Annotated in this window: 40 protein-coding genes; 4 read left to right on the top strand and 36 right to left on the bottom strand. The window is 40.5% G+C overall.

Going from position 1 to position 46,332, the window contains the following annotated elements; translation table 11 throughout:
• Positions 1 to 620 precede the first annotated feature (620 nt).
• From lhgO to AC3WVG_RS03875, 3 genes are all read left to right on the top strand, one after another.
• The gene (gene lhgO / locus AC3WVG_RS03885) at positions 621 to 1,814 is read left to right on the top strand and encodes an L-2-hydroxyglutarate oxidase (RefSeq protein ID WP_488796866.1); all 1,194 of its coding nucleotides are present in this window, start codon (positions 621 to 623) and stop codon (positions 1,812 to 1,814) included.
• 216 nt (positions 1,815 to 2,030) lie between these two features.
• Positions 2,031 to 3,044, top strand: a complete 1,014-nt coding sequence (locus AC3WVG_RS03880; protein WP_488796865.1) for a TAXI family TRAP transporter solute-binding subunit — start codon at positions 2,031 to 2,033, stop codon at positions 3,042 to 3,044.
• Between the two features lie 127 nt (positions 3,045 to 3,171).
• Positions 3,172 to 5,103 carry a TRAP transporter permease gene (locus tag AC3WVG_RS03875; protein ID WP_488796864.1) on the top strand — a complete coding sequence of 644 codons (1,932 nt, stop codon included), beginning with the start codon at positions 3,172 to 3,174 and terminating at the stop codon, positions 5,101 to 5,103.
• Positions 5,104 to 5,289: 186 nt separating this feature from the next.
• Here the strand turns inward: AC3WVG_RS03875 and AC3WVG_RS03870 are convergent, their stop codons facing one another.
• The 32 genes from AC3WVG_RS03870 to cbiR all read right to left on the bottom strand — a co-directional run bounded on the left by AC3WVG_RS03870 (position 5,290) and on the right by cbiR (position 39,298).
• Entirely contained in the window at positions 5,290 to 6,528 is a 1,239-nt protein-coding gene (locus AC3WVG_RS03870) for an EAL and HDOD domain-containing protein (protein WP_488796863.1), read from the bottom strand.
• Positions 6,529 to 7,581 (bottom strand): N-acetyl-gamma-glutamyl-phosphate reductase, encoded by a 1,053-nt coding sequence (gene argC, locus AC3WVG_RS03865; RefSeq protein WP_488796862.1) that lies wholly within the window; start codon positions 7,579 to 7,581, stop codon positions 6,529 to 6,531. It abuts the gene before it with no gap.
• Between the two features lie 441 nt (positions 7,582 to 8,022).
• A complete protein-coding gene (locus AC3WVG_RS03860; RefSeq protein ID WP_488796861.1) occupies positions 8,023 to 8,424 on the bottom strand; it encodes a DUF1844 domain-containing protein in 402 nt (133 codons plus the stop codon).
• 312 nt (positions 8,425 to 8,736) lie between these two features.
• Positions 8,737 to 9,771, bottom strand: a complete 1,035-nt coding sequence (locus AC3WVG_RS03855) for a beta-ketoacyl synthase N-terminal-like domain-containing protein (protein ID WP_488796860.1) — start codon at positions 9,769 to 9,771, stop codon at positions 8,737 to 8,739.
• 2 nt (positions 9,772 to 9,773) lie between these two features.
• On the bottom strand, positions 9,774 to 10,946 hold the full coding sequence (locus AC3WVG_RS03850) for a beta-ketoacyl-[acyl-carrier-protein] synthase family protein (protein ID WP_488796869.1): 1,173 nt from the start codon (positions 10,944 to 10,946) through the stop codon (positions 9,774 to 9,776).
• 32 nt (positions 10,947 to 10,978) lie between these two features.
• Positions 10,979 to 11,236 carry a phosphopantetheine-binding protein gene (locus AC3WVG_RS03845; RefSeq protein ID WP_488796859.1) on the bottom strand — a complete coding sequence of 86 codons (258 nt, stop codon included), beginning with the start codon at positions 11,234 to 11,236 and terminating at the stop codon, positions 10,979 to 10,981.
• A 99-nt stretch (positions 11,237 to 11,335) separates the two neighbouring features.
• Positions 11,336 to 11,506 carry a hypothetical protein gene (locus AC3WVG_RS03840; RefSeq protein ID WP_488796858.1) on the bottom strand — a complete coding sequence of 57 codons (171 nt, stop codon included), beginning with the start codon at positions 11,504 to 11,506 and terminating at the stop codon, positions 11,336 to 11,338.
• A 23-nt stretch (positions 11,507 to 11,529) separates the two neighbouring features.
• A complete protein-coding gene (locus tag AC3WVG_RS03835; protein WP_488796857.1) occupies positions 11,530 to 12,447 on the bottom strand; it encodes a lysophospholipid acyltransferase family protein in 918 nt (305 codons plus the stop codon).
• A complete protein-coding gene (locus tag AC3WVG_RS03830) occupies positions 12,419 to 13,588 on the bottom strand; it encodes a DUF2062 domain-containing protein (protein WP_488796856.1) in 1,170 nt (389 codons plus the stop codon). Before AC3WVG_RS03830 ends, AC3WVG_RS03835 begins: the two co-directional genes overlap by 29 nt.
• Positions 13,585 to 14,952, bottom strand: a complete 1,368-nt coding sequence (locus AC3WVG_RS03825; RefSeq protein ID WP_488796855.1) for a lipid biosynthesis B12-binding/radical SAM protein — start codon at positions 14,950 to 14,952, stop codon at positions 13,585 to 13,587. Before AC3WVG_RS03825 ends, AC3WVG_RS03830 begins: the two co-directional genes overlap by 4 nt.
• Positions 14,953 to 14,959: 7 nt before the next feature.
• A complete protein-coding gene (locus AC3WVG_RS03820; RefSeq protein ID WP_488796854.1) occupies positions 14,960 to 15,688 on the bottom strand; it encodes a beta-ketoacyl synthase N-terminal-like domain-containing protein in 729 nt (242 codons plus the stop codon).
• Entirely contained in the window at positions 15,685 to 16,818 is a 1,134-nt protein-coding gene (locus AC3WVG_RS03815; RefSeq protein ID WP_488796853.1) for a beta-ketoacyl-[acyl-carrier-protein] synthase family protein, read from the bottom strand. Before AC3WVG_RS03815 ends, AC3WVG_RS03820 begins: the two co-directional genes overlap by 4 nt.
• Positions 16,815 to 17,276 carry an acyl-CoA thioesterase gene (locus AC3WVG_RS03810; RefSeq protein WP_488796852.1) on the bottom strand — a complete coding sequence of 154 codons (462 nt, stop codon included), beginning with the start codon at positions 17,274 to 17,276 and terminating at the stop codon, positions 16,815 to 16,817. Before AC3WVG_RS03810 ends, AC3WVG_RS03815 begins: the two co-directional genes overlap by 4 nt.
• Positions 17,273 to 17,650 carry an ApeI family dehydratase gene (locus tag AC3WVG_RS03805; RefSeq protein WP_488796851.1) on the bottom strand — a complete coding sequence of 126 codons (378 nt, stop codon included), beginning with the start codon at positions 17,648 to 17,650 and terminating at the stop codon, positions 17,273 to 17,275. Before AC3WVG_RS03805 ends, AC3WVG_RS03810 begins: the two co-directional genes overlap by 4 nt.
• Before the next feature lie 5 nt (positions 17,651 to 17,655).
• Complete coding sequence (locus AC3WVG_RS03800; RefSeq protein ID WP_488796850.1) at positions 17,656 to 18,327, bottom strand: hypothetical protein; 672 nt, start codon at positions 18,325 to 18,327, stop codon at positions 17,656 to 17,658.
• Positions 18,324 to 20,555: an MMPL family transporter gene (locus AC3WVG_RS03795; RefSeq protein ID WP_488796849.1), complete on the bottom strand. Its 2,232-nt coding sequence runs from the start codon at positions 20,553 to 20,555 to the stop codon at positions 18,324 to 18,326. Before AC3WVG_RS03795 ends, AC3WVG_RS03800 begins: the two co-directional genes overlap by 4 nt.
• 139 nt (positions 20,556 to 20,694) lie before the next feature.
• Entirely contained in the window at positions 20,695 to 21,357 is a 663-nt protein-coding gene (locus tag AC3WVG_RS03790; RefSeq protein ID WP_488796848.1) for a LolA family protein, read from the bottom strand.
• A 46-nt stretch (positions 21,358 to 21,403) separates the two neighbouring features.
• On the bottom strand, positions 21,404 to 21,841 hold the full coding sequence (locus AC3WVG_RS03785; RefSeq protein WP_488796847.1) for a hotdog family protein: 438 nt from the start codon (positions 21,839 to 21,841) through the stop codon (positions 21,404 to 21,406).
• Position 21,842: 1 nt separating this feature from the next.
• A complete protein-coding gene (locus tag AC3WVG_RS03780; protein WP_488796846.1) occupies positions 21,843 to 22,892 on the bottom strand; it encodes a radical SAM protein in 1,050 nt (349 codons plus the stop codon).
• Between the two features lies 1 nt (position 22,893).
• A complete protein-coding gene (locus AC3WVG_RS03775; protein ID WP_488796845.1) occupies positions 22,894 to 24,228 on the bottom strand; it encodes a phenylacetate--CoA ligase family protein in 1,335 nt (444 codons plus the stop codon).
• 401 nt (positions 24,229 to 24,629) lie between these two features.
• Complete coding sequence (locus AC3WVG_RS03770) at positions 24,630 to 25,076, bottom strand: hypothetical protein (RefSeq protein ID WP_488796844.1); 447 nt, start codon at positions 25,074 to 25,076, stop codon at positions 24,630 to 24,632.
• A gap of 22 nt (positions 25,077 to 25,098) precedes the next feature.
• Entirely contained in the window at positions 25,099 to 25,656 is a 558-nt protein-coding gene (locus AC3WVG_RS03765) for a lysophospholipid acyltransferase family protein (protein ID WP_488796868.1), read from the bottom strand.
• A 390-nt stretch (positions 25,657 to 26,046) separates the two neighbouring features.
• Positions 26,047 to 26,307: an acyl carrier protein gene (locus AC3WVG_RS03760; RefSeq protein WP_488796843.1), complete on the bottom strand. Its 261-nt coding sequence runs from the start codon at positions 26,305 to 26,307 to the stop codon at positions 26,047 to 26,049.
• Positions 26,300 to 27,535, bottom strand: coding sequence for a beta-ketoacyl-[acyl-carrier-protein] synthase family protein (locus tag AC3WVG_RS03755; protein WP_488796842.1), 1,236 nt, complete (start codon positions 27,533 to 27,535; stop codon positions 26,300 to 26,302). The genes AC3WVG_RS03760 and AC3WVG_RS03755 overlap by 8 nt, the downstream gene beginning before the upstream one ends.
• Positions 27,526 to 29,019 carry a phytoene desaturase family protein gene (locus AC3WVG_RS03750; protein WP_488796841.1) on the bottom strand — a complete coding sequence of 498 codons (1,494 nt, stop codon included), beginning with the start codon at positions 29,017 to 29,019 and terminating at the stop codon, positions 27,526 to 27,528. Before AC3WVG_RS03750 ends, AC3WVG_RS03755 begins: the two co-directional genes overlap by 10 nt.
• Complete coding sequence (locus AC3WVG_RS03745) at positions 29,016 to 30,236, bottom strand: beta-ketoacyl-[acyl-carrier-protein] synthase family protein (protein ID WP_488796840.1); 1,221 nt, start codon at positions 30,234 to 30,236, stop codon at positions 29,016 to 29,018. Before AC3WVG_RS03745 ends, AC3WVG_RS03750 begins: the two co-directional genes overlap by 4 nt.
• A 1,912-nt stretch (positions 30,237 to 32,148) precedes the next feature.
• Complete coding sequence (gene fabG / locus AC3WVG_RS03740) at positions 32,149 to 32,880, bottom strand: 3-oxoacyl-ACP reductase FabG (protein ID WP_488796839.1); 732 nt, start codon at positions 32,878 to 32,880, stop codon at positions 32,149 to 32,151.
• A 93-nt stretch (positions 32,881 to 32,973) separates the two neighbouring features.
• Entirely contained in the window at positions 32,974 to 34,131 is a 1,158-nt protein-coding gene (locus AC3WVG_RS03735; RefSeq protein ID WP_488796867.1) for a pyridoxal-phosphate-dependent aminotransferase family protein, read from the bottom strand.
• A 97-nt stretch (positions 34,132 to 34,228) separates the two neighbouring features.
• Positions 34,229 to 36,841 (bottom strand): DNA polymerase I, encoded by a 2,613-nt coding sequence (polA, locus tag AC3WVG_RS03730; RefSeq protein WP_488796838.1) that lies wholly within the window; start codon positions 36,839 to 36,841, stop codon positions 34,229 to 34,231.
• A 127-nt stretch (positions 36,842 to 36,968) separates the two neighbouring features.
• Positions 36,969 to 37,976, bottom strand: a complete 1,008-nt coding sequence (locus AC3WVG_RS03725; RefSeq protein ID WP_488796837.1) for a DHH family phosphoesterase — start codon at positions 37,974 to 37,976, stop codon at positions 36,969 to 36,971.
• 43 nt (positions 37,977 to 38,019) lie between these two features.
• The gene (locus tag AC3WVG_RS03720) at positions 38,020 to 38,523 is read right to left on the bottom strand and encodes a bifunctional adenosylcobinamide kinase/adenosylcobinamide-phosphate guanylyltransferase (RefSeq protein ID WP_488796836.1); all 504 of its coding nucleotides are present in this window, start codon (positions 38,521 to 38,523) and stop codon (positions 38,020 to 38,022) included.
• Positions 38,516 to 39,298 carry a cobamide remodeling phosphodiesterase CbiR gene (cbiR, locus tag AC3WVG_RS03715; RefSeq protein WP_488796835.1) on the bottom strand — a complete coding sequence of 261 codons (783 nt, stop codon included), beginning with the start codon at positions 39,296 to 39,298 and terminating at the stop codon, positions 38,516 to 38,518. Before cbiR ends, AC3WVG_RS03720 begins: the two co-directional genes overlap by 8 nt.
• A gap of 181 nt (positions 39,299 to 39,479) precedes the next feature.
• On the opposite strand from cbiR, the gene AC3WVG_RS03710 reads away from it, so the two are divergent.
• Positions 39,480 to 39,626 (top strand): hypothetical protein, encoded by a 147-nt coding sequence (locus AC3WVG_RS03710; RefSeq protein WP_488796834.1) that lies wholly within the window; start codon positions 39,480 to 39,482, stop codon positions 39,624 to 39,626.
• Here AC3WVG_RS03710 and AC3WVG_RS03705 read toward each other — a convergent pair.
• From AC3WVG_RS03705 to AC3WVG_RS03690, 4 genes are all read right to left on the bottom strand, one after another.
• Positions 39,618 to 42,701 (bottom strand): UvrD-helicase domain-containing protein, encoded by a 3,084-nt coding sequence (locus AC3WVG_RS03705; RefSeq protein ID WP_488796833.1) that lies wholly within the window; start codon positions 42,699 to 42,701, stop codon positions 39,618 to 39,620. The genes AC3WVG_RS03710 and AC3WVG_RS03705 overlap by 9 nt on opposite strands.
• Positions 42,702 to 42,766: 65 nt before the next feature.
• Positions 42,767 to 44,422 (bottom strand): two-component system sensor histidine kinase NtrB, encoded by a 1,656-nt coding sequence (locus tag AC3WVG_RS03700; RefSeq protein WP_488796832.1) that lies wholly within the window; start codon positions 44,420 to 44,422, stop codon positions 42,767 to 42,769.
• Positions 44,409 to 45,260 (bottom strand): MogA/MoaB family molybdenum cofactor biosynthesis protein, encoded by an 852-nt coding sequence (locus AC3WVG_RS03695; protein WP_488796831.1) that lies wholly within the window; start codon positions 45,258 to 45,260, stop codon positions 44,409 to 44,411. The genes AC3WVG_RS03700 and AC3WVG_RS03695 overlap by 14 nt, the downstream gene beginning before the upstream one ends.
• Before the next feature lie 13 nt (positions 45,261 to 45,273).
• Complete coding sequence (locus AC3WVG_RS03690) at positions 45,274 to 45,873, bottom strand: DUF1614 domain-containing protein (protein ID WP_488796830.1); 600 nt, start codon at positions 45,871 to 45,873, stop codon at positions 45,274 to 45,276.
• Positions 45,874 to 46,332 lie beyond the last annotated feature (459 nt).

Here is a 46,332-nt window from a genome sequence, read left to right as displayed (position 1 = left end):
AAAATTTGGCCAAAATTTGCTAAATTTTGGCGCTTCCGTGGAAACTTGGGTTAAGTGATAAAAAGGTTCAGCCACAGGCTCTATCGCCTTATCTCTTGTCATCCTATTTAAAATTCACTTCAAAAATTTCTCAAAGTCTTCAGATAATGGTCCAAATTCTTCAACTAAATTTATTCACTAACTGCAATCTGACTGCATTATTTAAGCAAAAACATAAACAAGAAAACCGAACCCCGAAACCACCGCCTTTATTAAGAATTTTAACCGAACCTTAGCATCTCATTTTATTTAACTCTTACCTAGCCTAACGTTATTTTCCATCCATCGACAATTAACCACAGAAGCTTCCTCCATTCCTCCATAATCAACCGGTTCAAGTTGTAATTTTGTCAAAGAAACCATCTCACAGCCCACTTAAGCCTTTTAACCGACAAAATAATACCGTTTACCGAAAAAATACTGAATCGTCCCTCTTTCAATGTCTAATAATAATTCATTTATACAATTAATGTTAATCTGTGAACTCTAAAGATAAGTTAGACAACTTTCTCTCAAATAATCAAAAGAACTAAACCATCAATGAAGAATCCTAATCATTTTATCAATATTATGAGGAGATTATGCTCGAAACAGATATTCTGATTGTAGGAGCAGGGATCGTGGGATTAAGTCTTGCGCGTGAACTGACTCGAAAATTTTCCAACCTAAAAATAACTATAGTTGAGAAAGAAAGTGAAGTAGCTTTCCATGCCAGTGGACGCAACAGCGGAGTTTTGCATGCAGGTTTTTACTATGACGCTAATACCCTAAAAGCAAAATTTACTGTTAAAGGAAACAAGGCATTAACTGAGTACTGTCTAGAAAATAATATTCCTATCAATCAATGTGGAAAAGTCGTTGTTGCTGTCGATGAAAAGGAGTTAGATGGTATATATGAGTTAAAGCGTCGCGGGGATACAAATGGAGTACTGCTTGAAATTATTGATGAAAAAGAGTTAAACGAAATTGAGCCCAACGCTAAAACCTGTACAAAAGCATTGTTTTCGCCCACAACATCGACAGTTAATCCAAAGTTGGTTTGCAAGCATATTGCCTCTAATTTTCCTAAAAATGTCCGAATTCTATTTAATAGAATTTTTCTAAAAGTAAAGAACAAACAAGTTACCACCAATAAGGAAAAGATTAAGTTTAAGTACCTATATAATGCAGCAGGACTCTATGCAGACAAAATTGCCCATTCATTTGGGATTGGGCAACAATATACAGTTTTACCATTCAAAGGAATCTATTTAGCCTACAATGATGACGACCTCATTAAAAGACATATCTACCCTGTTCCAAATTTAAAAAACCCCTTTCTCGGAGTTCACTTTACTAAAACAGTGAACAACCATGTCAAAATAGGACCCACAGCCATACCAGCATTTTGGCGAGAAAATTATACCATAAAAGAAAGATTCAATCTCAGCGAATTTCTTGAAATTATTGCCTGTCAATCCAAGCTATTCATATCTAATAGCTTCAATTTCAGGTCTCTAGCCCTTAGTGAAATTAAGAAATACGATCGCAACTTTTTTATAAATGAAGCCAAAAAACTTGTTAAGCAGTTAGATGTGAATAATTTCGGAAATTATTTACAACCAGGGATCAGGGCTCAACTTTTAAATAAACAAACTAACCAGCTTGTCATGGATTTTGTAGTGGAACACGCAGAAAATTCAACTCATGTTCTAAACTCCGTATCACCAGCTTTTACAACAGCCTTTGCCTTTGCCGAATTTGTCATTAAAGAATCCGAACATAATTTTAATTAGGTTTCAGATATTTAATTCCAAAACAAGTTTAAAAGATGTTACTGCAAAAACCAAAAAACTGATTTTTTTACAAAATTCTTAGCGCATAACTGTTGGAAAACATTGAACATTGAACAAAGTCTGCAAAAATGTAGTTTTTGCAGGCGCATCTTAAAAGTCGGTTGGGGGTTAGTCGAAATAAAATTTAGGACAAACATTAACTAAAAGGAGGCAGAAGTGGTCAAAAAAATTCTGTTTGCATTTATTGCACTAACTTTGGTACTAAGTTTTGATGTAAAACCTTCTCAAGCTGGTCGACAGAGCCTGATCATAGCTACAGCTAGTACAGGCGGCACTTACTATCCGGTTGGAGTAGCTATCGGAACACTTGTTAGCATCAAACTTGCTAAAAAATATAAAATTACAGCTACCGCCATCAACTCGGCAGGATCAGGTGAGAATGTCCAGATGCTAAAGAATAACGAAGCCCAGCTTGCAATTCTGCAGGCCCTTTTTGGTTCCATGGCCTATAACGGCGAAGGCTTATATAAAGGGAATCCTATTAAAGACTTTCGCTCAATTACTATGTTGTGGGAAAATGTAGAGCACTTTGTTCTTTTAAAAAAATACGTCAAATCTGGAAATTTATATGACCTAAAAGGACTTGGTCAAAAATTTTCTATCGGCAAAAGAGGTAGCGGTACAGAGGGCTCAGGGAGAACTATATTCAAAGCATTGGGAATCGAAATAGGAAAAGATCTTATCCCTGAATATTTAGGCTACAATCCTTCTGCACAAGCCATGATGGATGGAAGAATCGCAGGCGCCAATATTCCTGCTGGACCTCCTGTCTCAGCCGTTACTCAATTATACGCACAATTAGGCGAAAAAAAGATAAAAGTGCTTGAATTTACTGACGAACAATTGGAAAAAGTGCGTAAAATTTATCCAATATGGAACAGATATGTAATCAAAAAGGGAACCTACCCAAGTCAATCAGAAGATATTCATACTATAGCCCAACCTAACTTTTTGGCAGTTAGGCCTGACGTTCCCGAAGAGACAGTTTATTTAATCACCAAAACTATATATGAAAACCTTCCTTTTCTACACAACATCCACAAAGCCACTAAGGCCATGAGTCTTGAAAAGGCGGTGAGAGGTCTGCCAGTCCCTTTACATCCTGGGGCTGCAAGATATTATAAAGAAAAGGGGATAAAAATTCCTGATTACTTGTTAAAGGCCGAATAATAGTGGTGAGGGCGGGCAATCCCCGCCCTTAAATCTTAGAGGATTGCTTTTAATATTCAAATTTCTAGCTCTTATCTGTCGTAATGATTTCTTTTGTTTACCATCACAAGCATGTAGGGTCAGTTATATGATTAAGAAAAAAAACAAAACAAGTACTGTTCAAGACACTAGTGGAGAAGTAATCACTACTAAAAGGACTCTGGGCTCAACCACTTCAGCTCTTGTTTACTGGTTTTCCGTATTCACCTCCCTATTTCATCTCTGGATAAATACCATAGGCATCATGCCGGAAATTCAGAGAAATGCTGTGCATTACGGTCTCATCCTTTTCCTGGGTTTCATCATTTACCCCATGTTCCCTAAAAAAGCTCACAAGACATTTAAGTTTGATCTTCTGCTTGCTGTCATGTCTCTTGCCGTTGCCATATATCTTGTCCTCTTTGAAGACGCCCTGCACGCAAGAAATGAAGTACCAACTATAATTGATCTTATCTCTGCCGGAATAGCAATTATTTTGATGCTTGAAATAACAAGGAGAACTTCAGGTTGGTTAATACCTATACTCTCTATCTTTTTTCTAATGTATGCTCTTTTCCTTGGGCAATATTTTGAAGGACTGTGGAATTTTCCAGGTGTTACCTGGGAAAGATTCTTATATAGAATGTATTTTGCCCCTGATGGCATTTTTGGCACTATCGCTACTATCTCTTCAACATTTGTCTTTCTCTTTGTTTTATTTGGAGCCTTTCTCATCAAGTCAGGTGCGGGAGACTTTATCATCAAGCTAGCCGTGTCCTTGATGGGACGAACCATTGGTGGTCCTGCTAAAATGGCAGTTTTTGCAAGCGGCCTAATGGGAAGTGTTTCAGGAAGTGCAGTGGCCAATACAGTTGGAACCGGTTCCATTACTATACCCATGATGAAAAAAGTTGGATTTCCTGCTAAATTTGCAGCAGCTGTTGAAGCTGCAGCCTCCACTGGCGGCCAACTTATGCCTCCCATTATGGGCGCTGGCGCGTTTATCATGAGCCAATGGACTCAAATCTCTTATCTAAAAATCGTATCCGTCGCTTTTATTCCGGCAATCATGTACTTTCTAACCATCGCTTTTTTTATCCATTTAAGGGCCAAAAAAATTGGCTTGAAACCTTTAACAAAAGAAGAAATCCCCAAAGTCACTGAAGTACTCAGGCAAGGATGGAACTTCTTTATTCCTATCTTAGTCTTGATGGGCTTCTTAATGTATGGGTTTACCCCAACCTTTGCTGCCTGTGCTGGTATAGCTGCGATAGTTGTTTCTAGCTGGCTGAACAAACATACTAGGATGAGCTTCAAAGATATAGTCGACGCCCTTGCCTTGGGCGCTCAAAATATGGTTACTACCGGGGTTATTCTGCTATGTTCTGGAATCGTTATCGGTATAGTTCTTCTCGTAGGCATGGGAATCAAGTTCTCTATGCTTATATCTTCACTTGCCGGCGGAAGCCTCTTCATAACCATTATCTTAATTGCGCTGGCCTCATTAGTCTTAGGGATGGGTCTGCCGGTAACAGCATCATATATCGTACTTGCCGTATTAGCTGCGCCAGCAATGACCATGCTGGGCTCAAGTTTATTAGCAGCCCACATGTTAATCTTTTGGTATTCTCAGGACGCCAATGTAACTCCTCCGGTCTGTTTGGCGGCCTATTCAGCAGCGGGAATATCTGGCAGCAAGCCTCTGGAAACTGGTTTTGAAGCATGGAAACTAGCTAAGGGACTCTATATAATTCCATTACTCTTTGTTTATACTCCTATCCTCTTTGAAGGCTCTATCGTAATGGTTATTGAAACTGTAATTACATCCCTTATAGGGTTATTTTGCTTTGCCTTATTTTTTGAAGGCTATTTTGCTAAAAAACTAAACATTCTGGAAAGAGTTTTAAGCATTGTAGCATCGTTTTTGTTACTTTATCCAAATATCAAATTCCATGCAGGAGGATTAATATTATTTGTCTTAATTTTTGCCTTTCAAAAATTGGCTCAACAAAAAGTTCCTGAGCTTGATTCGCTTCCCTAGCAAGTACTAGTATATTAAAGAGAGAATTCGCAACTAAAAATAGGATAGACATACTACGTCCATGATTAACAACAAAAAAGCCGTGGTTAAACCCACGGCTTTTTTATTGTTAATCTACTGCCCACCTGTCGCAAAGATATGGCAAAATAAAATGTATTTTATTGATAAATTGTAAGAGAAATTGCTTCAAGACGTTTTTAAAATTTCGTGAGCCCACAGAGAGGCTTTGGTAAAACAAATGGCTGTCTCAGAAGGGTCAAGCCTCAAAACCTCGATTAGTTCAGCCACTTTTGGCCAATCACCTTTCTCCTGGGCCCGAGCCAAGTCCAACCATCTGTGACATGGATGTTCTTCATCAATCAGGCCTTTCTTAATCTCTTCATCTAAAGGCAACTCCTGCACTAGCTCAGTCATCGGCTGTTTCAAAAGTACATCTAAAAGAGATAAAAAACCCAATAAAAACATGGCCTCAGGCTCCAATTTACTCTGCCCTTTCAAGGCCAAAAGTTGCAAAAAACGCCCCCTTTGAGCAGAAAGAAGGACTACCTCTCTACCGCTTGGGCCGCTACTCATCTCAGACAAAATAACTACTCTCAACCACTTTAGTAATCTTTTTTTTCCCAGCAAAGTCATGGCCCTGGTTATGGATTCGATTTTATTGCTCAAGCCAAAGGCAGCAGAGTTTATGTACTTTAGAAGACGATAGGTCAGAGAAACATCTCTTTGCACAATCTCAGCCATTTCAGAAAACTCAAAGTCATCCCTGCTCAACTCCTTCAATAATCGTAGCTTGGTCAGTTCCTCAACTGACAATTTCTTCCCGGCAAGAACCTCTGGTCGGCTGAAAAAGAAACCTTGAAAGAGATCAAAGTTCAAACGCTTTGCCAACTTGAACATACGACCATCTTCCACCTTTTCCGCTAACATCAGACAGGAATACTTCTTTAAGCGAGCAGCCAGCTCCTCAAACTGAGCTCTGGTTAACTGCATCACATCCACCTTGACCACATCAGCTAACATTAGCAAAGGCTCATAGCCTGGCTGTCCAACAAAATCATCCAGAGCCAGTAAGTAACCAGCTTGCTTTAACCTTTTACATGCAGCGATTATTTCTGGTTCAGGCTTAACGGTCTCCAGGATTTCAATGACACTTGTCTCAGGGGGAAGGGCAAAAGCGAAGTCTTCGATAAGAAGTTTCTTGGGAAAATTGATCAGGCATTTTACATTTTCCGGCAGTCCAAATTTCGCCAAAGCAAACCCATCAGCAATAACCTTTTGTGTAGCTAACTCGCCGTCGACAATATTAGCCGTGTTCATTTCCTGGCTGTGTCTAAAGAGCAGTTCATAACCCCAAATATCTTGCTCTCGGTCAAATATGGGCTGCCTAGCCACAAAAATAGGTTCCCAAAAATCTTCTTTATTCATCTATGGTACCAACGCGGGCTGATTTAAGCCGGTTTGCGCATCAAATCCATACATAAGATTGGCATTGGCAATGGCCTGACCTGATGCTCCTCGACACAAATTATCTATGGCCGATACAATAATAAGCCTCTCTGTACGCTCATCTTTCACTAGCCCCAGGTCACAAAACATGGTCCCTCTGACATGGCGAGTCTCAGGCAAAATATTACGAGGAAGGATGCGTATCCAATTTTTATTTTTATAAAATCGCTTATAAATATTAATTATCTCATCAACGGAACTTTTTTTCTTTAAAGGAGCATAAACAGTTGTCAAAATCCCTCTGTTTATCGGCAGTAAATGCGTACTAAAAGAAACTAAAATTTTTTTTCCGCAGGCAAAGGTTAGCTCCTGTTCAATCTCAGGGGTATGTCTATGTTTACCCAAATTATAAGCTCGGAAATTATCATATACTTCACAAAAAAGAGTCCCTATTTTTGCCGACCGTCCTGCCCCCGATGCACCGGATTTACTGTCAATAATAATTTGGTCACTATCAATAAGTTCAAATTTAAGGGCCGGATATAACGCTAAAATTGCCGAAGTAGGGTAACATCCGGGGTTGGCTATAAGTCTGGCCCTTGCGATTTCTGACTCATATATTTCTGGAAGACCATAAACAGCCTCTTGTAAAAACTCTTCCTGAGTATGTTCCACATTATACCATGTAGCATAGACGTCCTTATCTTTTAGCCGGAAATCTGCACTTAAATCAACAACTTTAACGCCAAGCTTTAAAAACTCAGCTGCTATATTCATAGCCGTTCCATGCGGCACTGCCAGAAAAACCAAGTCGCAATCTCTGGCCATAAGTTCCGGATCCGGTATAGTAATAGGCAAAAGGCCCAAGCTTGTGCCCTCCAAAAAAGGATAAATCTCCTGCAAGGCCCTGCCCGCCTCCTGTCGCGAAGTAACCTGAACCAGTTCAAAATAAGGATGATACTGTAACAGGCGAACCAGTTCCATGCCTGTATAACCAGTTACCCCAACTATCCCAACAGCTATTTTTTCCATCTTTTCTATCCCGGTTAAAGTTTGAAAAGTAAAAAAAGAATTAAAGGCATAAGGCGCAAAAGAGTCTGTGACCAAACGCCATTTTGACTACCAGATTAGAAATCCTGGTTTCTTGAAAGCATTGCAAAGGGCTGGGTAACCCATCTTGACGAAGCTTGCGGATAAGCAGAGCATCGAGGTGACAAAGCTAAATATCTGGGACTATTTGCCATAACTATCAACAATAAACAGAATATTCATTTATCCTAAATGCCCCATTATGCTCTGCCCGCAAGCAAGCTATAGATGGGTCCAGACATTTGTACCAGTATGAAAGAAATCAGGATTGAAAAAATTACGAAAAATTATCCTCTGAGTAGGGTTTGGCCACAGACTCAAAAAAGACTTTCCAGCCAATTTACCTTATGTCTTGCGCCTTACGCCTTCGCTGAATCAGCTAGTTTACTTTGCCTTCTGCACAAACTTCATTCGTACTTCAAAGAGAACATCCTTAAGCAGTCGATCTTCTTGAGGAGTTAAATTGCCCCTGGTCTTTTCCTCAAGCATCGCCAAAACATCAATAGTATGCTTGGCCATGGCCAGGTTGACATTTACCTGTCCGGATTCCGGCTCAGGTACCTCTCCTAAATGCATAAGGGCTGACGAACTTAAAGAAAGAATAAAAGTGGTAAAATCCACCTTAGGCAAGTTCGTTGTCTCTTGCTTTGCTGCCTGTTCATAATCTTTGGCCATTTTCTTACGCTCTATTTTTTTAGCTTCACTTTCAGGAGGTACCTCCTGACTCTCATCATCAAACTTAATTCTACGGTCATTAACTTTTATCTTTTCACTTTCCTGACTCATAACAGCCCTCCTTCAATTGTGATTCTAATTCGGCAGATGCTTGATTAATCACAAATTGTGGTTTTTTTGCAGTTTAAAGTCTGAAATTGCATCAAGGCTAACGCTCCTCGCAATGACTTAGCTTCCACCCTTTAATTGCAAGTGCAGCGAAGCTGCCCGTGGCAATCTCACCTATCTATGAAAATCGCTGGCTCAAAATCTACTTTTATTCCAATATGTTTAATGTAAAACTCAATTAAAAATCGCTTAATTTAGGTTAATATAAATCAAAAAAACTTCTAGTGTCGACTTATTGCATACAACATAGTTAGGTCAGTTTGATTGAATTTCTACCAATGTATCATATTGATAATTTGCAACGACAATTCTTGTCAACAATTTATTATGCTTCATACTAAATATTTGCCTTTTCTTTAAAAGAATTGATGCAACAGCCATATCAAATGCGAATCCTACTGGCATAATACCATATAAATGAGAAAATGAATACATTACATCTTGTAGAGGTACCCAATAATCATACTCTTTATTTATACCACAAGAAGGACAACCAACTATTATTATTGAATTCTCTAAATCGTTCAATTTATTATTGAAACATTTTCCTACAACTATATCTTGGATATAAGCATAGCTTGAACGCATGTTTTTTTCTTGTGTTAAATAAAAAAATACCGCACCTTCACCAAGTGGAATATTATTTCGGGTTATATCTATTGTTTCAATATTCTTATGTACATTTTCTATACAAAATCTATAATAACAATAACCAAGCATTTCACAGTATTCATCAACTCCACCAAGCAGGACCCCATTGACTCTACCCTCTTCTAGCCAGGCCTTTGCTGTTATCAGGGCTGATTGAAAAGAAGTATCAAACTGACTCACAGTAATTGCCGGACCATTTAGACCCAAACTTATTGCAATATTAGTGGCGGCAATATTATGAACCGAATTTGAAAATGATGTGGGAGAGGCGCAGGTCACATCATAATCAAGAATAGAATCTAAAAAACTAAATGTAGTTTGAGCAGGACCATAACCAGTAGAAATTATAATGCCTATTCTATCTTTACTATCAATTTTTCCCGCATCTTGAAGGGCTAAAAATGCACCTAAAAGGGCCATCTGAGAAAAGTGATCTACTCTACGCAAGGACTTTTTGGATACGAACTTTTCAAGCGGAGCAGTGTCGGCAAGAAAAACAGGCAAGTTAACCACGCCCTTTTGAGTAGAAACCGGCAAATACTTGGGATGAACTTTTTGGGTACACAAGGCATCCACCAAGGCATCTACACCGCATCCAAATCCACCGACCAATCCTATCCCCTGAATAGCAATTCGCATAGCTACAAACCTTCTCTACTAACTACCAGCACTGAGTTATTACCGCCAAAAGCAAGTGATTGGGAAAGTGCGATCTTGCCGGTTAAGTTTGTAGGTTCCTCTACGGGAGATATTTTTAGTTCCGGGTCCGAATTTTTGAAACCAGCACTTCTAGGAATTTTACCCAATTCCATACACGCTATAGTCAATACCGCTTCAATTGCCCCAGCTGCCCCTAGTGCATGTCCAGTATAGCCTTTAGTCGAAATAAAAGGCGTGCCCGGAAACATATCTCTTATAACATAACACTCTACTTTGTCATTATCTAATGTTCCTGTGCCATGAGTATTGATGAAAGAAATATCTTTTGGTTTTTTCCCACTGTAGGCCAAAGCTTCAACAATTGCCTGTTTAAGCCCCACTCCGTATGGATGAGGAGCAGTATGATGATAAGCGTCACAGGATGAACCATACCCTAAAACATAACCTCTTGTTTTAGTAATCCTACTTTGTCCAACCTCATAAGGTTCAAGGACCATCATGGCTGCACCTTCACCCAAATTCAAGCCTTTACGATTTCTATCGAAAGGCTTAGAAGGCTGATCATCTGTAATCATTAAAGAAATAAATCCATTGTAGGCAATCGGTGTTAACTCATCGGCTCCTCCAGCAATAACGATATCACACAATCCCGCCTGTAGCCAGGAAAGCCCAATCCCAATAGCATCTGTGGCAGAAGAACAGGCATTCACCACGGTCTGACAAGGACCATCTAGCTCAAAAACATCCTTTATCACTAATGCAGGGTTACTTACCAAATAACGCTTTATGGAAGTCAAAGGTGGATGATTGCCTTTTTTGTATTCATGGTAGAAAGACAGAAAATTTAAAGCTGCGCCAGTTGTTGTGCCTACACATACGCCGACTCTTTTGGAAGAAAGGGCTTTTATAGAATAGCCGGCATCATTCAATGCTTCTTTGACTGCGGCCAAAGCGAAGCGAGCTGTTATCGAAATATTATCATTCTTTGAAAAAAATTGTTGTTTGAAAAAACTTGCTGGCACTTCAAAAACAGGGAATCTACGGGACAATCTTTTAGAGAAACGTCTAGGGGGGGATGGATTAGGGGCCTTACCTTCAAAAAGTGTGCTTAAACATCGGGATAAATTTTGCCCGGCAGCACAGATACAGCCCATTCCAGTAACTCTTGCAGGCAAAACAGTCCTTTTCATTTGTTGGAAATTCTTTCATTAATAAAAGCAGCTAAGGTATTAATTGATTGAAGCGCCTTACGACCTTCTTCCATATTTTTAATCTCAACCCCAAAGTGTTTCTGAACCAAGACGACTATCTCTACGGCATCAAGTGAATCCAGCCCTAATCCTTCACCAAACAAAGGCATATCATCCTCAATATCCATAGGAGTGACATCTTCCAAATTAAGTTCTTCAACAAGAATCTCTTTTAGCTTTTGTTTAACTTCCATATATTTTCTCCTCAAAAAACATGATTCGAAACTCTTTTACACAACAATCTGCTTAGCTAAGCTCTATCGCATCCCCGTGGGAAAAATATACCAACAATTCTATTTTATTCCATCCTCATAACCTTTCTTAAATTCCTCAGGAATTTTTTTAATTTTTTCTGGAACAGTTTGAACTTTTTTTACAGCTTTACCAGTTACTTTACCTGCCCAATAACAACCACAAAAATTAGAAACTAATATTAACAGTAGTACTAGATTAATTATCCGCATTATTTACCTCTAAACATTAGACATTATTCCCACATATCATAAAAATTAAAGAATTGATATGGGTACTCCGTAGTTATTTCTTCAAGAGAATTTACAAACTGTTTTACATACGGCAAATATTCTTCTCTTTTTTTACCAATATTCTTTGCTACCCGAATTACTTTAACCAATCTAATCTTGCCGGATGACGGACCTATTTTACAAGCAAATAATACTACAATAGGACTACCGAGGACAGAAGCAAGCTTAAAAGCACTAAACGGGAATCTGGCCTTGGTGCCCAAAAATTCAACCTCCACAGTATTTTTATCACTTCCTAACACTCTATCTCCCATAACACATAGAACATGACCTTTTTTCAATACTTCCAACATTTCTAAAGTCCCCCCAAGAGGAGAAGAAGGATCGATAAATTTAAAAGGGCATGATTTATTTGAATGCTCAAAGTATTGTAAATCAACATCTCCATTTTCGCGATGATACACCACGCTGATGGGGACATTAATAAAATCTAATGCGGACATTGCTAGCTGCCAACAGCCAACATGAGCTGTCAATATTATCAAGCCTTGCCCTTCATTAATCAAATTTAAAACGGTTTTTTTATCCTGGGGGCTAGCCTCAATAGATATCTCGCCTAAAATACCAAGGACTGCACGATCTACCAAAGTTTTTCCAAACTCTAAATTTAAACGATAACTGTCCCAAAATCTCTTAAAACCTTCCCTGTTAGGAAACCTTTTTTCAAGATAATATCTAGCCTTCTCCCTGATAGAAGGCTTCAAGGTATAATAAAAAGCTACAAAATACAAAAGGCAGTAAGCTGCTCTTCGACCAGCAATACGAATCAACATGTAAAAAATGTTGTGCTGAAAAGATGTTGCTATGCTCCTACTAGACCACTTACGATATTTATTTTGTATACTCAATGATTTGCTCATGGAAATCAATTCTTCTCTTCAAGAATAAAGTTATAAAGTATGTAATAGTTGCCACTAAAAGAGACAGAATAGGAGCCAATAATAAAGAGCCAAGAAACCATTCGAAAATACGTTCAACACACTCATATCCGAGTGTTCTTAGTGAAATTTCGGTCAGAAATTTTCCATGCCGTAAAAAATACCCCGCCTCAATACATAATGCGGGAACTATAGGAGGCATACACAATTGACTCGCCCCAAGAGCTGCCAACTTATTAAGCTGCAAAAAACCAGCGCTAAGAACTATCAATATAGAATGGCACCCAACCAAGGGTAAAGTACCTAAAAAAATACCTAGGGCTGTAGAAAGCGCCAGGTTCATAGGGGTGGCATTGTTTGCCAACAATGCTTTCAACTGATGTAAAGGACTAATGAATGTTAGTTCGCCACAAGAGTTGCAAATAAGTTTTCTATGAGGCCAGGGGAGGATTGCTCTTATGGTCAACCGTGTATTAAGGAGACTAATTTCTAGATTGTCCTTAAATGAGCGGAAATGAGATACTCTCTCCTCTTTAGGCGGATAATAGACAGAAATATCTACTTCTTTAAGCTCTATCCCTGCCCACGCAGCCTTAACCAGCACCTCTACTTCAAAGGAATACCTTTTTTCATTAAGGCTTAGCTTTTCTAGCACCGATACAGGATAAGCCCGAAAACCACTCTGAACATCGCTTACTTTTTGACCAGTCTGAACGCGTAACCAAAAGTTAGAAAAACTTCTTCCAAATTTAGATATCTTGGGCACATTTAGTGTATTAAAATTACGCCTACCAATAACTATACTCATTGGATTTTTGCGTATTACAGGTATAAAATTAATAATGTCTCTGGGATCATGTTGACCATCTGCATCTAAAGTTATGATGTGCGTCATACCCAGTCGTTTAGCTTCAGCTACCCCAGTTAAAATAGCGGCTCCCTTCCCCTCATTTTTTTTATGACGGATTATCCTGACATCTAGATCTACCAGAGCTTCACAGCCACCATCGGTACTTCCATCATCCACTACCAGGACTTCACTATGCACAGCTAATGTTCGAAGAACAACACTACGTAAGGTGCTTGCATGATTGTAGACAGGTATAACTATTAAAATTTTCATAAAGGTCGACCTTTATTCTTCTTATATGAAATCAATGTGTCCCAAAGTATACCCCGATAGCCAAACCGATGCAAGACTTCCATCATTTGTTGCCCTTTTGATGGAGGGAATATCCTGTCTCTGCGTCCACGAAAAGCTTTTTCTATTTTTTCATTCATTATTTGAGGATTTATGTTAGGCGAAAAATAAAAAATAGGCTTTAGCAACGATGTATCCTGTTTAATTATCCCCTCCTGAACAGCTCTTCTGTATAACCGTGTATTCGGTAGGATACGAATACCAGAAAAGGCAAAGACAACACAGCATGATAATTTTTCAATATTGCTCAAACCTTCATCTATTGTCTCATTTGTTTCCTCTGGGCCACCGAAAATAACAAAATGAGCACAAGGGATTTCGGCCCTGACACACATATCGTTAAAGGCAATAACATCATTGAAACCAAATTTTTTATTAAGACCTCGCAAGGTAACATCGGCAGCGGCATCTGTACCTATTTCCATAGCATAAAGTCCAGAACGTTTAAGCAAGGCAAGGTGTTTTTCCCCCATCCCATATGGGCGAAAAAAAGCACACCAGCGTATAGACAAATTACTGCGCACAATCTCTTCGGCTAGCTGAAGGTAGTGTCCCTCCATGTCATTAAATACTGAGTCAGTAAAAAAAATATGTTCGATTTGGTATTTCTTTACCATACGCTCAATATCAAAAACCACCTCTTTGGGATCACGAGCACGAATTTTTGTCCCTTCTAAAGTCGGATAAGAGCAATATGCGCAACTGTGTGGACAACCTCGTTTAGTCTGTAAATTGGCCAGTCCACTTCGGCTTATATAATAGTCAACTAACTCACTCTCCAACCAAGGTCCGCCAATTTCTGACTCTGCCAAACAATCATGTCTTCCTTTAATAATCTTAGGAGTGGGCAATCTCTTTTCTAACTTACTAATCAAGTTGCAGATAACCCTCTCCCCTTCACCAACTATTCCATAATCTGCACCAAGATAGGTGAGAATCTCTTCTGGTAAAAGTGAAAATCCTGGTCCCCCAACGATTATTGGTGCCGAGCTTATCTCTCGAATAGTTTTAACAATAGTCCGAGCTTCTGCAAGAAACCAGTTCTGATCAGAAGTTAAAGAATCTACATTATCAATGTTGCGTAAAGAAATGGCCACAAAATCTGGAGAAAAGTTCTGAACCTTCTTTCGTAAACGTTCAATTGACCGCTCAGCTACAAGATAGTCAAATTGTTGAACATTATGTCCATGTCTCTTTAAGCTGGCAGCGATAACCGCCATACCTAGAGGGAAGACTGGATATGGTTCAGTACAACTATTGGATGAGATTAGAAAAATTTTGCTCATCAATTAATCAAGATAGCCTATTGGCGGACGAACTCTTTAAACAAAGTTCAACTAAATTTTCCAAACTCTTCACTGGTTGGTCCTGAAAATAAATGACCCCACTGTTATCACATAATATCCTACCGTAAAGATTACGGCACTTTCTCAAGTTCTTTTCAATCACAAAAAAAACAGCACCTGGCTTGTACCCCTTCTCTTCCGAACCAAAAAATGAGGGAGTAAGCTCACAAAAACCGGCCAGCATTATTTCATTTTCACCCCAAGAGATATTTTCGATAGCCATACGTATACTAGAAAGGCAAGAAGGGTGCTCTTCATTGACAACAAAGCTCCCACCGGTCAGGCCAAACCGGATGGTTGCCTCCCCCAAAAAACTACTGGGTAGTGTATAAACAAAAAGTTTTGGACTTGCTAAAAGACCATCTTGAGGGATAACTGTATTAAAAAAGTCCATATCGGCACTAAGAGAACCAGTAACTGTTGTGGCGATAACACCAATCGGCCGTTTCTCACTCCACTCATCAATCCCTGCATCCTGAAGTGCCAGGGCAATGGCTAATGTACCCAACTTAGAATAATCGTCCATTCGGCCAAAACGATTTGATTGAGGCAAAATTTTCTTGGACTGATTCAGGTGTAGTTTGCCATATGACATGACAAGATGCTTACTTTTTTCTCCCTGGCCCAAATCACCAGTAGTAATTCTCCCAATACCCGTTAATAAAGCCTCCATCATAAGTTAGCCCTTCGTTCCAAAATAATGGCCGCATTAATTCCTCCAAAGCCTGAGTTCGTACTAAGTAGATAATCACCCTCTAGCTTCACAGGGTGACTAGATACCATTTTTTCCGCGCCTTTTTCCGGACATTTGCAGCCAATAGTCGGTAAGGCAAGTCCTTCAGACAGAACCTTGAGCCCCAGAACAATCTCAATCCCTCCAGCCGCCCCTAATGTATGACCCAGAGCTCCTTTTACTGAGTGAACAGGTATATTTCTATGGCCAAAAACCCGACGAAATGCGGTTAGTTCCATTTGATCATTGTAAACTGTACCAGTACCATGCGCGTTGATGGCACAGACCTCATCTGGATCTAGGCCACTCTTTTGCAGGGCCAGCCTTATTGCCTGCACGAGCCCAAGACCATCAGGTATTGGAGCCGTCATGTGGTAAGCATCATTAGCAACCCCCCACCCCAAAATTTTCCCTAAACAAGGCCTGTTTTCTCTCTGACAACGGTCTTCACTCATAAGCAACAATGCGGCTCCTCCTTCACCAAGAGTTAAGCCACTTCGATTCCGATCAAAGGGTTGGCAGGGAATGGAAGATAAGGCCTTAAGGGCTGAAAAACCAGCATGAACAAACTCGGTAACCAGATCAAAACAACAAATTAGAACAGAATCTAAATGTCCAGTAGCAATCAGGGCCGCGCCTCTTGCAATGGCAATAGTAGATGATGCACAAGCAGCGTTAATATTTATACCGGGTACAATCAAATTAAACCGTCTTGATATGGCAGCAAGAATTTCTCCCGGCAAAAGACTTTTCGGGTCAGCAGGCTGTTTTCTGCATATCCGCTCCAAACTATCTATCCCTGCTTTTGCCGTGGCTGTGATTAGAATTGTATCAGAAGGAACCGGACCAAACGAATCAAGAAGCCTATCCAGGAGAGAATAAATTAAAGAAGATGGAGCAGTTGCTTCTAAATCTTCAATCAATGCTGCAAAATCCGAAACATAATTTTTTGTGCTAAAACGGCGGATATGCTTAATACCTGACTTCCCTGCCAGTAGATTATGCCAGATCTCATCCAATTCACTGCCTAGAGCAGTAACAATTTTCGCCTGTGTTATGCATACCTGTCTCATTTCAGCTCCCCAGCCCTCCACCGCTCACAAAATTCTATATAAAAAGGAGGCGGAGAAAAGAGGAGATTATTTTGCGCGTCCATAAACAACTGCACTGTATAACCTGTGGTTGTTATCCTATTGCTACTATTCCTGATAACAAATTCGATGTTTATCCTTGCAGCCTCTGACCAGTGCATTATTGCTTCGACGATAAAATCGTCTGGGTACATTAGTGGCGCTATATAGTCTATATGTATTTTCTTTATAGGCGTAACTATGCCATGACGATAAAAGTCAAGATATCCTATACCATACTTCTCTCCAAGAGCAACCCTCGCATCTTCAAAATAGCTAGGATAGCGACCATGCCAAACAATGCCTAATGGGTCTACTTCTTCAAAACGAACCCTGCGTTTAACAGAAGTGCGCAATGGTTTTGGAGCATCTGTGTTAGCAGGAAAATACGGCCTTCTCATATAACGCCCTGCTCTTTTTCTTCTAAAAATAACCTAAATCTCGAAGCCTGGTCTCCTGCCAAATTAAGAGAAATATCATACTGCAGCCCCATCGAAGGATTTTTTTTACAACAAATCTCTATCTCCTGGTTGGGGAGCAGGGGAACTTGGAACTTGGCCTTGGAAACAGTACGCAATTCCAGAGACTGCTGTTCATATTCTTCAATCGTTGTTTGGGCCATCATTATTTGAACAACTGCCGGCAATACAGGATTGCCGGGGAAATGCCCCGAAAACCCAACAAATTCAAGAGGAAATAAATAGGTTTTGCAAAATTTACCAGGCTCTTTCTGGCAAACATCGGTTAACGATGCAGCAAGAATCTCTTTCTTCATCCTGCTCATAATATTTTCATACCTGTAAGCTTTAATGTTAGATTATAATTATTTACATAATCTTTAAAAATAATTTTGGTAGGCACTGCTATGCCGCCAATATTTTGATATTGAGCATAAAAAACCTCCCATATAACTTTACTAACAAAATAACTTTTTCGCATGAGATTTCTACTCTTCACATTAAAAACACATTCCAGATAACCATTGTCAAGCTTGCTACTTATTTTTAATCTATCTTCTGATAGAAGATTTGCAAAACCAGATTTCGGATGATAATCAATAAAAATTTTTCTTATACAATCTGCTACATGTTCTGTAAATGATGGAATTTTCGTTATTGAAGGTAAAACAAAATTCTTATGAACAGAATCTTCGGAAACAACTAAATCAAATAATTTAATACCCCAATTATTCAAGGCAACAACTTTACCAATTTTTTTCTCTGTATCTATCTGCAGGATACCATCCATCAAAAGATGGTGTTCCTTAAATTGCAGTAGCACAACATGATGCAACTGCAATGCAGTTTGAAAATTAAGCCAGTATCGTTTGACATACAAATCAGCTTGTCCGTTGGTATTATCCCTCTGCCTAACAAATCCATTGTCATCAACCTTAAACACGCATCCAGTCACAATAAAGACAAAAATAAAAGATATAATACTTTTCTTCACAACTGCCTCCGATAAAAGGCCGGAATAACAAGCAATGCAGAAGGTATAGCCGCTCCAATCCCAAAAAGCACAGTTACACCAATGGAATATAAAGCTGGATGCTTTGCAAATGCCAGGGCACCAAAACCAGCTATAGTAGTAAGGCCGGAAACAAGAACAGCACGACTTACAGTGAGACAAGTTTTATCAGACAATTTGCACACCATAAAGATACCGTAATCTGCGCCCAGTCCAATAATTAAAGGAACAGAGATTATATTCATCAAATTAAAATCAAGGCCCAAAACCCCCATTCCTCCACAAACTGCTGCTAATCCTGTTAGGACAGGGATCAGGGCAAGGAAAACTTTTCTTAGATCCCTGAAAAGACAAAGGAGTAAAGATATAACCATGATAAATGCGAGTAAAAGAAACCTGATAAAATCTTTCTGCATGGCCCCGCTTAATTTTCTCTTAAAACTGGATGGAGAAACTAGCCGAAGTCCCTGGCTTTGCACTGCGGCCACACTTTTTTTTACCAATTCAGTATCCGGGGCCAGGGTCATTATCAGTGGCTCTGTTGCCTGGTTCACTACCAGCATGTCGTACAAATCTCTTAAAGAAAGCTTACTGAAATCATTCGGAGTGATTGGAGGATGAGCTTTTTCTAGTAGGTCATAAAACCTGGAAAAAGCTTTTTTTGAAAATCCAAATTTCTCAGATACCTTGGCTATTTTTTCGCGCAAAACAGCCTGTTTCTGCGGTGTCCAGAAATTATGCCATCGAGTTTGGTTAATGGTCTGAGTCCTGATAGAAGGCAAAAAAGGCGCTAGGCTAACCATTGGTATAGCACTATCCGCTTTTTTCAATCTGACAAAAATCCTGTCGTTCAGCTCAAGGGCGCTCTGCATGTCAGGAGCGCTGGCAAAGATAACAGCTCTATCACGCATATCTCCCCATATCTTTTTTATTTGCGCCTCATCCCGATGAATCTCATCCGAAACATAATTTAATAAATGGAGGTCCCCATTAAAATGGAGATGAGAGGCCTGCCAAATACAAAGCGCAAAAAAGAGTATCCAACCAAGAAAAATCAACCGGCCATTAGAAATAGTTTTTGCATTTCCCCTTTTCAAGATTGGAAAAACTATCTTTTGTTCTTTTACAATAAAGTGAGGTAGCACAATAAGGGAAAGGAGCAGGGAAAAGGCCAAACCTATGATAGAAAACAGTGACAACTGACGCAGAACAGGTAAATTGGAAGCAAGAAGCGTTGCAAATGCAACAATAGATGTTAAAGCACCATAAAAAATGGGCCGTGCTATCATGGACAAAATTTTCTCCGAAGAGGCGCTTTCGTAGCGAAAGGCAAAAAAAACATGCAGGGCATAATCGATAGAAATGCCTGCAAGGACAGCTCCAAAGCCAATAGTAAGTCCAGAAACTTTGTCATAAAATAAAGACAGAGTAGCGCCGGCAAAGCACAAAACTATGGCAGGGACAAGCAATACTAAAACTCCCTGCCAGCAACGCAAAAAAATCAAAAAAATTACGATAAGCGCGACAAATGAAAATGACAAAGCAACAGCTATATCTCTTTTGATAACTTTTGCGTTTGCCACGGTATAGCGATGACCGCTGACCATTGCTACTTTAATAGAAGAAGGAACGATATTCCTGACTAGCTTTTGAAAATGAGCAACTAATTTTTCAGAACCAGGCAAATCAGTGATTTTGGTGTCCGTCTCAGCAACAAGAAGCAAATTTCTTCCATCAGCACTAAAAAAATGGTTGTTCTGAATTCGAACTTCAGGCACAATCTTAATGGACAAAAATTTACGCCACAAAATATCACGGAAGTTCAATGGATCAATTTGAATAACTTGCTTTAAGCCCAATCCCTTTGGCGACAGCATTATGAAATAATTATTCCGAATTGCAGACTCAATATATTCATCATCTACTCTTCTTTCTATCTCGGCCAAGTCTTCTTTGGTAGCCAGGTTGGGCAAGTTTTGCAGCAACCAGAATAAAAAATTCAGGCCATCATTCTGTTGCGGTCCGGTTATAACTCTCTTAAAAAAAGGCGGACGCATGGCCCTTGCCAATTGATCAGCAGTCTCAATCAAAGCCCCAGGGGCTACCCCTTCATCGGCACTTAGGTTAATAAAAATCTTATGAAAAAAAGGGGTCTTTTGTAAAAGCTCAAAATCTTTTACGAGTGCCGACTCATTGTCGGGCAGCATCATTTCAATACCTTCCTCTATTGTCAGTCTGCTAAATACAAGAATGGTTAGAATGACACCTAGCAAAGTAATTACAATTAACGTCTTTCGGCGGGATGCAAAGAATGTTAGGAAAAAGGAAAGTAAACGAAAAAAAGGCATGTTATTTAAAAATATCTTCGGGGAGAATAACATTAACTTCTGGATTTATAAACTTAATACGGGTAAAATCTTTATCTTTTTCATGTAGTTCAATAGTATCTATGGTTTTTCTGTCTTCAGCAAATATAATGCTCAAATAGTCCAAAATTTGTTGCTTTGTATTTTTAGGTCTTAAAAATAAAACAACTGGATTTCTGTCTAAAATTTTTATAGAGTACTTTTTTTGAAGCCATTTCAAGTCAAACGTTGCCCAAGCAAGCAATTGCTTTTGCAGAACTTTCATGCCTCGTTCTTTTTGTGGATCAAAGCTTATCTCCTTCCCATCGATTTCATTCCATCGTTTTCCCTTGCGTCCAGCTAACACAAACCCCATGCGAACCGGTTCTAAATATTCCCAGCGCAAACGATCAGGCTTTTGAAAATAAAATCTGCCTCTGGATATAAGAACTTCGTCAAACATAGCCAGATGTTTTTCCTGTCTGAATTCACAGGCTAGACTATTGATACTGCTTGCTGCTTCCTCTATTTCCCTCAGTAAAGAAGTATCCTGTGAAAATGATAGAGTTGCTCTGAAATAAAGTGTAAAAAAAAGAATTATAAAAACGATCAGAAAAAAATGAGGAGAGGTGTAATAGCGTCCGCTAAAACATGTCGTTAACTTCATGTAATTTTTATCCTTATTTCTAATATCTCAGCTATCAACCTGTTTGTCACTCCTTATCAACATTAATCCACAATTTCAGGCGTCCACGAGCAATTATCTCTTTCTTCAACAACACCTCTGCTTCAACAACAGCAAAGTGTTCCACAACTGCAACAGTGTCCACATTAATATTCAAGCAATCTCCCACAAATGGCCTTTTTATTATATCAATATCTTGCATCCCTACTAAAAATCCAGTTCTAGCAGGTACCTTATCGAGCAAACATCTATATCCTTCTATAGTAGCATAGGCCTGGGCCATGATTTCAATCAAGGCCGCTGAATCAAGTTGTTCATTTTCATCCACAAAAATGATGTCGTCTGTTATAACCGCCTCTACTACACCAGAGCCATCACCATAAGACAGCAAGCGATCCACCAGCAGCATAGGTTTACGATGTGGAACTAAACTTTGGACAGGGACAGGAAGAAAAGGGGTATCCATACTATAAAATCCTATCAGGATTTTTCCAGCATGTCGGGTCAGAGGCGAGATAATCACCAGTCATCTGATAAGCCATCCCTCTGCAACCATAACACTCGACATTTAATTCACATGATTTACATGGCCCCTTGATATATTCTCTAATATTACGCAGTTTGAAAATAACATCACTGGAACTGATAATTTCTGCCAAGGAACTAGTACGGATATTGCCAACAGAGATATCTACGCCAGGACAGGGTAAAACATCCCCTGAAACAGTTACAGTACAGGAATATGCATGGCGGTTACACTTCAAGCCAGCAACAGGAGGATGTGGCTCCCAAATTATGCCAAAACGCTCGCGATCTATCTGGGCAAGTTCGCAGAACAACTTGTATAGTTCATCGGATGACACACTAAGCTCTAAATGGTCTCTGGCTCGTCCCTGAAGAGTAATGATTTCAAAATAAGGAATTATATTTCTTTCTCTGGCCCAAACCCACATATCAGGCAACTCTTGAATATTTTGCCTGCAAATTATTGACTCTATGCCGAGAGGAAAATCATCATGTGGGTATCCCGCTTCTAATAAATTATTAAGTCCCTTTTGAATTGCCTTATAAGCACCGGTTTTCCCCGCAAGACGATCCTGGACATCCTCCTGAAAACTGTTCAACTTGATAACAGGAGAAACACCCATTGAAAAAAGTTCCTTAGCAATATCCCTGGAGATAAATGTTCCATTTGTAAAAAGATCAATGCCAACATCGCGCTGATAAATATACCGTATAATTTCCATAATCCGCGGGTATAATAAAGGTTCTCCACCGCCAATAATAATAATTCTACGAGCACCAAGCTCTATAGCCTGATCTATCACGTTGATAACTTCATCAAACCTTAGCTCATCGGCTTCTTTTTCACCCGCATCAGCATAACAATATATACAACGCAAGTTACACTTACGACTCAACTCCAGTTCCAGAGACAAAAGGTTTCCTTTTTTTCTGGCATTTTCGATCTCTGTATCTGTAAAATTCGCTCCCCATGGGCGTTTCAATCCCAACATATCATCTCCGCCGAAAATCAAAAAATGTAACAGGTTTTCTTTTTCCAGGCTGATTAGTTTTTCTTGTTATTTCTTCAGGGGTTGTCAGAACAACTTCAGGCTTAACTCTTATACTTGCAGCAATTTTTTCTGAAACATATTCAGGTGTAAGTGATTGATCAGTTGTCCCCACAACTACACGAATATGATCAGATAACTCATATTTACTAAATACTTCAATATAGTAACCAGCAATAGAAGGAATCTCCTGTAGCACGCTAAAAATGGCAGGGGGGTAAACAGTGGTGCCACGATATTTTAAAGCCTGTGACTTTCTTCCTAAAATTGGACTCAATCTGTAAAAATTTCTTCCACAAGGACAAGGCTCTGTATATAATATAGCTATATCTCCAGTTTTATAGCGAAGTAAAGGCATTCCAGTAATACCAAGTGGCGTGGCAACTACTTCGCCAGGCTCACCAGGCGATAAAACTCTGCCTCTCTCATCAACTATCTCAACAACAATTAAATCCGGATGTACATGACCTCCCTTACCTTGCTCGCACTCACAAAAGGCAGTAGCCATTTCAGAACTAGCATAGGTACCAAATATTTGAGCGCCCCACATTTCTTTCAAGGTCTGACCAAGTGGTACTAATGAAAAATCTTTTTTTCGTATTGGCTCACCAATGCAGACAAGCTTTTGAACACCTAATCCGCCAGGATCTACCCCCTCTTGTTTTAAATGATTTGCTAAAGTCAAAAGAAGGCTTGGAACACCTATTATTGCTGTGGGACGAAATTTTCTAACTAGCTCCAAAAGCACAGGCAAACTGCTCGAACCTCCCCTGATAACAGTTGCTCCTATTCGGTTAAGACCCAGAAAGTAAGCTAAACCAGCCATAAAACATCTATCAATAGCAACAGCAACCAACACCCTGTCATCTCTGGTTATCCCTGCTGTTCGCAAAGAAATCTCTTCATTGTAAGCCAGCCTAGCCAAATCGTTTTGAGTCAGGCAGATAGTGATGGGTTCTGCTGTTGTGCCGGAAGTTAAACAAACATCTACAATATCTTTTTCATCCACACATAGAAATTTCGAAAAAAAAAGGCCTAAGTCTTCCTTTGTTGTAAATGGTAACTGTGACAGACTTTGAACAGTTTTAATCTGTGCTGGATCAATTTTATGTTTAGCAAATAGCTCGCTATAAAATGGAGATTTTGTTGCAATGTATTTTAGATGTTTTTGCAGAAGTTCATTTTGCAAATCTATGAGGGTCTCAAGATTTTGAAACTCAATTTCGTTTTCAGTATTGAGCATAGAGAGGCGAACTTTATTGCTTAAATTACTAAACATGCAACAGCTCTCGTTTAGTATATACTTTTAGCATTCAACTTAGAATTATCAATATCCCGCTAAAAAATTCCCAACTTGTACTATTTTTCAGTTTAAAATCTGAGATTCCATCAAGACAAACACTCCTCGCAATGATTTAACGCTCATCCTACCATTGCGAGGGCAACGAAACTACCCATGTCCATCTCACCATTGGATGAAAATCACTGATTCAAAATGTCCTTTTATTTCAATATGTTTAATATAAAACTCAATTAAAATTCACTTAATTTAGAAATCCGCAAAATTAAATATATCTATTTAGACTTCACCATCTGCCAATATCCTCTGCTATCGAATGCGCCTGCAGAAACTAGGTTTGCCCTGATTTTTTCTACAGGCGCAAATAGACAATAAAAACTTTATTTTTTATTATAAGCAATTGCTATAAGTTGAGCTTTTATCTCTCTATCCAAGTTTTCTATCCATCCATTATAATTGGTATGAATTCTTCCGGCCTTATATTTTAGGTTGATACTATCCTTATAATTTATATTATAACTTGTTCTATTAAAAGTAATGTTAACAATAGCAACATGAGAACGAACACGTAACGTCGCCTCAATATACCCAGGTTTTATTGTCTTCATTTCCCAGCCTAACCTTGCTCCAGCAACTTTGATAGCAGCTTCAATATCCTTCAAACTTAATTTCTTACCAGCTGGCGCAACAATAGGTGCGTTGTTAATGTTATAGACAGGACCTGTTCTTAGTCCAAGACATGAAGTTAATACCATAGATAATGATAAAACAAATAAAGTAGATGCAAATTTCTTAGCCCCCAAAGCAGACAATTTTAAAACTCTCATAACAACCTCCTTTTATATAAATTTAAACATTATTCCTACGCATCTCCTTTATAGTTTTTGCCATAAGAGCCTTAATGTATTTACGCATATCTATATGTGATGCGAATCCTGAAGGATATACAGGCTTTAACACCCTAATTTTAATAGTTGCTGGCTTTAAATAAAAATGCCCCGGAGGCAAAAGATTATCCGTCCCCACAATACATATGGGCACTACAGGACAATTAGTCTTCATCGCTATTTTAAATGCGCCAGAATAAAATCTTCTTAACTTTCCATCCCTACTACGATGTCCTTCAGGAAAAAAAAATAAAGTACCCCGTTCAGAGAGGACATTACAGGCTCGATCAATGAAATTATCTTTATCCAAACTTTCCACATTAAGATAGCCGGCTAATCGCATAAATGGAGCATAAAAAAATATCCGAAAAGGCCACTCTCGGACTGTAAATACGATATTACTCAGCGGCAACACAGCCATAAAGTAAACATCAAAAAATGACAAATGATTTGCAACAAAAATACAAGGCGAGCTTATAGAGTCTTTATCAGAAAATTTTACTTTTATTTTAATAAACAAGGAAGCAATAAACAACCATACACGTCCATATATCCAAATGAGGTGACGAACGACTCTATCGGTTTTCCAATTGGTAAAAACTTTACAAATTATGTAACTTGGAAATGCAATAATAATTGCAACAATTGTCCACAAGCAGATTGCGGAATAAAACGCTATATTTAAAAAGAAAGCTTTTAAATAATAGTTTAACAACTTGAGGACTTACTTTTTATGATGTCCCAGCAAAAACTCTTTTCAAACGTCATAGATCGCTCGTTTCTTGGGTCGGGAAAATGTAGCAATTTCCAGTGTGCAAATTCATATTTTTGCAGGGGCATCTTTTATTCTTTTGGGACAATATCCTTTACGTATTTTGATGCAAAACTTACAAGCTACAAAGTATAAAGCCTATTCGCTCTCAACTTCTCTCTTTTTATCAATAACAAATTTATAAAGCTCTCCTAAAGTACGTATAGATTTTATTGACTCATTTTCACGAATTTTAAAGTTAAACGCTGTTTCCAAGACTATTACCATATCCACCGCATCAAGGCTGTCCAACCCCAAATCCTCATAGAGGTGAGCTTCAGGAACCATTTTTTCCAAATCCAGTTCAAATTCCTCCGCTAAAGATTTATTGATTACATCTATAATCTCCTGATCAGTCATCTTTATATCTCCTCAGAATAATTGTCGAATTTACTCCACCCAACGCAAAGCTGTTTTTCAACACATTGTTAAGGGAACAAGTTTCCAACTCACGTATACATTTAATTTTAGCACATATTGGATCCACTTTGTCCAAATTCAAAGTGCCAATCAACTTCTGTTGATTAAGCATGACGATTGTGCCAATAAGTTCAAGAGAACCACTCGCGGCCATTGTGTGGCCTAAATGACCTTTAAGGCTGCTTACTGGCACTTGCCCCCCAAAGGTATTATAAATCGCTTCAGCCTCAGCCAGATCTCCCTGTATCGTACCTGTAGCATGCGCATTTATATAGTCAATCTGTTCCGGTTGCAAGCCTGCATCAGCTAGTGCATTACGCATGCATACTTCTATAGATGCAGAATTTGGGTTAGCAATATTAGAACTGTCTGAACATGTAGCAAACCCCAAAATTTCTGCATATATTTTTGCATTTCTTTTCTTAGCTGATTCTAAAGACTCCAAAAGAAGAATTCCACATCCTTCAGAACAAACTACCCCATCACGTTTCAAATCAAAAGGACGCGGGCTTTTAGAGGGCTCTCCATTATAACGAGTGGAAGCTGCATTCATGATGTCAAAAGTTGCAGCAGTCAATGGATGGAATTCATCTGCGCCTCCGCAAAGCATCATGTCTTGCTTTCCCATAGCAATCATTTCAAAACCGTATCCCACAGCCTGGCAGCCTGTAGAACAGGCAGCAGAAGGAGCAAGAACACGGCCGGTAATGCCCAGAGCCTGGGCGACATTTGCAGCACAGGAATGCCCCATTATTTGGAAAAATAGGGTGGATTTAATTTTTTCAAGGCTAAACTCTTTTAGGTAATTTTCAAAAAAATTTTGTATAGTATAAACACTACCAACTGTTGATCCTATAACTAGGCCTACTCGCTCTTGAGAATAATAGCCTTGTGGAACTCCGGCATCCTTTATAGCTTCCTGACTAGCTATTGTAGCATAAATTGACATCTTCGACATGGAACGCCGAAATTTTCTAGGTATCTCCTTAGGATTGATGCCTGGAACCAATCCGGCAATGTGACATCTAAGCCCTTTAATTTGAGCCAATTCCGGGATTCCTCTTATGCCACTTTTATTTTTCAATAAGGCATCTTCCAGTATTTCGACACCTCGCCCAAAAGGAGAAACGGCGCCTATGCCAGTTACAACAACTCTCTTTAACGACATTTTTTCAACTCACTTCGAAGATGATTATGTCCAAGAATAAGACCACAAACTAAAAAGGACGAGACCATCGCACCAAGAACACCAGGAGCCACAATTGCCTGGCCGGCAAGAAAAAGCCCTTTTAATTTTGTAACAGGCATCGGATTATATTGTCCTATCTTGTGCTTAATACCATACAAACTACCAAATGGAGTGTTTGTATAATCCCTTAATGTAAGTGGAGTTGCGCTATCAATATAATTTATTTTTTGTCCAAGTTCCGGACATACAGAGGCTAGATAATTTTGTATTATCTGCATCATCTTATTTTTAAACAAACAATAATCACTTGTTCGGTTTCCAATAAATGTTTCTTTCCATTTAGCAACTTGCTCCATATAACCAGGTGTAATCACAATTACTGCTTGTTTTGTGCACTTGTTATGTACATTATGGCCTGAAGCAATATAAATTGGAAATGACAGAAAATCATTTGATTTATCAAAAAATGATACACAATCAGTATTTGGACAAATAAAAAAATTTCTTTTTTTAAGTATCTCTATTGGAGGTTCACATAATCCAAAAAGCATAAAAGCTGATGGAGTTTCTTCAAAAGTCCGTAGCCTCTTTTTATATACTGGTCGAAACAAATGATCTGGAACTATTTGTAATAATATCTGAGGGTGAAGGGTAGTTATGCAATGATTTGATTCTAAAATCTCCTTGTTCTCCAATTCTACACCAAGAACAGAGCCAGCAGATGAAAATAAAACTCTTTTAACCCCGTGACCACAATATATATCTATTCCTATCTTGTTTAATTCTGCTTCAAAGGCCCGTACTATACTCCATCCCCCGCCCTTAATGCCGCAAACAGATTTATAATAAGACCCAACAATCAAAGCATGGTTTGTGAAAGAGACTTCTTCAGGAGACACGCCATAAAGAAGACAATGCATGGATAAAATTGATTGAAGAAGTTCATTTTGTGTTAGCTGATTAAGAAAAGTTGCAAGGCTTGGGCCTTGAAATTTTTGAAGCGCAGAGTCCATATGAAACCTTTGGTCAAGGTTTAAAAAAGGAGAGGAATCAAAGGTTTCCTCAACTGCTTCTAAATATCTTTTTATAGCATCTTTTTCCTCGGGAAACTGCTCGCATAGTTTGTCTTGAATCCTTCTGTATCCATAAGGGAAACGGAATTCGCTACCAAGGCTTACAATACGAAATATATCAAAGCCTTCCGGATCAAAGGGAACTTTCTCTATTTGATTACTTATTCCTAAATAGCGAAAATATGTATCGAGGATTTCACCTGATCCAAGGCCTCCTGTATAATGAAATCCTGTATCAAAATGCACGCCGCTTCGCCAAAATCCTCTAAGTAACGGCGCAATTTTTTTTGACTTTTCGACCAAGGCAACTCTATAGCCATGTTTGCCTAAAATCGTAGCCGTGGTCATTCCGGAAACACCGGCTCCCAAGACAATAAAGTCATACTTCATTTGCTAAACCTCAGGAGCAAACATGAATTTGTTCCACCAAAGCCAGCTGAGTTGCATAGAACAAGTTTAGGTGGCCTCTCTATTGTCTCTGTTACTATATTCAACTTTTTTGAACTTTCATCCGGTTGTTCAAAGTTGATATTTGGAGCTATAAATTCATGTTGTGCCATTATTGTGCAATAAACAACCTGTGAAGCCCCGGACATCCATAGCTCATGTCCTGTCATTGATTTTATAGATGAAACTAGTGGCGTAACAGGGCCAAAAACCGATGCAATAGTTTCTGCCTCGACTGCGTCTCCGGCAGGGGTTGAAGTTGCATGGGCGCAAATATAGTCAATTTCAGACGGATTGAGATTTGCCTGTTTTAAAACCTTTGTGATTGCCCTGTGAAGACCGCTGGAACTTGGGACCGAGATATGCCCTCCATCGGAAGAAAAGGCATAACCGGCTATTTCTCCAAGAATTTTAGCTCCACGTTTTTTGGCGAGGTCATATCTTTCTAAAATCAATGCAGCAGCGCCACCACTAGGAACCAGGCCATCCCTGTTTGCATCAAATGGTCTGCTAGCAGCATGAGGAGCATCTGTCCTTATTGAAAAAGCCCCAAGAGCATCGAAACTGCAAACTGATTGCCAGTTAATTTCCTGCGCTCCACCACAGATAACGCGCTCCTGCCTACCCGTGGCAATTAAATCAGCAGCCTGACCAACAGCATGAGAACCGCTTGAACATGCCGAACTAATTGTCCAACTGGCGCCTCGCGTCTTAAGAAGAGTATTTAAATTCATTGTAATGGTGGAAGTCATGGCCTGGAACACAAGGCCACTGCCTATCATTTTGGTTTCTCTAAATTTACGCAAAATATCCACCTGCTCTACTGCTGCCAGACAACTTGAATCTGAGCCAAAAATTAACCCGGTTTCATCATTTTGAATATCCTCAGGCTCAAGACCCGACATATCCAGGGCTTCCATTACAGCAGCATAGGCGTGAAGTGCAAAAAGAGGCATTGTTTTGCGCTGCTTCCTGGACAAATATTTTTTGGGTTCAAACCCGAAAATTTTACCTGAAAGCGGACTTCTAAAACCCAATTCTACTCTTTGTTCGTCAACAACAATCCCTGACTTTCCTTGACGAAGAGCCTCCGAGACCGTCTCGACGTCGTTCCCTAGGGAAGAAATTATTCCTATTCCTGTTATAGCTACCCTATACATAAGTTCTTAATAGTCTCGCAATTTACATGTTATCTATAAAAACTAATAACAACTCAATCCTTTTCCTATCCCAGATTTTAATTCCACTTCTAAAGCCTATTTCAAGGGGAAACCAGAGGGCTTTAGCTACTTAAAGTCTCTATGATTCGTTGTCAAAAATTGCAACAGATAGTCGAGCTGATTTAAGCCAAAATTGTAGCCTTTGTTTGTAAAAAAAAATTGCCGTTGGTACTTTTAGATTCAGAAGCCCAGACATTTATCAATCCTCAAGAGTTATATCATGGAAAGGCCTTAAGACAGATCGTTAGTTCATCTGATTACAAAGCAAGCTTCATCAATAGCTACCCTGGCCTGATAGTCTAAGTTTATTCCGCCAAGTTTTAATACAAGTGCAGGACTCATGATCTACGCTACCTTGTTGTAAATCCATGAAAAGGAGTTAACATTGTTTGTGCAGTATACAATGCTCCCCACCTTTAAACTACAACCAGTTCTTGTGGAATAGTTTATCCTTAACTCTAAGCTTTTCACTTCTTTAAAAAATATACTGCTCTTATAAAAAAATCTAACGTGATGGGCAATACAAAGAATCAGCTTCTACGAACAGCTTTGTTCCTCGGCACTTTAGCTCACTATTGAGCCTCAGGACCTACTGCTACCTTCCTTGGATGTGATTGATCAGAGGTCTGAAAGCATAAACAGAAAAATTGCGCATGGGAGCAATATAGCCTCGTGGCCAAACGTTCAAGGCAATATTGGGCACAGATACGACATTTTTTTCAAGGCCTTAGCCAGGTGTGGGTAATATTTTAGACTGCTATATTTGAAAAGTGGTAGGCTGGGATCTCGATGAGAAGCAAAAGCTGAGGCTGGCTTGACATATTGGAGGAAGCAATAGCGCGTGAATTTCCAGAAGAAGTAAGTGGACTGAGGAAGAAAGTCTTTATCGATTATGAATTTCGCCCGATTTCAAGAAAATTTATTAATACTTGTGCACACTTAGAAATAGAGCGAATATTTACAACATATGAGAACCCGAAAGGGAACAATGTCTTGGGCTATGGAAAGCATTACACTTACAGGAGGTAAAATCCACACTTACGAGTCTGTGGCCAAACTCCATTACTGACTACCAGATTAGAAATCCTGGTTTCTTGAAAGCATTACAAAGGGCTGGGTAAGTCCCGCACCCATTTTCAGCAAATTTTGTGGCAAAGCAAAAAATTAACTTTAAAATCATCAATGCTCATCGCTATTCAGGTACTTTGTCAAAATGGGTGCGGGACGAAGCTTGCGGATAAGCAGAGCATCGGAGTGACAAAACTAAATATCCGGGACTATTTACCATAACTATCGACAATAAAAAGAATATTCATTTATCCCAAATACCCCATTATACTCTGCCCGCAAGCAAGCTATAGATGGGTCCAAGCATTTGCACCAGCATGAGAAAAATCAGGATTGAAAAAAATATGAAAAAAATGTCCCCTGGATCCGTGAAAATTAACTCAACAACGATTCCTGTAACAATCCGAGACTTTTGGAAAACAGCGAAAACTGTCTGACCGAGTTAGGCAGCCTTAATTAAAATCTTTTTAAATCGTTAGCTCCAAAATTTGCTTAAAAACCTGAAAATATAATGTCCCATAAATCCAACTAATCGTGTTAAAAATTTTAAGTTAGGCTGCCTCCGAGGGAATTTTTTCGCCAGTTTGACAAAAGTTCCAGATTGCTAATTGTCAATAAACAAAATTTACTCACTTTCACGGATTCAGAAATTATGAAAATTTGCCCTCTTAAATAAAGTTTGGCCACAGATTCTTACACAATTAATTTGGCAAACTTCACATATGACATTGCGTTGAATATTCTAGGCAGAACTTATCATTTTGGGCTACTGTTTTTAGCAGCCTTACATATAAAGCCCCCCGTTTACACTTATCACTTGACCCGTTATGTAGCTGGCATCCTCACTAAGTAAAAAATTAACTACTCCCGCGACCTCCTCCGGTCTGCCAAATCTTTTCAAAGGAATTAGAGGATACAGTTTCTCTTTTGATAAATCCATGGTCATTTCTGTTTCTATGAGGCCAGGTGAAACTATGTTCACAAGGATGCTCCTCCGGGCGACCTCCCTTGCCAACGCCTTGGCAGCACCAATAAGGCCTGCCTTTGCTGCCGAATAATTGATTTGCCCTGCCTGCCCTGTTTCTCCAGATACTGATGAAATAGCAATTATTCTCCCTTGTCGCTTTGGTAGCATCGCCTTTATTACAGGCCGAACAACATGAAAAAAACCAGACAAGTGAACATTTATCACATCATCCCAGTCTTTTTTGGGCATCATAGCCGCTAGCCCATCTCGAATTATACCCGCGTTATGAATAAAAGCATAAGGCACATCCTTTTCTAGTAATGGCTCAAGGGCACTTAGAACAGCCTCTTCATTTCCAACGTCAAATGGTAAAAGTGTACAATGAGATATACCTTCCTTTTCAATCTCCTGTTTGATTCTTTCTGCTCCCTCATGATCCGAATGATAGTTGAGCCAGATATCATACCCGGAACCCGCAAGCCTTTTGGCAATAGCAGCTCCTATTCCTTTGCTGGCGCCAGTTATCAAAACAATCGGCCTTTTTGTCATATAACTTTCCTCAGCTTTAACCACTTTTTAATTTCGCACCACCTCTCAAGATATGATTCAACCACATAACTAAAAATGGCATCTCTTCTATGTTCACTCTCCATTCAATTCTTGTACATTACTTTGCATAACCTTTTCATAAACACTCATGGCCTGCTCCAGATAGTCTCTGGAACCTGAATGTCCACCGCAAGCCACATAAGCCTGACGCAAGGCATAAAGCCCTGCCAAAATATCCGACCAATCCACATACCCCATATGCCCAATGCGCACGATTTTACCTTTTAACTGGTCCTGCCCACCAGCCATGACCACTCCATACTCCTGCGCAGCCACTTTTAAAACCTTTACACCATCAATACCGGGAGGAAGAAGAACAGATGTTAGTCCTAATGTATAATCATCCTTGACTAGCGGTTCAAGACCTATGGCTGTAACCCCTGCTCGAGTCATCTCTGTCAGTGCCTTTTGTTTTTTATAGATATTCTTAAGCCCCTTGAGCTTAAAATATTCCAGACATTCTTTTAGCCCCACGATTAGATTGATAGCCGGGGTAAAATTGGTCTGGTTCTGCAAACATCTTGCTTTTTCTTTAAGCAAATTAAAATAAAAATTTTTCGGGCCAATAGCCTGAACACGGTCCCAAGCCTTTGGGCTTAAGGCAATAAAAGCAAGACCAGGGGGGAGCATAAGGCCTTTTTGCGAACCGGTTAAAAGACAGTCTATGCCCCACTCATCCATTGGACAAGGAGAAATACCCACGGCTGAAATACCGTCCACCACTAAAAGCTTGTCCTTTGCCTGGCAAAGCTCTGCCAGTTCTTTGATGGGATGGAGTACTCCAGTTGAAGTCTCCGAGGCCTGGACCAGAACACCCTGAATATCCGGCCAGCGGGAGAAGGCATTTTCTACCTCTTCCTTCGTTATTGCCTGGCCCCATACAACAGGCAGAGCCACCACCTCCAAGCCATGTGACTGGGCAATATCTGACCAGCGCTGACCAAACTTACCCCCCTCTACCACGAGTACCTTTTCGCCCGGGGCAAACAAGTTAGTCACAGCCGCAACCATGGCTCCAGTGCCAGAAGAACTCAAAGTCAATACGGGCTCACGTGTCCCAAAAAGATAACGCAGCCCAGCTTGGTTTTCTGCCATTATTTTTTTAAATTCATCCTTGCGATGATGAAGCATGTCTCTGGATAGGGCCAGACGAACATTTTCAGGTAGTGGCGTTGGCCCTGGAGTTAACATCCTTAATTTATTCACAACTCACTCCTGTTTGAATTTTAAGTTTCAAGGGACTACTAATCTTCCTATCATCCCAACCTCTTAACTTCATTAACTTTTACTAATGTGCCTCTCCCCAATTTTCACCAACTCCCCAATCCACTACCAGAGGAACCTTCAGTGTATAGACCCCGCTCATTATTTCAGAAAGCCTCTGGCCAGCATCACGTGCATAATCCTTTTCAACTTCCAGAATAAGCTCATCATGGACCTGCAAGATAAGGTAGGCTTTAAGCTTTTGTAAAACTTCATCCTTATCTGCCAATATCATGGCCTTTTTGATAATATCTGCTGCTGAACCCTGGACCACGGTATTAATGGCCATACGACGAGCCTGTCCGGCGACATTGGCATTTCTGGAATTTATTTCCGGAAGCAGCCTTCTTCGACCGGCAATGGTTGTTACATAACCTCTTTTTTCGGCCTCTTCCTGGATATGGTCGTAAAATTTCTGGACCTTTTTTAATTTACTAAAATAAATTTGAATAAACTCCTTGGCCTCGTTTAAGGATATACCCAGTTCGCGGCTCAATTTTTGTGGCCCCATGCCATAGAGAAGTCCAAAATTAATGGTCTTGGCCTTTCTACGTTCTCCGGGGGTCACTTCCTGGACAGGTTTGTCGAAAAGCAGGGCAGCAGTCCGGGAATGGATGTCCTGGCCCAGCTCAAAGGCTTCCAGCAGGGTCTCATCTTCTGACATATGGGCAAGAATGCGCAATTCAATTTGAGAATAATCAGCAGCTACCAGAAGCTTACCCGGAGCAGCTACAAAACATGACCTCATTCTTGGTCCAAACTCGCCGCGAATAGGAATGTTTTGCAGATTGGGATCGCTACTGGACAATCTGCCAGTAGCCGTAGCAAGCTGGTTAAAATGGGTGTGCAGTCTCTGCCTCTCATCTACCTTTTGGGGCAAGGGTTCCAAATAGGTAGAACGAAGCTTTTCCAGAGTTCGATACTTCAGAATCAACTCTATGATCGGATGTTCCCCGACTAAAGACTGTAAAGCAGCAATAGAAGTTGAGGGAGCCCCTTTAGGCGTCTTCCGCCTGGACTTAAGACCTAAATCATGAAACAGAACTTCAGCCAATTGCTGGCTGGAGCGAATATTAAATTTCTTTCCGGCCTGGGCATAAATTTGCTCGGTCAACTTGGCCAACTTGTCCTTAACCTCGGCTAAAAACTCTTTAAAAGCATGGAGGTCAATACGAATACCCTTTTGCTCCATTTTCACCAGAACAGGAACCAGCGGAGTCTCCAATTCCTGCATGAGTTGTTCTAGACTTGCCTGTGCTATTCTCTCCCTCAAGATCTGTCCCATCTTTAGCGTAGCCAACCCCTTGTTCTCCTCACTCACCTCAATTTCCCCGGCAAAAGACTGGTAAAGCCTTTTCCAGCTATAATTCCTCTCTTCGGGGTTTAAAAGATAAGCACTTAAAGATAGATCAAAAAAAGAATTGGTCGGCAAATCAAACCAAATTTTATCCTTTAGCAAAAGATCTTTTAAACTAGGGACAAAAATCTGGGCCCCTTGCAGGCTCGCCACCAATTGGCTTAGTGAACCAGCGCTTTCGCTAAATTCCCACTCCTTGGAATCTACGCCCAAAAACCATCTGTTTTGCTCGAAAAAAAGACCTACCTCCTGATTACGAAAAGTAGTTGAAGGGTTAAGTGGCTGAGGAGTTGAGGAGTTAATAGGAAGCTTTATTGTATTCTCTCGAATCCGGACTCTCGAATCCAGAGACTCGGACATCGCCGCCCCTGGTACTTCCTTAAGTAGGGACTTAAACTCGTATTCTTTTAGATAAGAAATCAAGGCATCGGTATCTATTTGCCCACACTTGAGATCCTTAAGTTCTATCTCCTGACAACAATCGGTTTTCAGCCGTGTCAATTGACGATAACTTAGAAGATCATCTAAATGAGGCTTTAATTTCTCGGCCAACTTTGGCTTTAACTGTTTTAACTGATCATGACCAGCCCGCAACTCTTCCAAAGAAGGGAAGTATTTAAGCAAGGCTAAAGCTGTCTTGGGCCCAACACCAGGCACGCCAGGAATGTTATCCACCTTATCCCCGACTAAGGCCTGGAAATCCGGCCATTGCTCGGGCTTAAGTCCCTGCTGGGTGACAAAGGTTTCCAGGGTGATCAACTTTTCCTTTTTTTGCCCGGGATCCCAAACGAATACATTTTTATCCAGAAGCTGCCATAAATCTTTATCCGAGCCGACTATAACTATTGGATAATCTTGCTTAAATCTATGTGTCAGGCTAGCAATACAATCATCTGCCTCTACACCTTCCAGGACTTTAGTCATCAGCCCCAGGTTTCTTACTCCCTGCAAAAGAGGCTCGATTTGCAGAGCCAGGTTCTCAGGCATCTTCAGCCGATTGGCCTTATAGGGCTCAAAAAGTTCATGCCGAAAGGTAGGGCCCTTGCCATCCAGAAAGAAGCCCAAAAACTTTGGGGTTTCCTCTTTAATAATCTTAAAAAGCATGCGTAAGACAATATAGATGGCATTGGTGGGAAAACCATCAGCGCGCTTTAAATCCGGATAAGCATAAAATGCCCGATATAAAAAAGAACTCCCATCGACCAAAAAAATAGGCTCTCTCGTCAACTTTAACCTGGTTCTGATGCTTTCTACTGTTTTTGGCTTTTGCCTTCTTTTCATTTTTGCTTATTGAATGGTTTATTAGTCTATTGGTGGTAGGAAAAAAGGTTAAGGCGGTTTGTAATCATTGTAGGTTGGTAAATTGTTTGTACTAAATCCCCTCTCAACCTCTCATCAGCTAAGCTTCTCACCCTCTTGCCTTTTTTGCCCTTTTGCCTTTTTGCCTTCTATAGTCTCCCAATCTTTGCCAGATAAATTGCTGGGGATGAGTCCGCTCCAATTTACTTAAAGGAATCTCCGCCCTTGCCATGGACCTATGGCCACCGGCCGGCCCGCAATCACCAAACATCTGTTCGGCCATTTTACCCATATCTCGACGCAAGCCATCCCCTCGAAAAATTACCACGAGTTTGTCCTCGTGTAATCCACTGACCAAATCCCAGGAAACATTGTGAATTCTTAAGAAAAAATCAGCCAAAATAACTAGAATATCAGCAGAGTCGACTGTACCCATGAACACACTTAACCCCTGGCCCAAAATCTTTACCTTTTTAAAGGCCTGGGAAAAGTACTTCAGCCATTCCTTGCGAAACTCCGAGCGGACAATCTTCTGCAAGAGAAGGGGATTGTAGAATTTAGTCAAATACCTAAAAGCACGAATATCCACATCACTAAACGGACGCTCAAAACTCTGGGTATCTGTCTTGATGCCATAAACCAAGGCCGTGGCCAAAAGCTTACCTGGCCTGATTTTTAAATTATACAAATATTCAGTCATTAAGGAGCTATTCGCTCCATACTCCGGCCTGATCTCGTGAAATTCAGCCTGAAGCGACTCATCTTTTAACGGGTGATGATCCAAAACAATTGAAAAATCTATATTCGCAAAATCCGGATGATGATGAGGCTGAGAATCCACCATGGCAAATTTATCATATTGGGCCTTAAGAAGGGGCGTCAACTTTTGTGTGGGAATGCGTAGCAATTTGATCATGGTTAAGTTGTCCGGTCTGGACACTTCATTGACATGAGCAATACCCACTCCCCGTACCCGTCTGGCCATAATGCGCTTCAAAGCCATAGCTGAAGCCAATGCATCAGGGTCAGCATTGATAACAATCAGCCAACGCTGATCTTTTTCAAATAAACCCAATAATTCTTTGATTTTTTGATCTAAGTTGCGAAAGTATGCCATTATTTAAGTGGTGGTATAAGGTTTAAGGATAACTCAACAAACGCTATTTTATCCGCACTGAAATTCCGGCCAGGACAAAATAGACCTGCGCGCACAACCTGGCCAGATTTTGATTAACATCTCCCAAAGCGCGCACAAATCGACGCATCTCTCCGGAAACAGGTATAGGACCAAGACCTATTTCCGAACTAACGAAGATTATCTCCTGTCCCTGCCAGTTTTTTAAAAGAGAGAAAAACTCTTTTATCCCTTCTTCCAATTTTCCCTGTTCAAACAGGGTAAAAAGCCAGAAATCCAGACTATCCACCAAAATGGTGGCCCAATCCTTCTCCCTGGCCTTTAAACAAACACTTAAATCAGATCCAATCTCGTGGACCAAAAGACTAGGATCTCTTTTTAATCTATGATCTTTTATCTGTTTTTTGAACTCAAAATCAAAGCCTTTGCCGGTTACTATAAGTAAATGAGGACTTTTCCCCTTAAGGAGTAGCTCCAGGCCAAAGTCGCTTTTCCCGGACTTATTCCCGCCAAGGATCAAGCTAAACAAGCTCTATCCCCCAAGAATGCATCCAGTCAGTTAACATCTGCTTAGATCTAACAAACTCGGCAAGGCTGAAAACTTCCAGAAGCAAAGTTGTTCCTGCCCTAACCTGCTCTAGAATGCAGCGCAACAATTCTTTTCCTTCCTCATTTAATTTCTCTAATCCATAGTGTTTTTTATCTATCTCCAGCCCATAAACATGTAACAGCCTAACCCTCTCCCATAACGTGGGCAAGTCTAAAAGAGACAGTTGATCATACGCCAGAATATGGCCTAAATCCAGACATACCCCAAGATTTTTAGCACACACCACATCCCAACACCCGGTCAAGTTATTCTCGGCTATATTTTCCACCAACAACTCCTGTCCTCTTGCTTCCCATCTTCTCGCTGTCTCCGCTTCCCCGTTTCCCCGCCTCTCATGCCTACCCGCCCAAAAAGAGGCAAATGCGTCTAAATCTCTTTCATTTTCCGGGGGATGAAGAACAAATTTATCCGGACCTAAAAAGTGCACTTTTTGAAGTAACTTTGTGGTCAAATTAAAAATTTCTTCTGCCCCAAGAGTCCAATCATAGTCCAGAGGCAAATGGACATGAAACTTAAGATTTAACCTTGCAACTTCGGGCGGTATGTCCTGACTTGTGTAGTTTAAACAAGCCGCTGTCTCAAATAAAGTCAGGCCTACTTCTCGAACCTTATCTTTTAAAACCAGACAATTTTCACCGACCGTACCGGGAATGACATATGACGGTGCTGCCAATTGAAAAAATTTCCTGCTCATTTCAGAGAAAATCTCACATCACTAGCTTGATTTCTCTCTTAGAGAGATATAAGTGCCCTTTTTAATTTATATTGTTTACAGGGTATATATTTTGCAAAAAATCATCTAACTTTTCGGCTCCAAGTACCAAACTCAATCCCGCAACGATACGGTGCCTGCTAAAGGTAGGCAAACAAAGATTATGAACAAAATTAGAAATTTCTTTCAACATAATTTTAACCCACTGCATATTTATTGCCGCTTACGCGAGGTAGGCCTTGAGCCGGCTCTGGCCCTACGGGTGAGTCTGGCTTATGAGCGTTATATATACAAATTTATCTTAAAATAAACTCCGTCTTTTTTCTCTTTTCTGCTTATGGGCCTTAGCTACGGTTCTGGTCACCATTTCTTTTGGCAACTCGTTTAAAAAACGCGAGGCCTTGAGTCGCAAGCCCTTGCCGAAAACTTGTCTGGACTTAGCCAAACTGAGAAACAAAAAACTCCTGGCCCGGGTACAGGCGACATAAAGGAGCCTGCGCTCTTCCTGCTCCTCAGTCTTCTCCTCATAACCGCTGTGATCACCAAGCAATAAATCCAAACCAATAAAGGGCATAATCCCATCTTCTAAGCAAGGCAAAAAAACAGCCTCAAACTCTAGCCCCTTGGCTGCATGCATGGTCATCACTCTTACTTTTTGTGCCCTTGTGCGTACTGCATCCAATTCACTTTCCAAGCGAATATAATTTAACAGTCCTGCCCAACCATTATGCTCTGCATAGGCATTTTCCAACTCTTTAAAAGCCCGACTCTGCCAGAATATGCGGTCAAAAGGAGGTATATCCTTAAGATAGGCGGCCATTCCTTTAGGCCCCTGGGCCAAGACCTTTTCCGGGCAATCAAAGACATCTTTATCATCAACAACCCCTAAAACCCGACTCACAGCCCTTAGGATCAACTCCACTCGAGGCTCCTTGTAAAATATTTCCTGCTCGGGCACACAATAGGGTATACCCAGCCTCTTCAAGCTAGCCGTAAGGGACGGGATTAAAGCCTTGAACCGGACCAAAATGGCTATATCCCCTGGAGAAAGTGCCTGCTGTGTCTGCCTCATATCCTGCTCCCAATGGGCAGTTCCACCAATGAGACACTTAATCCTATCACCTATCCAATTTGCTTCCTGGGTGGCTGTAGGGGCCTGAAAAACAAAGATCTGGCCGGCACTTTTTTGATGCGCCTTTAAGGCTGGAGTATCAGGAAATAAAGCCGTGGAAAAATCTAATATTTCTTGGGTTGATCTGTAATTTTGAGATAAATTAATGACCTTAAGATCGGGCCAGATATTCTTTAACTTCTCCTGAATATCAGTGACTGCACCGCGGAAACCATAAATGGATTGTTTTGGATCGCCAATACCAAAAAAACCTTCACCTGCCGGACCCGCCAGTCTTGTAATTATAGACAATTGCAGAGAAGATAAATCCTGGATTTCATCTACCAATACCTGAGTAAAGGGACGGGCATAATTACCTCCCTCAATCTCTTCCAGCCAAAACTCCAGCAAGTCCGCATAATCTACCAAGTTTAGATCCTGTTTCAGGCGCATATAGGCCTGACCATATGCACTATTATATGACTCCCTCTTTTCCCGAGCCAGGTTATATTCCTGCCAGGCTTTTTTTAATTCTGCCCCCTTAAGCTCCGGATTGGCCTGAGAAAATACTTTTTTGGCCTCTTTTTCCTCCAGGATCAGGGGCTCGCTCTGGTGAACCTGCTGCCAATATTCAAATGCCATGGCATGGAGTGTCTCAGCCCTTGGCAGGGTTTCTTTTTCTCCGCGAAGTTTAGCCAGCCTCTCCTGAAGTTCCTTGGCTGCTTTGCGGGTAAAGGTTAAAATTAATATATGTCTTGGGTTTACTCCATCGCCCAGCAACCTGTTCACTCTGCCCATCAAAGTCTGGGTTTTTCCTGTTCCAGGTCCAGCCAGGACAAGAACCGGACCTGGCCCCGCAGATATAGCCTGTTTTTGTTCCGCATTATAGACTAATTCCAGAACTGTTTCATCGTGTTTATCATCTTGTAGAGAATAAATTATTTGCTTTTGCTGCTTGTTCTCTCTTTCTGGTCGAGGGAGATCAACAAAAAAACGTCCGCTTTTAAATTCCTGTTTCTCCTTGGCCGAAAACACAGAAATCTTCCCGTACTGACCATCAAAGCCAGGTTCACGAAAAACCTCATTGTTGCGCATCCTGGAGATGCCCAAGGCCAGTGGGGGAGAAAATCGTTTTAACTCCTCCTCGGGAACCTTTTGCAAGATGGTCAGCTCTGAGCCAAACTTGTGAATCAACTTATAATAAAAGGAACGAACTTTTTTTGTCTTTGGGCCTACGCCCATAAACTCAGCAATAATTTCCGGCAAGGGAATAATGGAGCTAAACCCAGGCTGTCCAGGTGGCTGCACGGGATTTTCCCTGTCGGCAAGACTTAAGACCCGGTTCAAGACCCCCACAGTCAAAGGCTGGCCACACTCAGGACAAATGCCCCCTCTGGCCCTCGTCTGTCTTGGATCCATAACCACCCCACACTTCCTGTGTCCATCCAGGTGGTATTTACCTTCTTCAGGAAAAAACTCCAATGTGCCCAAAAAACGATGGCTTAAGCCTTCCCGACGTAGGGCGTGATAAATCCCATCATAACTAATCTCTCCCTGAAAAATATTTGCCTCCCTGGCCAGGTTCTCCCCGGAATGGGCATCAGAATTGGATATCAAAGTAAAAGAATCCAACTTACTCCACAGCCAATTCATTTCAGGATCAGATGACAAACCTGTCTCCAGGGCAAAAATATAACTGGACAAATCGCCGAAACACTCTTCTATACTGTCAAAACCAGACTTGGAACCAAAAATGGAAAACCAGGGAGTCCAGATATGGGCAGGGACAACAAAGGCCATAGAATCAATTTCCAGGACTATTTCCAGCAGATCACGAGAATCAAGTCCTAAAATAGGCCGACCATCGGATTTTAAATTACCTACCTGAGAAAGCCTTTTATTTAATTCTTCTGCTTTATCCAAACTTGGCACAAAGACCAGGTTATGAACTTTGCGAACCTTGCCTCCACGCTTATAGATAGAGCTAATCTCTGCAGTAAGAATAAACCTTGTCGTGGATTTAAGCTGATTATCAAAACCGGGTATTTCACCTGCCAAATCCGGGTCTTCTTTCAAGTAGAGCAGACCATCCTCACCTTGCTCTAAATGCTCTTTGAGCATGGCCATCCATCCCGGATGAGTAAAGTCCCCGGTACCAATAACATCTATCCCTTTGACTTTCGCCCATGCTGCCAGATTCAAAGGAGTCAACTTTTTGCTCGTAGCTCTGGAAAAACAAGAATGGACGTGAAAATCGGCCAGAAATACTTTCATAGATATAAAAAAACTAAAGTTATAAAGTTAAAAATCCTCCCACCAAAGGTGGAATTCTCCTTAAATTAACGACATTGATTAAGTGCTTGGTGATTTATCAAAGATGACCTAAAATTTCTGACTAAACAGGCCTTAGTCCCTCCGGATTCGCCTGCCTCCAGCTCAATAAAAGCTCCGTTAAGACCAGCCAACCGTTGAGCAATAGCCAACCCCAATCCCGTGCCCTCTTTTTTTGTAGTAAAAAAAGGATCAAAAACTTTTTGTTTTAGATCATGGTTAATTCCAGGCCCATTATCCTTTATTACCAAACGCTCTTCATTACCTTTCCGCTCCCAATAAATCATCACCTTTGGCGCAGGGTTATCTTGCACAGCTTGCAAGGCATTTAAAAGTAGATTTAAAATCACCTGATGTAACTGATTTCTATCCCACTCCCACGTGGCTTGGTCAAGATTTTCGTTTACTTCTATACTCACATGCGGATATTGATTCTGGAGCACGTGGATACATTCTTCTACCACCTCTCCCAGCTTTACATTTTCTTGATGCCCCTGCCTTGGTCTGGCAAAGACAAGAAAATCCTTGAGCAGATTGTCCAATCGGTCAATATCTCGTAAAATTACTTGCGTCAGACGATCTGCATATTCTTTCTCCAAATTTTTTTGTACCAAAAGCTGCAAGCTGGTCTTTATCCCGGCCAAAGGATTTTTCATCTCATGGACCAGGCCAGCGGCCAACTCGCCTACACTGGCCAATTTTTCCATTTGCTGTACCCGTCTTTCCAACTGGCGATACTCGGTAATATCTCTAAAAATAACCAGATAAAGGTTCTCATCTGGCACAGATGTTACGCGAATGCCCAAAATCCGACCGTCTTTTAGCTGGGTCTCTCTCAACTTAGGTCTTCTGTCTCGATTTTCATGCCAGTAAAGAAAAAGCTCCGGGCTTAACTCTTTCAGAGGCCTTTTCAATGCCAGCTTTACATCTTTGACGCCTAAAAATTCCTGTGCCTTTTTGTTAAGGGCAGAAATGTGCCCCTTTTCATTCAAGACCAATAGCCCTGAAAGCATCCAGTCAAAGACCTGCTTTTTCAGACTCTCAGCGTGACCAAGAGCGATCTCTTGCTGTAAAAGCTTGAGAATCAGGTCTTCTTCCTGGTCTTTACCCAGCCTGACAAGAACATTAACTAGAATAATAGCCAGGAAGTGCAGGAAAAGATTATAGGTCAACTCACTTGGCTCATAGATGTCCTGCCCCCAAAACTTGGGATAAACATATTGGGTTAAGGTCAGACAAATAAAAAAAAGACCGATTAGCAGGCTGGCATATAAAGCTACTTTTTGACCTAATGTCCGGCCATATAAAAAAATGATCACCAAAAACAAAAAACCAAAACCGCTCTTTATTCCACCTGTAAGCAGAAGCAAAAATGAAGCCAAGAAAATATCAGAAGCAAGTTGAAGCAAAAAGAAAAAACGTAAGGAAGTGAAATATTTCCAGGTCACCAGGAACAGAACATTCAGTCCAAAACCAAAAACCAGAAAGGTGGTCAGCAATTCCTGCCTGGAGTGGACAAAATAATTCACCGGTTGAATGAGCTCGAGCCAGGCCAGTGAAACTGGGACCAAAATAAGTACCAATAAGGCCAACCTGAGCACACAGACTTTAACTACTATCCTTTCCAGGATAGGGCTCATGGAAAAAATTTTAGTTTCGCCCACAGTCGGTTTTATCACCTTGTAATTTTCTTAAAGTATGCTCCAGGGCCGGCAATATAGTGCCCAAGTTTTCTTGAACAGCCTTAGGACTGCCAGGCAAATTAACAATCAAACTTTCATGAAGCGTACCCACCACTGCCCTGGAAATCATCCCATGCACTGTTTTGGTCAGGGCCGTGCTGATCATGGCTTGTTCAAAACCCGTCAGCCTCTTCTCAATTACTGCAAGAGTCGCCTCAGGAGTGATATCCCTGGGGCCGACTCCTGTACCTCCTGTTGTCATAATAAGATCAATACCCCAAAAAAGGGCCAAATGCGTAAGCAAGGCCTTTAACTCGTAGATCTCATCCGGCAGCACAAACCCATGGGCCATGGAAATGTTTATTTTCTGGGCAACAAGCTTTGCTATAAGGGGACCACTTTTGTCCTCGCGCAAGCCCTGGCTCCCCTTATCACTTAAGGTGATCCAAGCCAGAGAATAACCATGCTTATATACGCAGAGCTCCATTGAACCGTTAAAAGATATGTCTTTGATCACTCTGGCGGCAAAAAGGAGATAATTTTTACCGTCAGGTCCTGGGGCCCATCTTTTATCTATAATCTGAAAGTAGTTCTCTGCCTCCCCCAGATAAAGGCCAACCTTTAACTCCTTAGCCTCACCGAAACAAGTTAGAAGCGGGGTAGAGTGTGAGAGTAGAGGAAAATCTATGGGTTCCTGTGGGTAGACAGCAGTCTCTAAACCCTGAGACTGAAGCTTTGGACCAACTACCTGAAAATAAACAGTTTCCCCTTGTCTTAAGTGAATCTTCTTATCCACACACAAAGTAAGTCTTGCTATCATCGCTCAGTCTCCATCACGCTAGTAACACGGCAATGATCCCGGACAAAAAAATACCATCAAAAGTCCCGGCCCCGCCAATTGACAAAAGCGGAGCCTGGATCGTGTCCAAGGTTTTTCTATCTAACAAGTGCATAATATCAGCGCCAATAAGAGTCCCTAAACTCCCTGCGATGTATGCCACTTGAGGCTCAAGCCCTTTAGGGGCAAAAATCCAGACGCAGAGGACAGTTATCAGAGGAGGAAGCAAAAAAGGAATGCCAATACCCAGTCCAGGGATTGGCTTAGCTAATTTATAAGTAGATAAACAGACTATAATCAAGCTTATGCCTAAGCCTAATGATACTCCTGTTTGGGTTATAAAATAAATGGATAACAAACAGGGGATCAAGCATCCACCAACATTAACGGCAATAATCTGCTTGATCGTGGTCAATTCAAAACCATACACCGGGATACGGTAATGACGCCACATTCCTTTCAAATCAATTGGCTCATAAGGTTTACGAACGATGGTCCTGGAATAAATAGGAATGTTAATGAGACTCCCTACAAGCGTAGCTAGTAAGATAAAAAAAACCTGGCCTCCCGAAAGACCCAACTTTGAAAAGGCCACAGTTATAGCTCCGATCTGTATAAGAACAAAAAGAAAAATTATAACCAGAAAAAAGATTATAAAGACAACTAATAAGAAAGGAAGAAAGAAAAGTGGATTGCGAAACATAACATAACCTACGTTTATAAAAGTTTGGAGTTTAAAAAAATAAATTCTAAACCTATTTCAACATGTTATAAATAACAAAATTTACTTTTTTAAAAAATCCCTCTCTATTAGGACCAATCTAGCTCTACAACTCTAAATACCAGTCTCAATAAATCTACCAAGAAACCTTTGGCAGGTCAAAAATACTTTTAAGAGTCTGTGGCCAAACCACATTTTGACTACCAGATTAGAAATCAGGATTGAAAAAAAATATAAAAAAATGTCCCCGGGATCCGTGAAAATTAACTCAACAACGGTTCCTGTAACAATCCGAGGCTTTTGGAAAACAGCGAAAACTGTCTGACCGAGTTA

Source organism: Desulfovulcanus sp. (assembly GCF_982781345.1).
Note: the sequence above shows the minus strand (reverse complement) of the source record. Positions and strands in the feature narration are given on the sequence as shown.

Excerpts from the sequence above, each read along its gene's own strand:
- AC3WVG_RS03785 (WP_488796847.1), bottom strand. The coding sequence starts at position 21,841 with ATGGATACCCCTTTTCTTCCTGTCCCTGTCCAAAGTTTAGTTCCACAT.
- AC3WVG_RS03710 (WP_488796834.1), top strand. The coding sequence starts at position 39,480 with ATGAACAAAATTAGAAATTTCTTTCAACATAATTTTAACCCACTGCAT.
- AC3WVG_RS03695 (WP_488796831.1), bottom strand. The coding sequence starts at position 45,260 with ATGATAGCAAGACTTACTTTGTGTGTGGATAAGAAGATTCACTTAAGA.
- cbiR (WP_488796835.1), bottom strand. The coding sequence starts at position 39,298 with ATGAGCAGGAAATTTTTTCAATTGGCAGCACCGTCATATGTCATTCCC.
- lhgO (WP_488796866.1), top strand. The coding sequence starts at position 621 with ATGCTCGAAACAGATATTCTGATTGTAGGAGCAGGGATCGTGGGATTA.
- AC3WVG_RS03875 (WP_488796864.1), top strand. The coding sequence starts at position 3,172 with ATGATTAAGAAAAAAAACAAAACAAGTACTGTTCAAGACACTAGTGGA.
- fabG (WP_488796839.1), bottom strand. The coding sequence starts at position 32,880 with ATGACAAAAAGGCCGATTGTTTTGATAACTGGCGCCAGCAAAGGAATA.
- AC3WVG_RS03825 (WP_488796855.1), bottom strand. The coding sequence starts at position 14,952 with ATGAGCAAAATTTTTCTAATCTCATCCAATAGTTGTACTGAACCATAT.
- AC3WVG_RS03840 (WP_488796858.1), bottom strand. The coding sequence starts at position 11,506 with ATGCGGATAATTAATCTAGTACTACTGTTAATATTAGTTTCTAATTTT.
- polA (WP_488796838.1), bottom strand. The coding sequence starts at position 36,841 with ATGAAAAGAAGGCAAAAGCCAAAAACAGTAGAAAGCATCAGAACCAGG.
- AC3WVG_RS03855 (WP_488796860.1), bottom strand. The coding sequence starts at position 9,771 with ATGCGAATTGCTATTCAGGGGATAGGATTGGTCGGTGGATTTGGATGC.
- AC3WVG_RS03835 (WP_488796857.1), bottom strand. The coding sequence starts at position 12,447 with ATGAGCAAATCATTGAGTATACAAAATAAATATCGTAAGTGGTCTAGT.
- AC3WVG_RS03745 (WP_488796840.1), bottom strand. The coding sequence starts at position 30,236 with ATGTATAGGGTAGCTATAACAGGAATAGGAATAATTTCTTCCCTAGGG.
- AC3WVG_RS03770 (WP_488796844.1), bottom strand. The coding sequence starts at position 25,076 with ATGAGAGTTTTAAAATTGTCTGCTTTGGGGGCTAAGAAATTTGCATCT.
- AC3WVG_RS03845 (WP_488796859.1), bottom strand. The coding sequence starts at position 11,236 with ATGGAAGTTAAACAAAAGCTAAAAGAGATTCTTGTTGAAGAACTTAAT.
- AC3WVG_RS03860 (WP_488796861.1), bottom strand. The coding sequence starts at position 8,424 with ATGAGTCAGGAAAGTGAAAAGATAAAAGTTAATGACCGTAGAATTAAG.
- AC3WVG_RS03830 (WP_488796856.1), bottom strand. The coding sequence starts at position 13,588 with ATGAAAATTTTAATAGTTATACCTGTCTACAATCATGCAAGCACCTTA.
- argC (WP_488796862.1), bottom strand. The coding sequence starts at position 7,581 with ATGGAAAAAATAGCTGTTGGGATAGTTGGGGTAACTGGTTATACAGGC.
- AC3WVG_RS03810 (WP_488796852.1), bottom strand. The coding sequence starts at position 17,276 with ATGAGAAGGCCGTATTTTCCTGCTAACACAGATGCTCCAAAACCATTG.
- AC3WVG_RS03820 (WP_488796854.1), bottom strand. The coding sequence starts at position 15,688 with ATGATGGAGGCTTTATTAACGGGTATTGGGAGAATTACTACTGGTGAT.
- AC3WVG_RS03705 (WP_488796833.1), bottom strand. The coding sequence starts at position 42,701 with ATGAAAGTATTTCTGGCCGATTTTCACGTCCATTCTTGTTTTTCCAGA.
- AC3WVG_RS03815 (WP_488796853.1), bottom strand. The coding sequence starts at position 16,818 with ATGAGACAGGTATGCATAACACAGGCGAAAATTGTTACTGCTCTAGGC.
- AC3WVG_RS03805 (WP_488796851.1), bottom strand. The coding sequence starts at position 17,650 with ATGAAGAAAGAGATTCTTGCTGCATCGTTAACCGATGTTTGCCAGAAA.
- AC3WVG_RS03790 (WP_488796848.1), bottom strand. The coding sequence starts at position 21,357 with ATGAAGTTAACGACATGTTTTAGCGGACGCTATTACACCTCTCCTCAT.
- AC3WVG_RS03760 (WP_488796843.1), bottom strand. The coding sequence starts at position 26,307 with ATGACTGATCAGGAGATTATAGATGTAATCAATAAATCTTTAGCGGAG.
- AC3WVG_RS03850 (WP_488796869.1), bottom strand. The coding sequence starts at position 10,946 with ATGGGCTGTATCTGTGCTGCCGGGCAAAATTTATCCCGATGTTTAAGC.
- AC3WVG_RS03750 (WP_488796841.1), bottom strand. The coding sequence starts at position 29,019 with ATGAAGTATGACTTTATTGTCTTGGGAGCCGGTGTTTCCGGAATGACC.
- AC3WVG_RS03725 (WP_488796837.1), bottom strand. The coding sequence starts at position 37,976 with ATGGCATACTTTCGCAACTTAGATCAAAAAATCAAAGAATTATTGGGT.
- AC3WVG_RS03775 (WP_488796845.1), bottom strand. The coding sequence starts at position 24,228 with ATGTTTAGTAATTTAAGCAATAAAGTTCGCCTCTCTATGCTCAATACT.
- AC3WVG_RS03780 (WP_488796846.1), bottom strand. The coding sequence starts at position 22,892 with ATGTTGGGATTGAAACGCCCATGGGGAGCGAATTTTACAGATACAGAG.
- AC3WVG_RS03735 (WP_488796867.1), bottom strand. The coding sequence starts at position 34,131 with ATGTTAACTCCAGGGCCAACGCCACTACCTGAAAATGTTCGTCTGGCC.
- AC3WVG_RS03795 (WP_488796849.1), bottom strand. The coding sequence starts at position 20,555 with ATGATGCTGCCCGACAATGAGTCGGCACTCGTAAAAGATTTTGAGCTT.
- AC3WVG_RS03755 (WP_488796842.1), bottom strand. The coding sequence starts at position 27,535 with ATGTCGTTAAAGAGAGTTGTTGTAACTGGCATAGGCGCCGTTTCTCCT.
- AC3WVG_RS03870 (WP_488796863.1), bottom strand. The coding sequence starts at position 6,528 with ATGAATAAAGAAGATTTTTGGGAACCTATTTTTGTGGCTAGGCAGCCC.